Below are 55,182 nucleotides of genomic sequence, written 5' to 3'. Positions count from 1 at the left end.
CATCCCCTCCTCCATCAGGGCCGCCGCGCCCACGCTCAGGCCGCACCTGCGCGCCCTGATCGACCGGCTGCACACCAGGATGGCGCTGCCGGACGCGCTGGCCCGCTTCGCCGACGAGCTCGACGACCCCTCGGCCGACCTCGTGGTCGCCGCCCTCATCCTCAACTCCAAGCTGCGCGGCCCCGGCCTGCGCGACGTGCTCGGCGCGCTGGCCGTCTCGGCCCGCGAGGAGCTCGACATGCGCCGCCGCGTCGAGGCCGAGCGCCGCTCGACCAGGCGCAGCGTGCAGATCGTGGTGATCACCGCGCTGGTCTTCGCCGGGATCCTCGTGCTGTTCAACCCCGACTACGTCAAGGAGTACGAGGGCTACCTCGGCCAGGCCGTGCTGGTCGTCGTGGCCGGGCTGTTCGGTGCGGGGTTCGCCTGGATGCGGCGGCTGGCCAGGTTCGACAAGCCCACGCGGCTGCTCATGGGAGGGGGCGGCGGCGATGGCTGACGCCCTGAGAGGAGGTGGCCGCGATGGTTGAGAGCGCGCTGGCGGGTGCGGCCCTCGGGCTCGGGCTGTTCGTGCTGCTGCGGGCGCTGTTCCCGGCCCGTCCCGGGCTGGTGGCGCGGCTGCTCGCGCTCGACGCCGTGCGCGAGGACGCGGGCGCGCCCCGCATCCAGCTCCTCCTGCCCGACGAGGAGGTCAGCGCGTTCCGGCGCGGCCTCGGCGCCCGCCTGGCCCGCCTGTACGGCGCGCGCGGCTGGGAGGCCCGGTCGGCCAAGTCGGACCTGGCCCTGCTCGGCCGCTCGTTCGAGGCGTTCCTGGCCACCAAGGTGCTGCTCGCCGCCAGCGGCCTGCTGGCCTTCCCGCTGCTGCTGGCCTGGCTGGTGCTCATGGAGTGGGGCGTGTCCCTGGCCATCCCGTTCTGGACCGCCGTGCTCGCCGCCGTCGTCTTCTTCTTCCTGCCCGACCTCCAGGTCAAGCGGGACGCGGCGGCCAAGCGGCGCGACTTCCGCCACGTCGTCGGCGCCTTCCTCGACCTCGTCTCCATGAACCTGGCCGGCGGCCGCGGCGTCCCCGAGGCCCTGATGATGGCCGTCTCGGTCAGCGGCGAGCAGCCCAACTGGGCGATGGGCCGCATCCGCGACGCCCTGAGCGGCGCCAGGATCGTCGGCATCACGCCGTGGCAGGCGCTCGGCCAGCTCGGCGAGGAGATCAACGTCGACGAGCTGCGCGACCTGTCCGCCGCGCTCGGCCTGGTGGCCGACGACGGAGCCAAAGTACGTGCCTCGCTCACGGCCAGGGCCGCCACGCTGCGCCGCCGTGAGCTGGCCGAGATCGAGGGCCGGGCGGGCGAGCGCTCCCAGTCGATGCTGGTGGCCCAGCTCCTGCTCTGCGCCGGTTTCGTGATCTTTCTCAGCTACCCCGCCGCGATGAAGATGTTGGGAGTCTCATGAACCACCCCTGGATCGTCTACCTGAACGCCTACCTGGGCGAGCGCGTCCGCCGCGCCCGCACCGCGCCCACGAGGGGCGCCTCCGCCGTCGAATGGGTGATCATCACCGCCATCATCGCCGGTGTCGCGCTCGGCCTGGCCACCTTGATCAGGACCCTGGTGGAGCAGCAGCAGGGCAACCTCGAACAGACCTTCGGCGGTGGCGGCGGCGACGGCGGTGGCGGCGGCCAGCCGTGAGAGCCCGGCCGCCTCGGGACGAGCGCGGCGTGACGGTGATCGAGCTGGCCCTGCTGATGCCGGTCATCCTCGCGACCGTGCTGCTCATCGTGCAGGTCGCCCTGTGGTTCCACGCGCGTGAGGTGGCCGAGGCGGCGGCCCGGGAGGGGGCGCGCGTGGCCAGGGCCGCGCCGTTCGACTCCGGCGCCTGGCAGGGCGAGGCCACCGGCAAGGCCACGGAGATCATCCAGGCTGTCGGGCCCCGGCTGCTGCAGGGCGCCACCGCCACGACCTCCGAGAAGGAGCCCGACGAGCGCTTCGTCACGGTGACCGGCAGCGCCGTACAGGTCATCCCGCTGCTGCCCGACCTGGCGTTCACGATCACCGCCACCGCGGGCGGGCCCGTCGAGTGCTTCCGCCCCGACAACGGCGGCGAGGACTGCGCATGAACGAGCGGGGTTCGATGGCCGTGGAGACCGTCATGCTGGCCCCGGTCTTCCTGCTGTTCCTCATGTTCCTGGCCGGCGCCGGGGTGCTGGTGGAGTCGCAGGGGCGGGTGAACGGGGCCGCGCGCGACGCCGCCCGCGCCGCGTCCGTGCAGCGCTCGCTCGACGACGCGGAGGCCGCGGCCGAGGCGATCACCACGAGCGTGCTGGAGGGGCGCTGCCAGTCGGCCGCGGTCTCCCTGGACGGTTCCGAGTGGGAGCAGGGCGGCCAGGTCCAGGCCGAGGTGTCGTGCGAGCTGGACCTTGCCTTCCTCGGCTTCGGCGGCACCAAGCGGCTCACGGGGACCGCGGTGGTGCCGATCGAGCAGTTCAGGAGGATCGAATGAGGGCCGGCGAGCGGGGCTCCATGTCGGTGTTCACCGTGCTGTTCTCCGTGGTCGTCTTCCTGCTGGCCGGGCTGCTGGTGGACGGCGGTTCGGCGATCAACGCCCGGCTGCGCGCCGCGGACGTGGCCGAGCAGGCCGCGCGGGCCGGCGCCGACGAGCTGGACGTCGACCATCTCCGCGAGACCGGGGAGGCGCGGCTGCTCGCCGAGGCGCAGGTGTGCGCCAGGGCCGACGAGATCGTGGCGGCCCAGGGCGGCGACGACGTGAGTTCCGGGGAGTGCGCGGTCGGCCAGGGACAGGCGCAGGTGACGGTGTCCGTGTCGGTGCGGTGGGAGGCGTTCTTCCTCAGCGCGATCGGCTTCCCCGGCTCCGAGATGACCGGCGAGGCCACCGCGGCCCCCGAGGCGAGATAGCGGGCCCGCCCGAAGCGAGCCAGACCGAATCCCGCCACTCGATGGATGCGGGACACCAGAGGCACGACGCTGGACCGGGGAAAGGAGAGGCGATGCCGACGCGAGAGCCCGCGCGTCCACCCGGACGTCACGTTCCCGTACGCGTGCCGGCCAGGCGCAGCTTCGGCGACGTGCTCGCCGGGATCGGGGCGCTGATCGTGCTGGTGGCGCTGGTGGGCGGCGTGCCGTACGCGCTGCTCACGTACGCCGGCCCGCCGATCAGGCCCGAGCTGCTCGACCCCGGCGTGTGGACCGGCAAGGTCGGCCACACCACGATCATGGCCGTGCTGGTGCTGATGGTGTGGGGCGCCTGGCTCCAGCTCTTCGTGTGCGTGCTGGTCGAGGTGTACGCCGGGGTCCGCCGGGTCGGCATGCCCGCCCGCGTGCCGCTCTCCGGCGGGATGCAGTTCCTCGCGAACAAGCTCGTGTCGGCGGTGTTGCTGCTGTTCACGGCCGGGGCGATGGTGGTGCCGCTGGTGAGGACGGCGCCCACGCCCGCCGCCCCGCCGGTGACGGCGGTCGCGTACTCGGCGCCGATCGTCGAGCAGACGCTGGAGACGCCCAAGACGAAGAAGGTGTACGTGGTGCAGCCGCCGCACGGTCGGCACCACGAGAGCCTGTGGGAGATCGCGGAGAAGTGCCTGGGAGACGGCCGCCGCTACCCCGAGATCTACCGGCTCAACCAGGCGAAGGAGCAGCCGGACGGCACCCGCCTGCGGATGGCCGACCTGATCAGGCCCGGCTGGGTGCTCGACATGCCGGACGACGCCAGGAACGTGCACATCGTGCCCGCCGGCCAGCCCCGCGAGCAGACGCTGCGCGAGCACCCCGGCAGGGCGCACGTGGACCGGCCGGAGCCCCGCGAGCGGGGCGAGGCCAAGCACCGCCAGCCCGAGCAGCAGGAGCCCAGGCGCACGGACCAGCAGGAGCGCAAGCGCACGGACCAGCAGGAGGGCAAGCACGCCGAGCGGCAGGAGGGCAAGCGAGCTGAGCTGGAGGACGAGACGCCGACGGACCGGCAGCCCGCCGTCATCACCCAGCCCCAGGGCGGCGAACTGACGCAGTACCTCGCCGCCGCGTCGCTGGCCGCCGCCGGGCTGCTGCTCGTGCTGGCCAGGCGGCGCAGGGAGCAGCTCTGGAGGCGCCTGTTCGGCCGCAGGATCGTCCGGCCGCGCGACGACGCCGCCCAGGCCGAGCTCGCGCTGCGGCTCGGGAGCGACGCGCCGGGCGCCCGCGTCCTGGACGTCGGGCTGCGGATGCTCGGCGCCGAGCTGGCCGCCCAGCGCCGCACCCCGCCCGTCGTGTACGGGGCGCACCTGTCGGCCCGCTCGCTCGACCTGTGGATCCACCCGGCGGACGACGACCCGCCCGCCCCGTGGACGGCGGCGGACGGCGGCCAGATCTGGCGCCTCCCGGCCCACGAGGGCCGCCTCCTGCCGGACCCCAGGACCCAGCCGTACGCGGACCCCAGGACCCAGCCGTACGCGGACCCCAGGACCCAGCCGTACGCGGACCCCGGGCCCCGGCACGGGGGGACGCCGTACCCCGAAGGCCGGGCGCAGGCAGGCAGGGCGCCGTATCCCGACAGCCGGGCGCAGCGGGCCGGGGCGTCCCGGACCGGTGCCGACGCGCGGCCGGGCGGGGCGCCCCAGGCCGACGCCGGCGCGCAGCGGGGCGGGACGCCTCAGGCCGGCACCGGCGTGCGGCCGGGCGGGGCGCCGTACCCCGGGCTGGTCTCCATCGGGACGGACGCCGCCGGGCGGGTCCTGATCGACCTGGAGGCCGCGCAGGGCCTGATCAACGTGCGCGGCACGCAGACCACCGCCGCGCTGGCCGCCCTGGCGGTCGAGCTGGCCACCAACCTGTGGTCCGACCGCATGCGCATCACGCTCGTCGGCTTCGGCGGCGAGCTGACCGCCATCGCGCCGGGCCGCGTCAGGGCGGTCGGCAGCCTGGCCGAGGTGCTGCCCGAGCTGGAGGCCGGCGCCGCCCCGCGCAGGGAGGTGCTGACCGGCCGCATCACCGGCAGCCCGCGCAGCGCCCACTACCTGCTGTCCGCGGTGGCGCCCACGCACGAGGAGGCCCGCCGCCTGGCGCTGCTGGCCCGCAGGGACACCGCCGGGTACGTGGTGGCGGGTGAGGTCCCGCACGCCACCTGGACCCTGGAGATCGGCGACGACGGCAAGGCCAGGATCGCCGAGCTGGGCTTCGAGGTGGACGCCCAGCTCCTGCCGCGCCGCCACTACCAGGCGCTGATCGACCTGTTCCGCACCGCCGGCCGCCTGGAGGGCGAGGCGATCCCCGAGGCCGAGCCGCTGGCCGGGCTGCACCCGCCCGCCGTCGAGATCAGGATCCTCGGCCCCGTCGAGATCGCCGGGCTGCCTCCGCTGGAGGAGGGCCGGATGGCGCTGGCCACGGAGCTGCTGGTGTACCTGGCCACGCACGTGGGCGGCGTGCATCCCGTGGTGCTCGGCGGCGTGTTGTGGCCGCGCGGCGTGCAGGACATGGTCAGGGACGCCACGATCGCCAGGGTCGCCGAGTGGCTGGGGCCCGAGCACCTGCTCACCGACGAGGCGGGCCGGCTGCGGCTGGGGCCCGACGTGCGTACGGACTGGGCGCTGTTCCGCGAGCTCGTCCGCCGCTCGCACAACGACCCCACGGCCAGGGCCGTCCTGCTGGAGAAGGCGCTCGGCCTGGTCAGAGGCCCGCTCCTGGCCGCGCGCGGCCCCGGCCGGTACGCCTGGCTGACGGATGACGACCTGGAGTACGACGTGACCGCGGCCGTGGCCGACGCCGCGCACCAGCTCTGCGAGCTGCGGCTGGCGCACGGCCAGCCGGACGCCGCGGTGGCCGCCGTGCGCGCCGCGCTGCTGCTGGCGCCCGACGACGAGAGCCTCTGGCGCGACCTGCTGCGGGCCACGCACGCCACGGAGGACGCCGTCCGCCTGCGCGCCGTCGTCGAGGGCCTGACCCGCCGGGCCGCCTCGCACCCGTACGGAGGCGCGATGGCCCCCGAGACCGAGGCGTTGATCGAGGAGCTGCTGCCCACGTGGCGCATTCATGTGGTGAGGGAGTCGTCGGCATGAGACCTGCGGCGATAGTGCTGTGCCTGCTGCTCGCGGCGGGCTGCGCGGCACCGGAGCGGCCGTACCGCCCGAAGGAGGGCGCCCCGGCGGCGGCGGTGGGCACCACCCCGGCCGCGCCCGAGGAGCAGCCGTCCTCCGGGCCCGAGACGATCCAGGTCGCCGACGGACTGAAGGCCCGCGTCGAGTGGCCCGCGAACCCCGACCCGCTGCTGAAGGTGATGGTCGACCAGTACGTCGGCACCCGCAAGGCCGTGGCGGAGAGGCGGCGCACGTACAAGGACGGCCTCGAACTCGACGCCGCGGTGCAGGCCAGCGAGTGGGTGGAGTCGTTCGCCACCGAGGGGTGGTCGATGCGCGGGGTCGGGCGGCTCTACAACCTGCGGGTCAGCGCGCGGGTGGGCAAGGGCGCCCAGATCAATGCCTGTGTGGACGAATCGGGGGTCCGGATGGTCTCCACCCGTACCGGGAGAGCCGTCAGCCCCCAGCCCGAGTGGTTGCGCACCCCCTACGGCCAGAGCGTGGCCGCCCGCCGCGGTGACGACGGGGTGTGGCGCATCAGGACCTACGTTCCCTCCAGAGAGAGATGCACCCGATGAAAGCCTGGCTAGCGGCCCTGCTCGTGGCCCCGCTGCTCCTCGACCCCATCCCGGGCCCCGGCGAGAACACCACCCAGGAGAAGGAGCAGACCGGCAACACCGTGGGATGGAGGGGGAAACACACCAGCATCAGGGTCAGCGGCGACGTCGGCGGCAGCGGCGACGGCTACCGCATCCCGCAACCGTGCTGGTACGAGCCCGGGCCCACCCCCGAAGAGATGCTCCGCCAGCGCGGCGAGGGCCGCGACGCGGCCAACAGGGCGCGCATCGACGAGGAGAGCCACCAGGCCTTCATCCAGCAGTTCAAGGACAGGCTCGGGCAGGACGGGCGCTGGTGGCTGCCCGCGCTGAACGAGGCCGACCCCAACGGCGTGGCCTGCTGGACCGGCCTGGAGCAGTTCATCTTCGTGCCCACCGGGACCACGCCGCCCGCCGGCCTGACGATCGAGCAGCTCGCCCAGATCGCCCGTGCCGCGCTGACCGTGCCGGAGCCCGCCGTCAAGCTGAACCCCGACGCCAAGAGCTACGTCAACCTGCCCACCTGGGTCTGGCTCGAAGGCGTGGGCGAGCCACGCCGCACCGTCACGGCCGAGCTGCCGGGCGTCATGAGCGTGACGCTGGTCGCGACGCTCGAGAACATCGAGATCGATCCGGGGACGACGGGCGAGCGGGCGGAGGTGACGGAGAGCGGCTGCGGGGCGGCCGGCAGGCCGTACACGAAGGGCGGGGAGTTCTCCTGCGGCGTGCGTTACCTGCGCTCGTCGATCGACCAGCCGCGCGAGAAGTACACGCTCACCGTGACCACCGTGTGGCTGGTGGACATCCAGGCCCAGGGCGGCGTGGTGCCGTTCCAGTTCGACCCCGTGGAGCTGGAGACCACGCGCGACGTGCCGGTCGGCGAGATCCAGAGCAACGTCACGCCGCCGTCAGGACAGAACGGCGGCTAGCGGGGCCAGCTCCGGCTCCTGCGCGGCCTCGGCCAGCACCTCCTTCAGCACGGCGTCGTGCGTCGGCTGCGCCCGCTCCAGCAGCTCGCGCCCGGCGGGCGTGACCTCGGAGTAGATCCCCCGGCGGTCGTCCGCGCACAGGTAGCGGTGCAGCAGCCCGCGGTTCTCCAGCCGGGTCACCAGCCGCGTGGTCGCGCTCTGGCTGAGCACCACGGCCCCGGCGAGCTGCTGCATGCGCATGTGCCAGCCGTCCTGCCTGGCCAGCACGTCGAGCACGGTGTACTCGCTCACGCTCAGCTCGTGCTCCTTCTGCAGGCACTTCTCCAGCCGGTCCTCGATCTTGGCGTGCAGCGCCGCGAGGGTGCGCCAGCCCTGCGCACGCGCCTCGACGGCGTCATCGGCTATGGGCATGTGACAGCCTCCTCCGGCATGGTTGTATGGTCAGTTAGTCGGCGTGTGCAAATAATGTCTACGCTTACTAACGTCGTCTGAGGAGAATTCTATGCCTCTAGCCCTGTTCGCCCTCGCGATCAGCGCCTTCGGCATCGGAACCACGGAGTTCATCATCAACGGGCTGCTGCCCGAACTGGCCGCGGACTTCGGCGTGACGATCCCGGCCGCGGGCCTGCTCGTCTCCGGGTACGCCCTCGGCGTGGCCGTCGGCGGGCCGCCGCTGACCATGCTCGGCGGGCGGTTGTCGCGCAAGACCATGCTGCTGGCCCTGATGGTGCTGTTCATCGCGGGCAACCTGCTGTCGGCGCTGGCCCCCTCGTACGGCGTGCTCATGGCCGGCCGATTCCTGGCGGCCTTCGCGCACGGCGCCTACTTCGGGGTCGGCTCGGTCGTGGCCGCGGACCTGGTGGCGCCGCAGAAGCGGGCCAGCGCCATCGCCCTGATGTTCACCGGCCTGACGCTGGCCAACGTGCTCGGCGTGCCGCTGGGGACGTGGATCGGGCAGGCGTTCGGCTGGCGGGCCACGTTCTGGGTCGTGGTCGCCATCGGCGTGGCCGGCCTCGCCGGTGTCATGGCCCTGGTGCCGCGCCAGCCCCGGCCCTCGGGCGGCGGCCTCCTGCGCGAGCTGGCGACCTTCCGCAAGGCCGGCGTCTGGCTCGCGCTCGCCATGACCGTCTTCGGGTTCGCGCCCGTCTTCGCCGTCATCACGTTCATCGCGCCGATCATGACCGGCGTCGGCGGCTTCTCGCCGGGGGCGGTGCCGGTGGTGATGGCCCTGTTCGGCGTCGGCCTCGTGGCCGGCAACCTGATCGGCGGCAAGCTCGCCGACCGGGCGGTCATGCCGTCCATCTACGGCTCGGTGGGCCTGCTCACGCTGCTGGCCGTGGTGGTGGCGCTCGTCTCGTCCAGCCAGATCGCCTTCATCGTCGCGATCACGCTCTTCGGCGTGGCCGCCTTCGCCACCGTCCCGCCCCTCCAGACCCGCGTCCTGGACACCGCCGCGGGCGCCCCCACGCTGGCCTCGGCCGCCAACATCGGCGCCTTCAACCTGGGCAACGCCATCGGCTCCTTCGCGGCGGGCCTGACCATCGACGCCGGCCTCGGCTACACGGCCCCGGCCTGGACGGCCGCCCTGCTGGGGTTGGTGGGGCTCGGCGTGGCCGGGGTCGCGGGGATGCAGGCCCGGCGGCTGGTGCCTGCCTGATCGCGATCAGGGCCGGTGTGGAGGGTGCCGTGCCGGCCCTGCGGGCTCGATCAGTCGAACAGCTCGTCGACGCTGGTGGCTGTAACGGCTCGGCCGATCCATGTCCTCAGCGTTGCCTGGTCGGTGCAGGCCAGGATGCGTTCCTGTGCTTCGTGCGGAAGGGGAACGCCCCGGTTCTCGAGGATGATGAGGACGGCCTTGGCCTCGCCCTTGGCCTCGCCCTGTTCGACCCATTCGCGGACGAAGGGGTAGTCCATGAGGTCTTCGATGTTTACGCTCATCTCGAGTTCCTTGTAGATGATCTTGCCGATGGACCGGGGCACCGAGCTGAGTACAAGCTCAATATAGCTCGGCCGGTCCTTCGGGCCTTGGACTATGGCCTGGATGTATGCGTGCAGGATTTTGTGCAGTCGCTCGGACGCGTCGTTGCCGTGGGCGATCACCGAGAGGGTGGCGAGTTCGGCGTTGGCGGAGGCTTGCGTGGTGTCGATGATCTCGGGCACGTCCTTCGAGCTCGCGACGATGGGTACGAGTACCCATCCCGGATGTCCCATGTCGATCGCTTCGGCGCATGCCTTGGCTGTCGCGGCGTCCTGGCAGAAGACCAGGAGCACCACCGGACACTTCGTACGTGCCCGGAGTGTGCTCAGATAGACCGGCCAGGACCATTGTTTGCGCTTGTCGGGTGCTCGCTGGATCTCCAGGACCACGGCGTGTACCGGCGTCCCGCCCTGGGTCATGAGGACCACCGAGTCGGCGCGATACTCCGTAGGTCTGCAGTCGGTGAAGTCGGTGTTGCCCAGCGACAGCTCATCGAAGGTCGGCACGGCGACGCCCATCTCCGCCAGTAGGGAAGTGACCAGGGTCGGGCGGTTGCGGACGAGCTCGATTAGGTACTCATGTTCTAATGTCGGCGACATGGCGAACACATTACCGAAAGCTGTCGGCCGATTACAAAGCGTTAACAATACCTCCATTTTCGTGGGCAATCAGCCACTCTTTCACCGGTACGCCGTAGTAATACCCGCCATATCCCCCAGAGCTGGGCAACACCCGATGGCAAGGCACGAACGGCGCGATCAGGTTCTGCGCACACGCGGACCCCGCCGCCCGCGCCGCCGTCTTCGGCATCCCCGCCCGCTCCGCGAGCTCCGCGTACGAAACGGTCGTCCCCGCCTTCACCTCCCGCAACGCCGCATGCAGCCGCTTGCGTGTGGGCGACCCGGGCTGCGAGACCGGGACGGCGTCCAGCGCGTGCAGGTCGCCGTCGAAGTAGGCGCGGGTCGCCTCGGACGCCAGGCCGAGGTCGTCCACGACCTCCAGCCCTTCGGCCTGCAGCGCGGGCGTGAGCCGGACGAACATCTGCGTCGGGTCGGCGGTGAAGCCGGCCGCGACCAGCACTCCCTCCCGGGCGAGCAGGGCCAGCGGGCCCACCGGCGTCGGCACGAGCTGGGCAGCGATCATGAAGAGCTCCAGAGGTGCAGGGCGGCGTACGCCCGCCACGGGCGCCACCGCTCGATGTGGTCCTGGGGGATGCCCAGGGCGGCCATGCGCTTGTTCAGGACGAGGTCGCCCGCGGGCCACGCGTCCGGGTCGCGCAGCGCGCGCAGTGCGATGTAGCTGGCCGTCCACGGGCCGATGCCGCGGACCGCCAGCAGTTCGGCCACCGCCTCCGCCGGGTCCTGCCCGCCGTCCAGGTCGAGGTGACCCGCCGCCAGGCGGGCGGCGAGGTCCTTGAGCGTGTCGATCCGGCGGTTGGTCAGGCCGAGGCCGGTCAGGTCGGTGTCCAGGAGCTGGACGGGGGTGGGGAAGAGGCCGTCAGGGGCGGCGGCCCTGGCGACGATGCGGCCGAGCAGCGTACGGGCGCCGGCCACCGAGATCTGCTGGCCCACGACCGCGCGCACGGCCAGCTCGAACCCGTCGAACGCCCCCGGCACCCGCAACCCCGGCCGCGCCGCGACGAGCGGGCCGAGCGAGGTCCGGCCGAGCATCTCCGAGATGGCCTCGGGGTCGGCGTCCAGGTCGAGGAGTCGGCGGCAGCGGGCCACGACGCGGGCGAGCTGGCGGGTGTCGTCCACGGCCACGTCCAGCGCGATGTGGCCGCGCTGCGGGGTGAGCGTGATCGTCCCGCCCGGTACGGCTCTGGCGTACGAGGTGCGGTCCGCCACCTCCAGCCCGGGAATCGCCCGGGAGGCGAGGAAGGCGAAGACCCCCTCCACGTCGTACGGCTCCCGCCGGTGCAGCCGGAGCCGCAGCGTCGCCGCCCCGGTCGCCACCCCGTTGGCCTGGACCGTCCGGGGCCCGGCCGTGGCGCGCAGCTCGCTGGGCGTGAACCCGTACGTCTCCCGCATCGTCGCGTTGAACTGCCGCACGCTCCCGAACCCCGCCGCGAACGCCACCTCCGTCACCGGCAGCCCCGTCTCGGTCAGGAGCTGCTTGGCCAGCAGCAGCCGCTTCGTCCGCGCCACCGCCAGCGGCCCGACCCCCAGCTCGGTCACGAACAGCCGGTGCAGGTGCCGCTCGGTGATGTGCAGCCGCTGGGCGAGCCCGGCGACGCCCTGCTCGTCGGCCGCCCCGTCGTCGATCAGCCGCAGTGCCCGCCCGACGAGGTCGCCGCGCACGTCCCAGCCGGGGTCGCCGGGCGACAGCTCGGGCCGGCAGCGCTTGCAGGGGCGGAACCCGGCGGCCTCCGCCGACGCCGCGTGCCGGTAGAAGCGCACGTTGCGGGCCGAGGGCGTACGGGCCGGGCAGATCGGGCGGCAGTAGATGCGCGTCGTCGTCACCGCCGTGTAGAAACGCCCGTCGAACCGGGCGTCCCTGGCGGAGACGGCCCGGTAACAGGAGTCGAAGTCGAGCTCGAGTGGTGACATGTCTCCGACAGTATGCGCTCCCCAAGGGGACTGACTGGCGGAAATCAGACACCAACGTTCATGGCTGGTGGCGCAGCGGCGAGCGTACGTAGGGCAGCCAGCTCAGTGCCATGACGGCCGCGCCCAGCGCCAGCGCGGGGCCGGTGCCCCACAGCTCGCCGACGGCGGCGGCGAGCAGCCCGCCCGCCCCGAGCGCGCCCGTCAGGAGCAGGCGCATCGTCGCCGTCATCCTGCCCAGCATGGCGTCGGGCGTGACCCGCTGCCGCAGGCTGATGAGCAGCACGTTGTTGAGCCCGGTACGGAACGTCAGCACGAGCCACGCCACCGCGCTCGCCCACACCCACGGCCCGCCCATGCTCAGGAGCGGCACGACGAACGCGGCGGGCGTGGTGACGAGGCTCGCGAGCCACGCGGCGCGCCCGGTGCCGAGCCGGCGGCCGATGGCGTGCGCCGACGACGATCCCGCCAGCACGCCGAGCCCGCCCGCGGCCAGGTACGCCCCGAGCACCCACTCGGGATGGCCGAGCTGCTGCACGAGGACGACCGGGAGCAGGACGGAGCAGAGCGGGAACGCCAGGTTGACCATGGTTCCCTGGAGCAGGGCCGTGACGAGGATCGGGTTGCCGAACAGGAACCGGACGCCTTCGGCGATCTGCCTTCCCATCGGGTCGGACTCCCGCGCCGCCGTCCGGGGTTCGGGGACGGCTCGCAGCCAGGCCGCCGACCACAGGTAGCTCAGCGCGTCCAGCAGGATCGCCACCGGCGCCCCCGCCACCTGCACGAGCACCCCGGCGGTGCTGCGCCCCGCCACGTCCATCCCGGCCCCGGTCCCCACCAGCAGCGTGTTCGCCGCCGTCAGCCGGTCCCGTCCCACCAGCGCCGGCACGATGCTGTACGAGGCCACGTCGAACAGCAGCGTCCCGGCCCCGACGAGCACCGCGACCAGGTACAGGTGCCCCATCGACAACCACCCGCCCCACCACGCCACCGGCACCGACAGCAGCGCCCCGGCCCGCAGCAGGTCGGTGGCGATCATCACGGGACGGCGCCTGACCCGGTCCACCCAGGCTCCGGCGGGCAGCCCGAGCAGCAGCACGGTGAGCGTCCCGAGCGCGGCGAGGAGCCCGACCTCGCCCGCGCCCGCGCCGAGGGCGGTCACGGCGAGCAGGGGCAGGGCGACGTAGCTGATCTGGGATCCGAGCTGGCTGACCGCGCCGGCCAGGAAGAGGTTGCGAAAGCCGCGGAGCCGGAGCAGCGGCTCCTGCGTCACTGTCGTTGACATGCCCGCCACGATGGTGAAATGTCGGCAATGGTGCCATCGATTAAGTGAGCGGCGAATCCAATGACCCTCGACCTCGTCTTCACCGCCCACGACCTCGCGAACCTCCGCTTCGCGATCTCCCCGCTCGGCGAGGTCGTGGCCAGCGTGCGCGTGCTGAAGGACCCGTCCGCGCACCCGCTCCTGCGCCCCTGGGCCGAGCAGGTGCGCCTCCGCCTGGCGGACGTGGAGTGGCGGCTGCTGTCCGACCTCGTTCCGGTGCCGACGATCACGATCGCGGGCTTCACCTGCACCCCGCCGTCCACGTCCGTGCCGGACCTGGAGCTAGAACTGGCCACCATGCGCGGCGCGGCCGCCCGCGTGCGCCCGGATCTGGACGAGGTGCCCGGTCCACGGACGAAACGGGTGCAGGCGCTCTTCGACGACCCGGAGAAGGGGCTGGAACGCCTGGCCACCGAGGTCACGGACTACTGGCGGGCCGCGCTGGCCCCGTACTGGCCGCGGATCAGGGCCCTGCTGGAGGGCGAGATCCTGTACCGGGCCAGGCTGCTGGCCGAGGGCGGCGCGCGGCGCATGCTGGCCGACCTGGACGAGGCCGTCACCTGGCACGACGGGACGCTGAGCATCCGGCACCGCCACGTCTCCGGTGAGCGCCCGCTGCGCGGCCTCGGGCTGCTCCTGGTGCCGAGCGTGTTCGTCTGGCCGAAGGTGTTCTCGGTGACGGTGCCGCCGTACCAGCCGACCGTGCGGTACGCGCCGCGCGGCGTGGCGACGCTCTGGGAGCGCCGCGAGGTGGAGCCGCCGCAGGCGCTGGCCGCCGTGCTGGGCAGGACCCGCGCGCGGCTGCTGGCCGAGCTCGACCAGCCGGCCTCCACCCGCGAGCTGGCCCGGCGCGCCGGGCTGTCGGAGCCGGGCGCGAACCAGCACCTCACCGCGCTGCGCAGGGCCGGCCTGTGCACGGCACACCGTACGGGGCGATACGTCCTGTACGCTCGCACGGCGATAGCCGAGGCCCTCCTGGACCCCGGGCCCCGCGACTACTTCGACGAGACGCCCACCCCCAGGTCGAACTCCCGGTAGACCCGCGCCCAGAACCCGTCACGCAGCCACACCCGCGCCTCCGGGTAGGGCCGCAGCGAGTGCCCGAGCTCCTTCTCCGCCTCGATCAGCAGCTCGGTGTCGATCACGGTGGGCAGGATGGGCCCGGGGAGCAGGTCGCGGATGTTGTCACGCCCGCGGGTGAGTATCCACTTCTGGGCGACGTGCTCGCCCACGTCCTCCACGCGCGGCCTGCTCGGCCCCAGCTTGGCGACCTGGCCGGGTTTCGCGTGCGGTTTGACGGGGGCGCGCCCGGCGAAGACCTGAGCGGGCGAGGGAGCGGCGGCGGGTGGAGTGACAGGAACGGGCTGAGGAGCACGGCTGAAAAACGGTCTTAGGAAATCGGCGCTGATCACTTCGACGGTGTCGGACTCCCACACCAGGCGTTCGGCCTGGTTGGTGCCGTAAGGCGGCTCGACGCCCCACAGGTGGATGCGCACGCCGTAGGCCTGCGCGGCCTCCACCGCCGGGACCATGTCCTCATCGCCCGCCAGCAGGATCGTGTCAGTGACCGCATGATGCCTGGCCAGTGCCTCCAGATCGCTCCGGATCTGCGCGTCCACACCCTTCTGCTGGCCGCGGGCGTTCAGGTTGCCGAGCCGCACCTTGACCCACGGAAGCTGAGCGATGACACGCTGGTCGACGGTAGGCACGCGATCACGGGCTGCGTCATACCAATAGATCCGCAGAAGTTCGCCCGAAATGCGTTCCTCTGCATGTTTCTGTAGACTCTGGATGAGCTCATCGGCGGCCACCCGATATTCCTTGCGCTCCTTCGCGCCGAGCAGCACTTCACCTGCCGCAGCGTACAGATAACCGACATCCACTAGGACGGCGTACTTGGCTGCCACAGGATGCGGCATGAGGTCTGGGATGGCCATGTCGTCCTCCAGGCCGCGGTGTTAGTTGATCGGCCGACTATATACGCCTACTTTCTCTAGATAGTCCCAACTCCCGGGGAACTTGACACCCGATTCTCAGGATCTATCTAGGGTAGTGCGCTCATCCGCCATGCCGACTTCCCTGGGGCGACAGGCTTACGCATGGCTCTAGCCGGGTTTCGCCATGTTTGTCTTCCCGATGTGCGGCTCGTCTCCGGTTCGGCGCGGCGGGACGCCAGGACGGCCGCGAGCGCCGCGATCTCCTCCGGCGTGGCGTCCCCTCGGACAATGCGCAGGTGCGGCGTCATAGCGGAATGTTCCCATGCTTCTTGGGGGGCAGCGTCATCCGCTTGTTCCGCAGGGCGCGCAGCGCCCGGATGGCCTGGGGGCGGGTTTCGGACGGCCGGATCACCGCGTCCACGTAGCCGCGCTCGGCCGCGATGTACGGGTTGGCCAACGTGTCCTCGTACTCGGTGACCAGAGCCGCCCGCTCGGCCTCGGGGTCGGCGGCGCTCGCCAGCCTCCTCCGGTGGAGGATGTTGACCGCGCCCTGCGCGCCCATGACCGCGATCTGCGCGGTGGGCCAGGCCAGGTTCACGTCCGCGCCCAGGTGCTTGGAGCCCATGACGTCGTACGCGCCGCCGTACGCCTTCCGGGTGATGACCGTGATCAGCGGCACGGTGGCCTCGGCGTAGGCGTACAGGAGCTTGGCGCCGCGGCGGATGATTCCGTTCCATTCCTGATCGGTGCCGGGAAGGAAACCCGGTACATCAACAAAAGTCAGGATTGGAATATTGAAGGCATCACATGTTCGAATAAATCTGGCAGCCTTCTCGGATGCGTTGATATCCAGACATCCAGCGAAATGCATGGGCTGGTTGGCCACCACGCCCACCGGCTGGCCGTCGAGCCTGCCGTACCCGACCACCACGTTCGGCGCGAACAGCGCGTGGACCTCCAGGAACTCCCCGTCGTCCAGCACGTGCTCGATCACCTGGTGCATGTCGTACGGCTGGTTCGGCGAGTCGGGGATCACCTCGTCCAGCTCCGGGTCGGGATCGAGATCCGTCGCCGGCTCGTACGCCGGGGCCTCGTCCAGGTTGTTCGACGGCAGGTACGACAGCAGCGCCTTGACGTACTCGAGGGCGTCCTGCTCGTCGGCGGCCTGGTAGTGGGCCACCCCCGACCTGGTGTTGTGCGTGCGGGCCCCGCCCAGCTCCTCGAACGTGACCTCCTCACCGGTCACCGTCTTGATCACGTCGGGCCCGGTGATGAACATCTGCGACGTCTGGTCCACCATCACCACGAAGTCGGTCAGCGCGGGGGAGTAGACGTGGCCGCCGGCCGCGGCGCCCATGATGAGCGAGATCTGCGGGATCACGCCGGAGGCGTGCACGTTGCGCTTGAAGATCTCGGCGTACAGGCCGAGCGCGACCACACCCTCCTGGATGCGCGCGCCGCCGCCCTCGTTGATGCCGATGATCGGGCACCCGGTCTTGACCGCCAGGTCCAGCACCTTGACGATCTTCTCGCCGTACACCTCGCCGAGCGAGCCGCCGAACACCGTCACGTCCTGGGAGAACACGCACACCTGCCGGCCGTCGATCGTGCCGTGCCCGGTGATGACGCCGTCGCCGTACGGCCTGCGCTCGTCCATCCCGAACATCGTGGACCGGTGCCTGGCGAACTCGTCGAACTCCACGAACGAGCCCTCGTCCAGCAGCGCCAGCACCCGCTCCCTGGCCGTCATCTTGCCCTTGGCGTGCTGCTTGTCGACCGCCGCCGACGAGCCCGCGTGCACGGCCTCGTCGAGTCGCCGCTCCAGGTCGGCGATCTTCCCAGCGGTGGTGTGAATATCCGGTTGCCCCGGCATCTCCTCCGCAGTGCTCATGCGCGCAAGGCTAGCCTCTCCTCCTAGAGTGGAGCCATGTCGGACGCGGTTCGCACGCACGCCCTGTTCAAGCGATTCGGGCAGCAGATCGCCGTCGCGGGGGTGGACCTCGTGGTCCCCGCCGGGAGCTTCGCGGGTCTGGTCGGGCCCAACGGGGCGGGCAAGACGACCACCCTCAGCATGATCACCGGGCTGCTCCGTCCCGACGGCGGCTCCGCCGAGGTGGACGGGTTCCACGTCTGGCGCGACCCCGTCGAGGTGAAGGCGCGCATCGGGGTGCTGCCCGAGGGGCTGCGGCTGTTCGAGCGGCTGTCGGGGCGCGAGCTGCTCCTCTACAACGGCAGGCTGCGCGGCATCCCCAAGGCCGAGGTCGAGCAGCGCGCGGGCGAGCTGCTGGCCGTCATGGACCTGGTCGAGGCCGCCGACAAGCTCGTCGTCGACTACTCCACCGGCATGCGCAAGAAGATCGGCCTGGCCGCGGCGCTGCTGCACAACCCGTCGGTGCTCTTCCTCGACGAGCCGTTCGAAGGCGTCGACCCGGTCAGCGCCAACACGCTGACCGAGGTGCTGCGCCGCTTCACCGCCTCCGGCTCCACCGTCATCTTCTCCAGTCACGTGATGGACCTGGTCGAGCGGCTGTGCGACTGGGTGTCGGTGATGAGCGCGGGGCACATCGTGGCGCAGGGCACGTTAGCGGACGTACGCGGCGACCGTCCCACGCTCAACCAGGCCTTCCTGGAGCTCGTCGGCCGTTCCTCGCAGGGCGGCGGCGAGTCGGGCCTGACCTGGCTCGGCGCCAGGCCGCCCGAGGCCGGCTCGTGACCACCGTCGCGCTCTTCGCGCGGCTCAAGCTGCGGCTGCTGGCCGGCAACCTGCGCGGCGACCTCCAGCGCAAGCTCGGCTTCGTCTTCACCCTCGTCGCGGCCGCCGGGCTGGCCGTGCTCGGCTTCTTCCTGATGAGCCTGCTGCGGCTGGCGCCCCCGGACATCTCCTCCTCGCTCGTGATCGTGGCGTTCGCCTTCTTCCTGTTCGGCTGGATGGTCGTGCCGCTGATGGCGTTCGGCCTGGACGACACGCTCGACCCGGCCAAGCTGTCGCTGTTCCCGCTGCGGACGCGGCGGCTGGCGGTCGGCCTCTTCACCGCGTCGGTGACCGGCGTCTGGCCTGCGGCGATGCTGATCGTGACGTTCGGCGCCCTGGTCGGGCTGGCCTCGGGCGCGGGCGGCTGGCTGCTCGGGGTGCCGGCCGTGCTGGTGCAGTTCGCGCTGTGCGTGGTGGCGTCCCGGCTGATCACCACGGCGCTGTCCAGCGCGCTGCGCACCCGGCGCGGGCGTGACGTGCTGGCCGTGGCCGCGCTGCTCGTCGTGCTGCTCGCGCAACTGCCCAACCTGCTGATGAACGGCGGCTTCGGCGACCCGGCGGCCATGCTGCACGCGATGGCGGCCGTGCTGCGGTGGACGCCGTCCGGCATGCTGGCCCACGCCATCGCCGACGGCGGCCTGGTCGGGCTGGCCGAGGTGGTCCTCGTGGCGCTGCTCACCGTGGCGCTGGCCTGGCTGTGGATCAAGGCGCTCGCCCGCGCCCTGGTCACGCCCGACGTCTCCACCCAGGCCGCCTCCGTACGCAGGGAGAGCGGCCTCGTCGACCGCTTCCTGCCTGACGGGCCGCTGGCGGCGGTGGTGACCAAGGAGCTGAAGTACATCAGGCGCGACCCCCGCTACCGCGTGGGCTGGTTCAGCGCCGTCCTGGTGACGGTCGTGCTGTCGTTCTCCCTGACCAGGACGGCCGAGGCCGGCGCCGGCATGCCGATCACCCTGTCCGGCGCGGGCGCGCTGATGATCGCGTTGCAGTCGATCAACGCGTTCGGCATCGACGGCCGCTCGCTCTGGATGAACGCCGTCGCCTTCGGCTCCGAGCGCGGCCTGGCCACCGACCTGGCCGGCCGGCACCTGGCCAACGCGCTGATCGCCGTGCCGGTGATCGCCGCCATCGCCGTCGCGACCGGCCTGCTCGCCGGCCGGCCGGGCGCGATCCTGCCCGGCATGCTGACCGGCTGGGGCGCGCTCGGGATCGGGCTCGGCGTCGGCTCCGTGACCAGCGTGGTGCTGCCGTACACCGCGCCCGAGCGGATGAACGCCTTCACCGGGGCCGCCCCCGGCCAGGGCGGGCTGGCGTTCGCCTCCGCGATGGGGGCCACGGTGGGGATCGGGCTGCTCGCGCTGCCGATCGTGGTGCCGCTCGTGTTCGGGCTCTTTTGGGTCTCCGTCCTGGCGCCGTTCTACGGCCTGCTGGCCGAGGCGCTCGGCCGGCGGCTGGCCGCCAGGATCGGCTTCGCGCGTACGCCGGAGCTGCTCGCGGCCGTCTCGAAGCCCACCTGAGCAGTGGTCTAGTCCAATAACTGAGACCGGTCTACGTCGGCCGGAACCGACTCGATACCCTTCGAAACATGATTGACCAGGGGCTCGAGCGTCGCAGTGCCGCCGTAACCGAGATGCCGGACGAGCTACGCCACGATGTGCGTCTGCTGGGCAAACTGCTCGGCCAGGTGCTCGCCGAACAGGGTGGCGAGGACCTGCTGGCCGATGTCGAACGGTTGCGCAAGGCCGTCATCGCGGCGCGCAAGGGTGAGATCTCGGCCGACGTGATCACCGAAATGGTCGCCGGATGGGAGATCGAGCGGGCCGTGGCCGTGGCCCGCGCGTTCACCTGCTACTTCCACCTCGCCAACCTGGCCGAGGAGCATTACCGCATCCGCACGCTGCGGGAGCGGGACGCCGAGGGCAGGGTGCAGCGCGAGTCGCTGGCACAGGCCGTGCACGAGCTCGGGCACGAGCGCGTCACCGAGCTGCTGGAGGGCCTGGAGCTGCATCCGGTGCTCACCGCGCACCCGACGGAGGCGCGCAGGCGCGCCGTCGTCACCGCGATCCAGCGCATCAGCGGCCAGCTCACCGAGTACAACGCGCCGGGACGCGGCGCCTCCGAGCGCGCCGAGAGCAAGCGCCGCATGCTGGAGGAGATCGACCTGCTGTGGCGTACGGCCCAGCTCCGCTCCACCAAGCTGGACCCGCTCGACGAGGTGCGCACGGCCATGGCCGCCTTCGACGAGACGCTGTTCCGCATGGTGCCGCAGGTCTACCGCTCCCTCGACGCCGCGCTCGACGAGCGCACCGGCACCCGCCCGCCGCTGGCCAGGCCGTTCATCCGGTACGGGAGCTGGATCGGCGGCGACCGCGACGGCAACCCCAACGTGACCTCCAAGGTCACCCGCGAGACCATCCAGATCCAGTCCGAGCACGTGCTGACGGCGCTGGAGACCGCCTGCACGCGCATCGCCCGCACGCTGACCGCCTCCGCCCAGTTCGCGCCCTGCTCACCCGAGCTGCGGACGGCGCTGGCGGCGGCCGTGGACGGCCATCCCGACGTGGTGTCCGAGCTGGCCACCCGCTCGCCGCGGGAGCCGCACCGCCAGTGGCTGCTGTTCGTGGCCGCGCGCATCGCCGCCACCCGCCGCCGCGACCTCGACCTGGCCTACCGCTCGCCCGCCGAGCTGCTGGCCGACCTCCGGCTGGCCCAGGAGTCGCTGGCCGCCTCGGCGCCGCGGCAGGCGTACGGGGAGCTGCAGCACCTCATGTGGCAGGTGGAGACGTTCGGCTTCCACCTGGCCGAGCTGGAGGTGCGCCAGCACTCCCAGGTGCACGCGACGGCCCTGGAGGAGCTGCGGGCCGGCGGCGAGCTGTCGGAGCGCACCGAGGAGGTCCTGGCCACGATCCGGGTGATCGGCTGGATCCAGGAGCGCTTCGGCGTCACCGCCTGCTCCCGCTACGTCGTCTCCTTCACCCGCTCCGCCGAGGACGTCGCGGCGGTGTACGAGCTGGCCAGGCACGCGCTCGGCGACCGGGCGCCGGTGCTCGACGTGGTGCCGCTGTTCGAGTCGGGCCAGGACCTGGCCAACTCGCCCCGGGTGCTGACCGGCATGCTCGACATCCCCGAGGTGCAGCGGCGGCTGGCCGACACCGGGCGGCGCATGGAGATCATGCTCGGCTACTCCGACTCGGCCAAGGAGCTCGGCCCCGCCGCCGCCACGCTCCGCCTCTACGAGGCGCAGGAGGAGCTGACGGCCTGGGCCGCCGAGCACGACGTGCAGTTGCGCATGTTCCACGGCCGCGGTGGCGCGCTGGGCCGTGGCGGTGGCCCGGCCAACCGCGCGGTGCTGGCCCAGGCGCCCGGCTCGGTCGCGGGCCGGTTCAAGGTCACCGAGCAGGGCGAGGTCATCTTCGCCCGCTACGGCCACATCGCGATCGCCCGCCGCCACCTGGAGCAGGTGGCCAACGCCGTCCTGCTGGCCTCCTCGCCCACGGTCGGCGCCCGCACCGCCACCGCCGCCGAACGTTTCCGCGGCCTGGCGGAGCAGGTGGCGACGGCCTCGGAGCAGGCCTACCGGGCGCTCACGGAGGCCCCCGGCTTCCCCGAGTGGTTCGGCCTGGTCAGCCCGCTGGAGGAGATCGGCACCCTGCGCCTCGGCTCCCGCCCGGCCCGCCGCGGCCTGGGCGCCCCCCGCTCACTCGACGACCTGCGGGCCATCCCCTGGGTCTTCGCCTGGGCCCAGACCCGCGTCAACCTCCCCGGCTGGTACGGCCTCGGCACCGGCCTGGCCGCCGTCGACTCCCTCGACGAGCTGCGGGCGGCGTACGCGGAGTGGCCGCTGTTCAACGTCATGCTCGACAACGCGGAGATGTCGCTGGCCAAGACCGACCGCTCCATCGCCAAGCGTTACCTGGCGCTGGGCGGCAGGGAGGACTTCGCCCAGCGGGTGCTGGAGGAGTACGACCGGACCCGGGAGCTGGTGCTGCGGGTCACGGGGCACACGCGGCTGCTGGAGAACCGCAAGGTGCTCTCGCGCGCCGTCCAGCTCCGCGACCCGTACGTGGACGCCCTGTCGCACCTCCAGCTCAGGGCGCTGCGCGCGCTGCGCACGGAGAACCCGTCGGACCAGGAGCGCGACCGGCTCTCCACGCTGCTGCTGCTGTCAGTGAACGGCGTGGCGGCGGGCCTGCAGAACACCGGCTGACGCCTCGGAAGGCGCCCCCGAGGGGGCGCCTTCTCGTGCCTAGCCGACGCTGCGGAAGAAGGCGATGACGTCCGAGGTGAGCGCCTCCGTGGCGGTGTGCGCCGTGTAGTGGCCGTGGGCCGGGGCCGGGAGGGTCTTCCAGGAGACGATGTTGGCGTGGTCGCGGTCGGCGAAGCGGCGGATGGACTTGAAGTCGCCCTCGCCCATGGCCAGCGCCGTCGGCACGGTCGTCGGCTCCTTGGGCTGCTCGGCGCGGGCGTTCTCCCAGTAGAGGCGCAGCGCCGAGCCGGCCGTGCCGGTGAGCCAGTGGATGGCCGCGTTGGTCACCACGAACTCGTCGTCCAGGTCCTCGTCGAAGAGCTGGGCCAGCCAGCCGACGAGGCCGGCGGGCGAGTCGACGATGGCGTGCGCGAGCGTCTGCGGCTGCTGCGACTGCAGGACGTTGAACGCGCCCTTCTCCTTCCAGAACCAGTCGAGCACCGCCAGCCCCGCCTGCTCCTCCTCGCTCAGCCCGGCGAACTCGGCCGGGTCGCCCGACGGGAACGAGAAGATCTGCGTGACGTGCACGCCCACCACGTGCTCCGGGTCGATCCTGCCGACCTCGGGGGAGATCATCGAGCCGCCGTCGTTGCCGACCGCGCCGTAGCGCTCGTAGCCGAGCCGCGCCATCAGCTCGGCCCAGGCCCTGGCGATACGCTGGTTGTTCCAGCCCAGCTCGCGGGTCGGGCCCGAGAAGCCGTAGCCGGGCAGCGACGGGATGACCAGGTGGAAGTGGCGCGACAGGGGCTCGATGGCGCGCAGGTACTCGGCGATGGAGCCGGGCCAGCCGTGGGTGACGATCAGGGCGAGCGCGTCGGGGTTGTCGGAGCGGACGTGCAGGAAGTGGATGTCCTGCCCGTCGATCTCGGTGGTGAACTGCGGGTAGGCGTTGAGCCGGGCCTCCACCGCCCGCCAGTCGAAGCCGTCGCGCCAGTGAGCGACCAGGCGCTTGACCCGCTCGACGCTGACGCCCTGCTCGGCGCCGGGGATCTCGTCGGCGAAGCGGGTCAGGGCGAGGCGGGCCTGGAGGTCGTCGAGGTCGGACTGGGGGATCTCGACGCGGAAGGGGGTGATGGTGCTCATGTTCTGACCTCCAGAAGGAACGGAATGTTTCGTTCTGTTCCAGAATAGCAGAACGGAATGCTTCATTCCACTGTTAGGTGCTGATTCTTTCCGCCCCCGCGTACACGTTGCAGCGCTCCCCGCGCAGGAACCCCACCAGCGTCAGCCCGAACTCCCTGGCCAGCTCCACCGCCAGCGACGACGGCGCCGACACCGCGCACACCGCCGGGACGCCCGCCGCCAGCGCCTTCTGCATGATCTCGTAGCTGGCCCGCCCGCTCACCACGAGCAGGTGCTCGGCCAGCGGCAGCCGCCCGGCCATGGACGCCCAGCCGACCAGCTTGTCCACCGCGTTGTGGCGGCCCACGTCCTCGCGCGCCGCCGCCAGGGCGCCGTCGCCGGAGAACAGCCCGGCGGCGTGCAGCCCGCCCGTCTTGCCGAACCCGCCCTGCGCCGCGCGCAACGCGTCCGGCAGCCCGTACAGCACCTCGGGGGCGAGCTTGAGCGACCCGCGAGGGACCGCCGCGCACCGGCCGCGCAGCGCGTCGAGGCTCGCCGAGCCGCACACGCCGCAGGCGCTGGAGGTGAGGAAGTGGCGGTCGAGCGCGGGCAGGTCGGGCACCGGGCCGCGCAGGCGCACCGTGACCGTGTTGTAGCGGGCCTCGGGCGGCAGGTCCTCGTCGGTGCAGTACGCGATCGAGGCGATGTCGCCGTGGCGCACCAGGCCCTCGCCGTGCAGGAAGCCTGCGGCCAGCTCGAAGTCGTGCCCCGGCGTGCGCATGGTGATCGCCACCGTCCTGCGCGTGCCGTCGGGCGCGGTGACGCGGAGCTCCAGCGGCTCCTCCGTGGCCAGGTCGTCGCGCCGCTCCCGGGCGGCCGGGCCGGACAGCTCCGTGATCCTGATCCGGGTGGTCGGCCCGGCGCGCTCGCTCACCCCACCATCTTGCCCACTCCACCTTCACACGCCCGTCATCAGCGAAGATGGGGGGATGGCCGACTCACGTTACTCCGACCTCGACCGCCCGCCGCTGTCCGAGGCGTCGCTCAACCGGGCCCTGGTCCGTCCTGGCTCGTTGTGGACCGGCGTCACCGTCGTCGACAGCACCGGCTCCACCAACGCCGACCTGGCCCAGGCCGCCAGGGACGGCGCGCCCGAGGGCACGGTGCTGGTCGCGGAGGCGCAGCAGGCCGGCCGCGGGCGGCTGGGCCGCACCTGGTCGGCGCCGCCCCGCTCGGGGCTGACGTTCTCGGTCCTGCTCAGGCCCGGCGTGCCGCCGCTCGCGCAGGGCTGGCTGTCCCTCCTGTACGGCGTGGCCGCCGCCTCCGCCGTACGCCGCCTGGCGGAGGTCGAGGTGGGCCTCAAGTGGCCCAACGACCTGCTGATCGGCGAGCGCAAGCTGGCCGGGGTGCTGGCCGAGCGGGTGGACGACGCGGTCGTCATCGGCATGGGCCTGAACGTGACGCTCCGGCCCGACGAGCTGCCCACCGAGACGGCCACCTCGCTGAGCATCGCGGAGGGGGCCTGCCTCGACCGCGACCCGCTGCTGCGCGCCGTGCTCAGGGAGGTCGAGACCCACTACCGCGAGTGGACGGAGGCCGGGGGCGACGCCGACGCGTCGGGGCTGCGGGCGGCCTACCTCGCCATCAGCGCCACGGTCGGCCGCCAGGTCAGGGTGGAGCTGCCGGGCGGGCGGACGCTGACCGGGCTCGCGACCGGCGTGGACGGCTCCGGCCACCTGCAACTGGAGTCCGGCGGCGAGCGGTACACGCTGAGCGCGGGCGACGTGGTGCACGTGCGGGCCGCGGGCTGAGCTGCCCGTTGCGTCATGGGCATGGCCCCCGGCCCCTCGATGGTGGCACGATGCTGCCCATGACCCTTCCCGACCATCATCTGACGCAGGGTGAGCGGCGCGTGCGATCCTTCCACCCCCACTGGAAGCGGCTCATCGTCCCCTTCGTCGCGCTGATCCTCATCGCCGCGGCGACGGGTGCGGCGCTGTACTTCATCCCCGACTTCGAGTACGTGTCCTACGCCAGGATCGCGGTCGTCGTCATCGGGCTCATCCTGCTCACGATCTGGTCGTTCGTGCCGTACCTGCAGTGGAAGAACACCGGCTACGTGCTCACCACGCACCGCTTCACGATCAGCACGGGCGTGCTCAACAAGTCGACCGACGAGATCCCGATCGCCAAGGTCAACACGGTGAGCTCGGACCAGACCTTCCCCGAGCGGCTGCTCGGTTGCGGCACGCTGACGGTCGAGTCGGCCGGCGATCGCGGGGAGATCGTGCTGAAGGACATCCCGAGGATCCAGGACGTGCGCACCGACCTGTTCCGGCTCGTCGAGGACGCCTCGGACGGCGAGGTGGACGGGCGCTGAAGTAGCCTCCTCGGGTGAGCGAAGCCCGTCCCGGCCGCCCGAGCGCCGAGGAGATCGAGCGACTGCTGGTCGGCCTGCCGCCCCGGTACACGCGGGCGGAGGTCTCCGCCAGGAGCGGGGTGCCGCGGGAGCTGGCCGAGCGCATCTGGCGCGCGCTCGGCTTCGCGCAGCGGGCGGACGACGCCGTGGCGTTCACCGAGGCCGACGTCGACGCGCTGCGCCGGGTGCGCAGCATGATCGACGGCGGTCTGCTCGACGAGCAGACCGTGATCCGCATGGCCCGCGCGCTCGGCCAGACCACGGCCAGGCTGGCGCAGTGGCAGGCCGAGATCATGATCGGCACGATGCTGCCGCCCGAGCCGTCCGAGGGCGACTTGGCGGCGGTGCTCGACACGGCGCAGGGGCTGCTGCCCGACTTCGAGCACGTGCTCATCCACGTCTGGCGGGCCCAGCTCGCCGCCGCCGGCACCCGGCTGCTGGCCATCGCCGACGTCAACGACGAGCTGGTGCCGACCAGGGTGGCGATGGCGGTGGGGTTCGCGGACCTGGTGTCGTTCACCAGGCGCAGCCGCGAGCTCGACGAGAAGGAGCTGGCGGGGCTGGTGGAGGGGTTCGAGTCGCGGGCCTCCGACGTGGTGGCCTCCCACGGCGCCCGGCTGGTCAAGACGCTGGGCGACGAGGTGCTGTTCACCGCGCAGGGCCCCGGGCAGGCCGCGGCCATCGCCCTCGACCTGGTGGCGACCGACGAGCTGCGCATCGGGATGGCGTACGGCCCGGTGCTGCCCATGATGGGTGACGTCTTCGGCACCACCGTCAACCTCGCCGCCCGGCTCACCGCCATCGCCAGGCCCGGCACGATCCTCATCGACGAGGCGCTGGCCGGCGGGCTCGACGGCGAGCCGTACGAGTTGCACAAGATCAGGCGCCGTCCGGCGAGGGGCCTCGGCGTGGTGCAGCCTTATGTCTTGCGGAGATCATCCTCCTGACACAAGATGACTGGCATGCCGTACGAAGTGCAGGGCGTGGTAGCCCAGGGCAAGGGTCAGGAAGTTTCTCTCGAGACGGTGCTCGTGCCGGACCCGGGTCCGGGCGAGGCGGTGGTGAACGTGCAGGCCTGCGGCGTGTGCCACACCGACCTGCACTATCGGGAGGGCGGGATCAGCGACGACTACCCGTTCCTGCTGGGACACGAGGCGGCGGGCACCGTGGAGGCGGTCGGTGACGGGGTCACCGGCCTGGAGCCCGGCGACTTCGTGATCCTCAACTGGCGCGCGGTGTGCGGCCAGTGCCGCGCCTGCCTGCGCGGCCGCCCGTGGTACTGCTTCGCCACCCACAACGCCACGCAGAAGATGACGCTCAAGGACGGCACCGAGCTGTCGCCCGCGCTGGGCATCGGCGCGTTCCTGGAGAAGACGCTGGTCGCGGCCGGGCAGTGCACGAAGGTCTCGGCCGAGGCTCCGGCGCAGGTCGCGGGCCTGCTCGGGTGCGGCGTCATGGCCGGCCTCGGCGCGGCCGTCAACACCGGCGGGGTCACCCGGGGCGACAGCGTGGCGGTCATCGGCTGCGGCGGTGTCGGTGACGCGGCGATCCTGGGCGCCTCGCTGGCGGGCGCCGCGAGGATCATCGCGGTGGACGTGGACGACAGGAAGCTGGAGTGGGCGCGCGGCTTCGGCGCCACGCACACGGTCAACTCCCGCTCGTCCGACCCCGTCGAGGCGATCCGCGACCTGACCGGCGGCAACGGCGCCGACGTGGTCATCGAGGCGGTGGGCCGCCCGGAGACGTACGAGCAGGCCTTCTACGCCCGCGACCTGGCCGGGACGGTCGTGCTGGTCGGCGTCCCGACCCCTGACATGCGCATCGACCTGCCGCTGCTGGACGTGTTCGGCCGCGGTGGCGCGCTGAAGTCCTCCTGGTACGGCGACTGCCTGCCCTCGCGCGACTTCCCCATGCTGATCGACCTGTTCCTGCAGAACCGCCTGCCGCTCGACAAGTTCGTCTCCGAGACGATCGCGCTGGACCAGGTCGAGGAGGCGTTCGGCAAGATGCATCGCGGCGAGGTGCTGCGTTCGGTGGTGGTCCTCTGATGATCGACCGCATCATCACCTCCGGCACGTTCTCGCTGGACGGCGGCACCTGGGACGTCGACAACAACGTCTGGCTGGTCGGCGACGCGCGCGAGGTCGTGGTCATCGACGCCGCCCACGACGCGGCGGCGATCGCCGAGCGGGTGGGCGGGCGTACGGTCAGGGCCATCGTCTGCACGCACGCGCACAACGACCACATCAACGCCGCCCGCGACCTGGCCGCGCTGACGGGGGCGCCGATCCGGCTGCACCCCGCGGACCAGGTGCTGTGGGAGCAGGTGTACGGGCCGGAGGTGACGTACGAGCCGCTGGCCGACGGCGAGAAGCTGCCGGCAGGCGGCGTCGCGCTGCAGATCCTGCACACGCCGGGGCACTCGCCGGGCGCGGTGTGCGCGTACGCGCCCGACCTGGGGGCCGTCTTCAGCGGTGACACCCTGTTCAAGGGCGGGCCGGGGGCGACGGGCCGCTCGTACAGCTCGTTCGAGACGATCATCGAGTCGATCAGGGAGCGGCTGCTGACGCTCCCGCCGGAGACGGTCGTGCACACCGGGCACGGCGACTCGACCGCGATCGGGGCGGAGTCGCCGCACCTGGAGGAGTGGATCTCGCGAGGGCACTGACAGCGGGGGATAGGCGTTTGTGACCCACCCAACATAGGCAAGCCTAACCAAAGTGCGCTACCTTAGGTGTGCCTAACCTTATGGCGCCCATCCCTTCGCGAGAGGTTTGTCCCTGGATGTACGTGTGCATTTGTCGTGCTGTGACCGAGAATGAGGTCCACGACTGCATCGCTGCCGGGGCAAAGAGCGCGAAGCAGATCCGCGACACCACCGGTGCTGGTGGGGACTGTGCCCGTTGTGTTCGGAAGATCTGTGCGATCCTGAAAAGGTCTGAAGAACTGACGACCGCATAGCCGGATAGCGATGAGGGGCCCGTCATGCAGGGCGACAAGCAGATCATCGAATTGCTCAACGAACAGCTGACCGCGGAGCTCACTGCGATCAACCAGTACTTCCTGCACGCCAAGATGCAGGAGAACTGGGGGTACACGAAGCTCGCCGAGCACACCCGCTACGAGTCGATCGACGAGATGCGCCACGCCGAGCGCCTCACCGATCGCATCCTCTTCCTGGAGGGCCTGCCCAATTATCAGCGGCTGGGGACCCTGCACATCGGCCAGACCGTCGAGGAGCAGCTGAGGGCGGACCTCGAGGTGGAGCTGTCGGTGGTGCAGCGGTTGCGGCCGGGCATCCAGTTGATGCGCGAGAAGGGCGACATCACCTCGGCGAACATCTTCGAGGACATCTTGAAGGACGAGGAAGAGCACATCGACTACCTGGAGACCGAGCTCGGGCTGATCAACAGCCTCGGGATCCAGCTCTACCTCGCGCGGTACGCCGAGCCGCCGTCCGCCGACGACTGAGCCGGCAAGAACGCAAGGGGGTCAGGTGAGTCAGAGGCTCACCTTTCTCCAGTCTCCGATCTCCGGCTAACGGCCGGGCCGCAGGCTGAGCTGCGTGCCGTGCTCGCGGAAGCCCAGCGCCCCGGCCACCCGGCGCGACGGCGCGAACCGCGCCCGCCACTGCGGCAGCAGCCCCTTCGCCAGCGCGTCGGCCACGGCCGCCGACGCCACCGCGCGGGCCGGCCCGCGACCCCGCCGGTCACCGGCCGTCAGCACGCAGACGTGCGCCGCCGTCCCCATCCACGTCCGGTACCCGGCCGCCGCGACCACCTCCGGCCCGTCGCGGACCACGTACATCGCCGACTCCACCTCGTCGAGCCCGCACTCCCGCGCCTCGTGCTCCGGCACCGAGGCGAGCAGCGCCATGACGCCCGGGTGGCCCGGCGGCACGCCGCGCGCCTCCGCCCCGTGGGCGGGCAGGAAACCCGCCGCGTCGAGGTAGCGGCATGCTCCCGATGATCTCAGCCGAGGGTTGGGGATCGCGCGGCCGGGCATGATCGTCCGATGAATCCCGGGCCGAAAACGGCGGTGCTTTAATCACGACCTACCGTATTTTAGCTGTGTTTGCCCAGGTCAATGGATAGGTCAACGACAAGTCAAACCGCGCGCTGTGCCCGGGAAACGATCGCTTAAGGTCCTACGATCGCTTCATGACCTGCGTACTTCTCGCCGAGGATGACACCTCGATCTCAGAGCCACTCGCGCGTGCGCTGCGCCGCGAGGGCTATCAGGTCGAGGTGAGCCCCGACGGCCCGCAGGCCCTGGAGAGGGCCTTGTCGGGCGGCATCGACCTGATCGTTCTTGACCTTGGGCTGCCGGAGATGGACGGCCTGGAGGTCGCCCGCCGGATCCGGGCCGAGGGCCACGGCACCCCGGTGCTCATCCTGACCGCCCGCGTCGACGAGGTGGACACCGTCGTCGGCCTCGACGCCGGCGCGGACGACTACGTGACCAAACCGTTCCGGCTGGCGGAGCTGCTGGCCAGGGTGCGGGCGCTGCTGCGCCGCGGCACCTCCGAGACCCCGGTCGTCCAGGGCGTGCGCATCGACGCCGACTCGCGGCGCGCCTGGATGGGGGAGAAGGAGCTGCATCTGACCACCAAGGAGTTCGACCTGCTGCGCGTCCTGGTCCGCGACGCCGGCAAGGTCGTCACCCGCGAGCAGATCATGCGAGAGGTGTGGGACACCAACTGGTGGGGCTCCACCAAGACGCTCGACATGCACATCTCCTGGCTGCGCCGCAAGCTCGGCGACGACGCGGCCAAGCCGCGCTACATCACCACCGTCCGGGGAGTCGGCTTCCGGTTCGAGCGCGAGTAGGAGATGCGCCGCCGACTGCTCTCCTCCACCCTGGTCGTCGCGGTAATCGCGGTCCTGCTGCTGGGGGTCCCCCTGGGCGTCGTCGTCAGCCGTCTGATCGTCGATGAGGCGGCTCAAGAGCTCGGGGCGGAAGCCAAGCGTCTCGTGGGAGAGGTGGAGTACGCCCGCGTCCAGGAGACGCCGCTCGACCCCCAGCAACTGGAGCAAAAGTACCCGGGCAGGTTCATCCAGATCTGGGAGCGCGGAACCCCCCTGAGGGTGACCGTCGTCGGCGACCCCCCGCCGTCCGGTCACCTGATGACCGAGGACGCCCAGACCAACACCGGTGTCTACGTGCGGATCAGCCGCGACCGCGATCAGGTCGAGCAGGACGTACGTGCCCGCCTGCTGCTCATCGTGGCCCTGGCCGGCGCCGCCCTGGCGGTGGCCGTGAGCCTCGCCGTCGTGCAGTCACGCCGCCTGACGCTGCCCCTGCAGGACCTGGCGAAGATCGCCGAACGGCTGGGCTCGGGCGACGCGCGCCCGAGCAAGCACCGCTACGGCATCCCCGAGCTCGACCGCGTGGCCCAGGTGCTCGACCGCAGCGCCACCCGCATCTCCGACCTGCTCACCCGCGAACGCGAGTTCGCCACCGACGCCTCCCACCAGCTTCGCACCCCCTTGACCGGCCTGACCATGCGCCTGGAGGAGATCGTGGCCTCCGCCGGCGAGCCCGAGGTCGTGCGCGAGGAGGGCGAGGCGGCGATCGTCCAGGCCGAGCGGCTCACCGCCGTGATCGACGAGCTGCTGGCCGCCGCCCGCCGCCAGCGGCACGCCCAGGCCGAGCCGGTCGCGATCGACGAGGTGCTGGTCCAGCAGATCACCGAGTGGGAGCCGGTCTTCCGCGACGCGGGCCGCACGCTGCAGCTCGAAGGCTCCCGCGGGCTGAAGGCGATGGCCACCACCGGGGGCTTCGGCCAGGTCATCGCCTCGCTGCTGGAGAACTCGCTGCGGCACGGCGGCGGCGCCGTCACCGTCACCACCTCGTTCGGCGACAACTACGTCGTGATCGAGGTCGCGGACGAGGGCCCCGGCATCGCCGACGAGATCGCCCCCAAGATCTTCGACAGGAACGTCAGCGGCGGCGGAGGCACCGGGCTCGGGCTGACGCTGGCCCGCGCGCTGGCCGCGGCCGACGGCGGCCGGCTGGAGCTCGTACGGCGGCGCCCCGCGACGTTCGCCATCTTCCTGCGCCCTGCGGAGGACGACGGGCGGAACCGGGTGGTCAGCGGTCCTGCCTGACCCCGCCCTCGGGCAGCTCGACCGGGATGGGATCGGTGGCCTCCATGAACACCCACTTCTTGTACGACCAGTACCGGAACAGCGTTCCGAGCCCCACGCCGACGATGTTGGCGATGTTGAAGCTGACCGGGTCGTGCAGGTTGAGGGTGTAGGTGGTGAAGCCGATCGTCAGCATGCCGAACAGAAGTGCGATGCCGTTGAGCAGGAAGAACAGGAAGTACTCGCGGCGCAGCCCGCTCTGCTCGCGGTGCCGGAAGGTCCAGAACCGGTTGCCCGCGTACGCGAACGTGGTGGAGATCGTCGTTGCGAGGACCTTGGACGTGAGCGGCCCGAGACCGATCACCACGTTGAGGAGATTGAGCAGCCCCGTGTCGATGAGGAAGGCGACGGCGCCGATGCTGCCGAACTTGGCCAGCTCGTTGACGAGGGACGAGAACCGCTGGTAGAGGCGTCTGGTGAAGTCCACGTCTCTGCTCGGTCCCTTCCGTAGTCGAGCTTGCGCCCCCAGCGTACCGGCCACGATGGAGGGCGGGAGTCGGAGGGATGGACAAAGGTCAGAAAATGAGTCTTTAGAAACTTCGTCCGATATCCGGCATACCCGTTTCGCAGGGTTTACCCTGCTGAACTGTTCGAGGGCACGCGAACGCTGGGCGGTCGTGCCCGCCGGGCGGTGCCGTCCGCCGGGCGACCCGGAACGGCCGTCCAGCTCTCGCGACACGACTGGCTGCTCAGGGGTGCAGTCGGGGAAGTCGTTGCGTCCCGGTAAGCTCACCTGGCGTGAGTTCCTACAGCCCCATCGGACCGGTCGTCGGCATCGTCGGCGCGGGCCAGCTGGCCAGGATGTCGCAGCCGCCCGCCATCGCGCTCGGCGTCGAGCTGCGGGTGCTGGCCAACAACCCCGAGGAGAGCGCCGCCCGGGTCATCGTCGACACGCGCATCGGAGACTACCGCGATCTTGGTGACCTCCGCGAGTTCGCCAAGGGCTGCGACGTGATCACGTTCGACCACGAGCACGTGCCCACCGAGCACATCAGGGCCCTGACCGCCAACGGCTACGTCGTGCACCCCGGTGCCGACGCCCTCGTGCACGCCCAGGACAAGGCCGTCATGCGCGAGCGCCTGACCAGGATCGGCGCGCCCTGCCCGGCCTGGGCGCGGGTGTCGTCCGCCGACGACGTCGCGCGCTTCGCCGCCGAGCACGGCTGGCCCGTGGTGCTGAAGGCGGTGCGCGGCGGCTACGACGGGCGCGGCGTGTGGGTGTGCCGCAGGCCCGAGGAGGTCGCCGAGGCGTTCGCGACCGGGGTCGAGCTCATGGCGGAGGCGTTCGTGCCGTTCGAGCGGGAGCTGGCCGTGCTGGTCGCCCGCTCGCCGCACGGGCAGGGCGTGAGCTACCCGGTCGTGGAGACCGTGCAGGAGAACGGCATCTGCGTCGAGGTCATCGCGCCGGCGCCCGGGCTCGACCAGGAGCAGGCCGCCCAGGCCCAGCGCATCGCCCTGACGATCGCCAACGAGCTCGGAGTGACCGGGCTGCTGGCGGTGGAGCTGTTCCAGTCGGAGAGCGGGCTGGTCGTCAACGAGCTGGCCATGCGCCCGCACAACAGCGGCCACTGGACCATCGAGGGCGCCACGACCTCCCAGTTCGAGCAGCACCTGCGGGCCGTGCTCGACCTGCCGCTCGGCTCGCCCAGGATGACCGCCCAGCACGTCGTCATGGCCAACCTGCTCGGCGGCGACGACCCCGACCTGTTCAAGCGGTACGAGCACGTGATGGCCCACGACCCCGGCATCAAGCTGCACTTCTACGGCAAGGAGGTGCGCCCGGGCCGCAAGATCGGCCACGTGACGGCCCTCGGCTCCAACCTCGACGAGGTCCGCGCCCGCGCCCGCCACGCCGCCGTCTACCTCATGACCGGGGAGTACACATGATCGGTATCGTCATGGGAAGCGACTCCGACTGGCCGGTCATGAAGGCCGCCGCGGAGGCCGTCGCCGAGTTCGGGGTGCCGTTCGAGGCCGACGTGGTCTCGGCGCACCGCATGCCCACCGAGATGATCGAGTACGGCCGCCAGGCCGCCTCCCGCGGCATCCAGGCGATCATCGCCGGCGCCGGTGGGGCGGCCCACCTGCCCGGCATGCTGGCCTCGGTCACCCCGCTGCCGGTGATCGGGGTGCCGGTGCCGCTGAAGTACCTCGACGGGATGGACTCCCTGCTGTCGATCGTGCAGATGCCGGCCGGGGTGCCGGTCGCCACCGTGGCGGTCGGCGGGGCGCGCAACGCGGGGCTGCTGGCCGTACGGATCCTGGCCGCCTCCGATGCGGGGCTGCGGGAGAAGATGGTGGAGTTCCAGGAGCGGTTGAAGGAGCAGGCGTACGCCAAGGGCGAGAAGCTGCGCGCGGAGGCCGCCGAGCTGTAGGGGCTCAGCAGAGAAGAGCCATAAGGGGCGCTGCAAAGCGCTGTATCCCGGGGATCGCGGCGGCTAGGGTGCGGCCATGGACGACCCGACCAAGGGACACGCGGCCCGCGTGTACGCCGCCGACCCGCTCCTCGCCGGCCAGGACGAGCTGATCGCCAAGCGTGGCGAGGAGCTGCTGGAGGTGCCCGACGCCATCGGCCTGGCCGCCGTGGACCGGCTCCACCCCGACACCTTGCCGGCCTGCTGGTCCCCGCTGGTCGTCCACCGCCTGCGCGCCCGCGCCGCCGGTCCCGACCCGGAGGCCGCGCTCGGCGCGCTGCTCGACCGGTGGCTGGCCATGCCCCGCGGCACCGAGCCCGGGCAGGCGCTCAGCGTGTTGTGGCCCAGCCGCGACACCACCCCCGTCCGGGCGCTGGCCGTCCGCGGCTTCGCCCCCATCACCTCGCTGGCCGTCCGCGGCGTCCGCCCCGGCACGGGCGTGAGCGCCCTCGCCGTCCGCCCGGCCGGGCCGGACGACGTCGAGGTGATGACGGGGATGTACGAGCGGCTGGTGGCCTACGACGCGCAGTGGGGGTGGGTGACGGTGCGCGCGTCCACCAGGGAGCGGCTCAGGGAGTCGGTGGAGGCCGAGGTGCTGCCGCTGAACTGGTGCTGGCTGGCCGAGGTGGACGGCCGCGCCGCCGGGTGCGTCATCGTGGAGCCGCCGGGGCGGTCCGGGTGGATCTCCCACGCCGTCAACGATGCGCCGGCGGCGTACCTGGGGGTCATGTACGTCGAGGCGTGGGCGCGGGGGCACGGCGTGGGCGCGGCGCTCACCGACGTGGCGCACGGGGAGGCGGCGGCGCGCGGCGTGTCGGTCATGCTGCTGCACCACGCCCTGCCGAACCCGCTCTCGACGCCGTTCTGGGCGCGGCGAGGCTACCGGCCGCTCATGACCCAGTGGGTGCGCCACCTGCAGTAGGAACGGCATCGGAGGCGCGACGCGCGGCCCCGGGGACGGCGTCAGGGGCCCGGCGCGCGGCCAGGACGGCGCCGGTGCACGACGAGCAGGCAGGGCGGCGTTCCGGGAGACGAGGAGCCGGGAGGCGGCTGGGCCTACGGGCGGCCGAGGGCGCGGTAGTGCCATCCGGCGGAGCGCCACATCTCGGAGTTGAGCGCGTTCCGGCCGTCCACGATGCGCCGGGCCGCCACCACGGCCCCCAGCTCCACCGGGTCGAGCTGCAGGAACTCCTGCCACTCCGTGAGCAGCAACACCACGTGCGCCCCGCGAACCGCCTCGACGGCCGACGAGCCGTAGTTCAGCTCGGGATGGGCCTTACGGGCGTTGTCGAGCGCGATCGGGTCGTAAATGGTGACCTGCCCGCCCTGATGCCCGATGGTGACGGCGACGTCGAGGGCGGGGGAGTCGCGGATGTCGTCGGAGTTCGGCTTGAAGGCCGCTCCCAGCACGCCCACGGTGCACCCGTGGAAGGAGCCGCCGGCCAGCTCCCTGGCCAGGTCCACCATGCGGGCGCGGCGGCGCATGTTGATCGCGTCCACCTCGCGCAGGAACGTCAGCGCCTGGTCCGCCCCCAGCTCGCCGGCCCGCGCCATGAAGGCCCTGATGTCCTTGGGCAGGCAGCCGCCGCCGAAACCGAGCCCGGCGTTGAGGTAGCGGCCGCCGATGCGGTCGTCGTACGACAGGGCCTCCGACAGCAGCTGGACGTCGGCGTGAGCGGCCTCGCAGACCTCGGCCATGGCGTTGATGAAGGAGATCTTGGTGGCCAGGAACGCGTTGGCGGCCGTCTTGACCAGCTCGGCCGTGGCGAAGTCGGTCACCACGATCGGCACCTCGCCCAGCGGCTCGTACACCTCGCGCAGCATCTTCTCGGCCCGCTCGCTGCGCACGCCGAGGACGATGCGGTTGGGGCGCAGCGTGTCCTCGACGGCGAAGCCCTCGCGCAGGAACTCGGGGTTCCAGGCCAGCTCGGCCTCGGCGCCGGCGGGGGCGAGCCTGGCCAGCTTGTCGACCAGCCGCTCGGCCGTGCCGACGGGCACGGTGGACTTGCCGACGACCAGGCATTCGCGATCGAGGAGCGGGGCGAGGGACTCGATGGCCGCGTCCATGTACGTCACGTCGGCGGCGTACTCGCCGCGCTTCTGCGGGGTGCCGACGCAGACGAAGTGCACGTCGCCGAAGGCGGCGACCTCCTCGTAGGAGGTGGTGAAGCGGAGCCGGCCGGAGTCGAGACCGCGGCGGAGCACGGGCTCGAGGCCGGGTTCGTGGATGGGGAGCTCGCCCGCGTTGAGTCGGTTGATCTTGTCGGCGTCGATGTCGAGGCCCAGGACCTCGAACCCGAGATCAGCCATGCAGGCCGCATGGGTGATGCCCAGATATCCGGTCCCGATCACCGTGAGGCGATATGGCACGAGGGAGCTCCTTTCGATCGCGCAGGCATGCTACCGGCCCCCGCTACCTCCTACGTGCCACCTGCATCTCTTCGCAAACCGTACCGGCTGGTAACAAGATGGTCGGACGTCCTAGTATTTGATGCATGAGCTTCCCTCTGTACGCGCCCGCCGAAGAGCACGACATGCTCAGGGAGACGGTCCGCGCCCTGGCCGACGAGAAGATCGCCCCGCACGCCGCCGAGATCGACGAGACCGAGGAGTTCTCCTGGGACGTCTACAAGGCGCTCGTGGCGGCCGACCTGCACGCCGTACACGTGCCCGAGCAGTACGGGGGCGCCGGGGCCGACGCGCTGGCCACGGTCATCGTCATCGAGGAGGTCGCCCGCGCCTGCGCGTCCTCCTCCCTCATCCCCGCCGTCAACAAGCTCGGCACGGTCCCGCTCCTGCTCTCGGCCTCGGAGGAGCTCAAGTCCCGCTACCTGGCGCCGGTGGCCAGGGGGGAGGCGATGTTCTCGTACGCGCTGTCGGAGCCGGAGGCGGGCTCGGACGCGGCGGCCATGAAGACCCGCGCGGTGGCGGACGGGGACTCGTACGTGCTCAACGGCGTCAAGATGTGGATCACCAACGCCGGCGTCTCCGAGTACTACACCCTGATGGCGGTCACGGACCCCACGGCCGGCGCCCGCGGCATCTCCGCCTTCGTCGTGGAGAAGTCGGACGAAGGCGTCTCGTTCGGCCCCAAGGAGAAGAAGCTCGGCATCAAGGGCTCGCCCACCCGCCAGGTCATCCTGGACAACGTCCGCATCCCCGCGGACCGCATGATCGGCGCCCCCGGCACCGGCTTCAAGACCGCCCTCGCCACCCTCGACCACACCCGGATCACCATCGCCGCCCAGGCCCTCGGCATCGCCCAGGGCGCCCTCGACTTCGCCATCGGCTACGTCAAGGAACGCAAGCAGTTCGGCCGGCCGGTGGCCGACTTCCAGGGCCTCCAGTTCATGATCGCCGACATGTCGATGAAGCTGGAGGCGGCGCGGCAGCTCACGTACCACGCGGCGGCCAAGTCGGAACGCGCGATGCACGGGGAGCCCCAGAAGGACCTGACGTTCCTGTCGAGCGCGGCGAAGTGCGCGGCTTCGGACGCGGCCATGGAGATCACGACGGATGCGGTGCAGTTGCTGGGCGGGTATGGCTACACGAAGGACTTCCCGGTGGAACGCATGATGCGCGACGCCAAGATCACCCAGATTTATGAGGGCACCAACCAGATCCAGCGCATGGTGATGGCCCGGCAGCTTCTCAAGTAGGGGTTCCCGAGGGAAACCCGCTTCGCGCAAGGAAGCTCAGGCCGTGACATTGGGGGGCACCGCCCCCCAAACCCCAGTTGAAACCCGCTTCGCCGATTCGTCGGCGGTATCCACGATGAGGCCGACCCGAGGGCTGCCCGGGCTCGGACTATCCGGGAGAAAGCGCCAGGAAGGCGCAGAGCAGAAGGAAGAGGGCCAGAACCAGACCGCGCCACCGCCACGACAGGCGTGGCGCGCTCACCAGGGCGGCCAGTGGGTAGGCGAACACCCCGGCGGCCACGCTGACCGGCACGTCGGCGAGTCCCGGATCGGCACCAGGAAGAAGGGTGCCAGCGCGGCGACGGCCCACGCCGGGCGTACCCGGAGGAGGTGCAGCAGCGGCCAGGCGAGCACGACCGCTGCCCAGTTCCCCATCGTCCACGCGTCGACGAGCCACCCGACACAGCCGAAGTGGCCGCAGCGGGAGTCGTCGGACAGGGCGGCCACGAGAAGGAGCCAGCCGAACTGGACGAAGGGCAGGATGATGCCGGCGAGCCCGGCGGCGACCAGTCGCTCGGCAAGCCGCCCACCGGCGGCGGGCAGGACACTCGTGTTGCACCTGCCCATGTCCGCAAGCATCTGATCCGACCGTCTCGCGATGCACACGCATCGATCACGATTCAGGTGGAGGCGCAGCGGTCGGCGGGATCGGCGAGCGGAAGAGCCGGAGCGGCGGGATCGGTCAAGGACGGATGGATCCGCGTTGCCGTGCGAAAGGCGATGGAGGAGCTCGGAGGCCGAGGGCTGATCGCCGCCGAACCAGGCAAGGGCCCCATCGTCGCACCCCGGTAGGTCTTCGCCGCATGACGTGATCGCCTTCAAGGAGCGGTGCCGGCACATGGCCATGCCGGCGGCGCTGTACAAGATCAAACGAACCGTGACACGGTGGTCATCTGGCGACGATCGTTTGATCGACCGTGCGTCGTGAGCCATGTGGCCATGGACGGGAAGCGCGGCTCGGCGAAGACGACTCAAGGAGGTGAAGGGGCGTGAGGCGTTGGTTCTGGTTACCCGTCGTCCTTGCCCTTGCCGGCTGCTCGACCTCGGCCCCTCCGGTGCCGATGCGCGGCGGTACACCGGTGGCCGAGAGCGAGGTGGCCGTCTCGTCGGAGCACGCCGGCGCGGAGCAGAGCGTGGTGCGTCTCTCGGCGATCGCGCCGTCCTGCAACAAGGAGATCGAGGGGACAGGTTTCGTGTACGCCCCTCAGCGGGTGGTGACCGCCGCGCATGTGGTGGCCGGTGCCGTCCCGGTGTCTCTGGTCATCACCACTGCCGACGGCGAGGTGTACGAGGGCCGGGTCGTGGCCTTCGATCCCGATGCCGACGTCGCGGTCCTGTACGTACCGAAGCTGCCCGCACCTCCGCTGCGCATCACGGCGGCGCCCAAGCCGCTGCTGCGCATCCCCGGGCTGTCGCTCGCCGATGCCCGCATGCTGGGGTATCCGGAGGGCGCCGAGCATCTCGTGACACAGCCGGTCGAGATCGAGCAGCGGATCGAGGCCAAAGGCCCGAACCTCTACAAGGAACGCGACGTCACCAGAGTGATCCTCGGGTTCTCCGCCGATGCGGACGCGGGACTGAGCGGCGCCCCGCTGATCCTTGAAGGAGGCGCGGTCGCCGGGATGGTCTTCGCTTCGGCGAAAGAGCATCCGGAGGAGGGGTTCGCGCTGGCGGGAGAGGAGCTCCTGCCCGTTACCGACAGCGCGGCCAAGGCCACGAAGCACGTCTCGACCCAGCGGTGCGACGTGGACGGCTGACGAGGGTGCGGTTCCGTCGCGTTGCCGTCGAGAACGGCGAAGGCGCTGCGCTGGGCCCCGCCACCCCTCAGACGCAAGGGCTGGGACGAGGTGGTCGAGGCGGACATCGTCAGCGAGTCGGGCCGCCTGGTGATGCAGACGCTGTCGGCGAGCAAGGTGCGCTTCCCCAACCTCGCGCGCAGCGGTCCTGGCCGCTACCGGCTGCGCCTGTATACGCGTCAGGGAGAGGATCTCATCCTCGTCTATCCGGCCGGAAGAAGGGAGCGGCGTGACGCCGGCCGCCGTTGAGCAGCAGGAGCGGGCCGCGCCGAGCATGCTGCCAGAATTGCGGCAGGGCGTGATCGGAGAGGGGCGGACATGCGCGAGTGCAGGCAGGCAGGCGTACGCCTTTCGGTGCTGGACACCTCGCCGATCGTGCACGGCTCCACCCCGAGGCAGGCGCTGCGCAACACGGTGGATCTCGCGATGCTGGCCGATGCGCTGGGTTATCACCGCTATTGGGTACCGGAGCATCACGGCATGCGTGGCGTCGCTGGCTCTGCTCCCGCCGTTCTCGTCGGCCACCTCGCGAACGTCACGCGGCGCCTCCGCGTCGGCGCGGGCGGCGTGCTGCTGCCCAATCACGCTCCGATCGTGGTCGCCGAGCAGTTCGGCACGCTGGCCGCGCTCCACCCGGGGCGGATCGACCTCGGCCTCGGCCGGGCGCCGGGCGGGCCTCCGCCGGCCGTCGACGCGGTCCGGTCCGAAGCGGAGCGGACCGCGAAGACGTTCCGTCAGCAGCTCGACGAGCTCCAGGCCTATCTCGACCCGCCCGAGGACGCGCGGGTCCGGGCGATCCCCGTCCTCGGCGGGAACGCACCGCCTCTGTGGCTGCTCGGCTCCTCGCCCGGCAGCGCCGAGCTGGCCGGCGAGCTCGGCCTGCCCTACGCCTTCGCCCACCACCTCAACGCGCCGATGGCGGCGGACGCCATGCGTGCCTACCGGGAGCTGTTCCGTCCCTCACCTCGCGCCACGGCGCCGGCGACGCTGGTCAGCGTGTCCGTCATCGCCGCCGAGGACGACGAGCGCGCCCAGTGGCTGGCCGGCCCCATCCGGCTGAAGGTGCTCAGCCGGGCCAGGGGGAGCCGCATCCTGCTGCCGAGCCCCGAGGAGGCGGCCTCGTATCCGTACACCGAGGACGATCGCGTCGAGATCGCCGCCCGTGCGGGCGCGGTCCTCGTCGGGAGCCCGGCGACGGTGGCCGAGCACCTGCAGGCGGTGCTCGACGGCACCGGTACCGATGAACTCATGATCACCACGCCGGTGTACGACCACGCGGACCGCCGCCGGTCGTACGAGCTGATCGCCTCCGTCGCCGACCGGCTACGCCCGGGCGCGCGGACGCAAGTGGAGCCAGGCCCGGCCTCCTGACACCAGAGGCCGCCCGCCGCTCCCCGGCTCATTCGATCTTCGCCAGGTCGATGACGTAGAGGTCGTCATCGACCTGGTACGCGAGCAGCCGATCATCGCCGCGAGCGACGGCCGGCACCTGGATGTTCCCCTTCTCGTCCCGCCCGCCGAGATCGGCCGCCGTGCCCGTCGAGACGTCGTACAGGATCGCGACGTGCCCCGCGCCCTCGGCCGTGACCGGCGCGACCAGGAAGCGCTCGCGCGCGAGCCCGTCCGGCATGAGGTCGTTCATCGGCAGCTCCTTCTCCTGCGAGCCGTCCCGCAGCCGGTAGAAGCTCTTCCCGCCGTCCCGCACCCCGGCGCAGAGCCGCGGCCCGCAGATCAGGCCGCCCTCGCCTGGACGGGTGACGGCGGCGCTCGTCTCCCCGGTCTCCACGTTGGTGATGCTGGTGAAGCGTGACCCGTTCCCCTCGGCGAACGGGCCGGGCGAGCCGACCCACGGCCATTCCAGCAGGTGCATCCCCGCGCCGCCGGGCACTGCCCGCACCTCGCCCCCCGCAGCGGGAACGGTGAACACCCCGCCGCCGAACAGGGAGAAGACGATCCGGTCGGCTTCGACGGCGAGGCCGTCGAGCCCGGCGCCGTCGCCGTCCTCCACCTCCACGTCGGCGATGTTCGTGGCCTCGCCGCCGCTCACCGGGGCCGTCCACACGTGGACCTGCCGGTCCTTGGTGGCGGTCCACCAGACCACCCGGCCGCCGCCGACCGTGAAGTCCGAGGCGAACGCGACGGTTCCCGCGGGTGTCGGCACGTCGGTGATCTTCCGTAGCTCGCGGGTGCGGAGGTCGTAGGCGTAGAGGGCGTCGGTCTTCTCGAACCCGCCCCACGTGGTGACGAGCACGGTCCGGTCGTCGATGAACGCCTGGGGCAGCAGCTTCGTCCCGCCGGGCCCGCGCGCGGGCACCTTGCGTACCGCCTCGGGCCACACCTGCTCCACGGGTTCGGGAAGCGGCCATTCCCGCGGGGCGCGGGGCGTGCCGGCGGCCGGGGACGTGGACATGGACTCGGACGTGGGCGTGCTCGGCAGCGCAGCCGTCATGTCGCCGTGACGCAGCACGGCCGCCGTCCCGCCGGCCACGACCACCACGGTCGCCGCCGCCAGCACCGCCTGGGCGAGGTTGCGCCGGCGGCGTCGGCGGTGGCCGGCCTCCAACCGGGCGGGCAGGCCGGCGGGCATCCGGGGCGCGTTCTGTGACGCGTTGCCGAGCGTTCTGCGCAGGATCTCCTCAACGTCGGTCATCGCACGTTCCCTCCCAGATGCGGTCCGCCGAGACGCGAGCGCGATCGCTCGCCATCGGCCGGTAAGGCTGCACGGAGCTTGTCGAGCGCGCGGGAGGCCTGGCTCCGCACGGTCCCCCGGGAGATGCCGAGCACGACGGCGATCTCCGCGTCCGTGAGCTGTTCGTAGTAGCGCAGCACGAGCACCGCGCGCTGCTTGCGCGGCAGGTCCGCCAGCGCCAGCCACAGGGTGCGCTCGTCGCCGCGCGGCAGCGTGTCCTGGTGGACGCTCTCCGGCAGGTCCCAGGCGAGCAGCTCGCGCCGGCGCAGCCGCCACACCGACAGGTGCAGCCTGGCCATCGTCGTGCGTACATAACTTTCGGGGCTCTCCTTCGCCCGTAACCTCGGCCAGGCGGCGCGCAGCCTCAGCAGCGCCTCCTGCACCAGGTCGGCCGCGTCGTGCTGGTTGCCGGCCAGTACGTATCCGTACCGCAGGAGCGCGTCACCCCGTTCGGCGACGAAGTCCGCGTAGCGGGGATCACCGTCCAACTGCCTCGACCCTTCGTTGTCTCCATCAACCCCAAGAGGAGGCATCGCCGGGAACTGTTGCACGACCTGGGCCCGAAGAAGACGGCCTAGGCCCAAAGGAGGAGGGCCGTTCGATCCCGGGACCGACGTGCGTGCCCGCCGCCGAGGGTTAGCGTCCCTGCCATGAGTGACACCGGGACATTGGAAGAAGCGTACGAGCGGCTGCACAGGACGGGCCCCGAGTTCGACGGATGGCTGTCCAACCACGGCCCGATGGCCGTCGAGGCGATGGTCAGGCACGGCTACGACCGTGACGTGCACCGCTGGCTCGACGGTTACGTCGCCCGGCTGGACGAGCTGCCGCGCGGCAGCTCGCCGGTCGGCACCGGGGAGTGGCGGGAGGCGCTGGGCGATCCGGGCCGGCTCGGTGACTGGCTGGCGTTCTTCGACAGGGAGCTGCGGGAGCGGCCGTGGCGGGACGTACTGGAGACCTGGTGGCCACGCCTGCTGCCCGGGATCGCGGCCGGAGCCACGCACGGGGTGATCCGCGCGGGGCACGCCGTCCACGCGCTGCTCCAGCTTCAGGACGAGACGCGGCTCGCCGAGCTGGGCCAGGCGCTCGGTTACTGGGCGGCGCGCTGGCAGCCCATCGCGGCCTTCGACGCGCCGTCCGGTACGGCCGACCCCGAGATCGCCCTCGCCGGAGTCCCGCGCGTGCCGGACCAGAGCCAGGGCATCAACTATCGGCTCGGCCAGCTCGCCGAGGTCGCCGGGTGGGGCCCGTCCGTGGCGGCGCTCAGACCGGCCGCCGGCGCCGAGCAGGCCCGTGCCCGCCTCGCCGAGCTGGCGGACGCGGCGACCCTGCGCTACACCACCCACGCGCACGGCAATCCCGTCATGCTGGTCCACACCGCGACTGCGCCGACGGCGGTGCTGCGGACCTTGCCCGCGTTGCCGGAGAGCCTCTGGGCTGCCGGCCTGACCGCCGCCTGGGCGGCGGGCGCCGCGGTGACCGCCGCCTACGCCCCGGCCGAGCCGGTGACGGCCGGGCCGGAGCTGCGGTCCGGGCCCGGATCCGCGGAGGAGGTGTTCGAGCTCGCCGTCCGGCACGGGGACGAGCACGTGATCAAGCTCGCCGACACGGCGCTGGACGTGCACCGCCGCACCGGCGATCCCGGCGCCCTCGCCGCGGTGGTCCGCGCGGCCACGCTGATCAGCCCGTTCCGCCCCTGAACGGCGGGCTTCGCGGGCCCTGCCCCCGCCCTACCCCCCGCCCGGCTCCGCGACGGTGGACGCCCGGGATCGATGACATGATGTCTTGATCATCTGGGACGTCCGAACCGTCATCCCCGCTGAGGTGCCCATGGCGAGTGCCCGCCGTACGAATGTCCTGCACGTGCTCAGTCCTGTCCTGAGCATCGGGGTCGGGACGCTCACCAACCTGGCCACCAGCGATCCGACCGTTTCCCTGATCGTCGCCCTGCTGGTCCTCGGGCTGGGATACACCGGTGTGGAGTTCTTCAGGAACCGGTCGGAGGCCGCGGGGCGCGGGAAGAGGATCTTCCAGGTGCCGCTCCGGGCCGACTGGGTCGAACGGCCCGCGGAGATCGGGGAGGTCCTGCGGGCGCTGCGCCTGTCCGACAGGGATTCCCCGGTGGCCCTGACCGCGGGGGTCCATGGGGCCGGAGGGTTCGGGAAGAGCGTCCTGGCCAACGCCGTCTGCTACGACCCCGAGGTCCGCAAGCGCTTCGACGCCGTCAAGTGGGTGACCGTCGGGCGTGACCGCAGAGGCCCGAAGCTCACCGAGCTGATCGTCGACGTGGCCGCCGCGTTCGACGCCCCCCGCTCGTCCTTCTCCGACCCGGAACAGGCAGGCCAGCACCTGGGGCAGATCCTGGACGACGCCGGACGCGTCCTGCTGGTCATCGACGACGTCTGGACCGCGGATCAGCTGCGGCCCTTCCTCCAGGGAGCACCTCGCTGCACCCGGCTGATCACGACCCGCAATCCCAAGGCGCTCCCCGACCGCACGGTATCGGTCAGGGTCGATCAGATGGACGAGGAGCGGTCCCGCGAGCTGCTGCTGCGCGGAGACCTGCGGCTCACCCAGCCCCAGATCGCCCAGCTGCTCGACCTGACAGGCCAGTGGCCGCTGCTGCTGGCGATCGTCAACTCCGCCCTCCTGCGCCGGGTACGGCGAGGCGCGCACGCCACCGATGTCGCGGCGGACATCATCGAACGCCTGTCCCTCGACGGGCCGACGTCACTGGATGTGCGAGACGCCGCGGCGCGCGACACGGCGGTGCGGATCAGCATCGAGCACGGGCTCGAAACTCTGGACGAGACGGACCGCATGCGATTCCTCGAACTCGGCGTGTTCGAGGAGGACGCCGAGGTGCCGATCGCCTTGGTCGCGGCTCTCTGGCGGATGCACGACGACGAGACGGAGTCGCTGTGCGAGAGGCTGGATGAGCTGTCCCTGCTGTCGAGTTTCAGCGGCGGAGCCGTCAGCGTCCACGACGTCGTACGTGGCTACATCCGGCAGGCCCTGGGCCACGCGGCGATCGCCGCCGCGAACGAGAGGTTCGTCGAGGCCGTTCGCGCGGACTCGTCCGGCTGGTGGGAGCTGCCGCAGGAGAGCACCTACCTCTGGCGTCATCTGGCCTTCCACCTCGCCGAAGCCGGTCTCACCGCCGAGCTCGACGAGCTGGTCCGCGATGCCCGCTGGGTCGCGGTCAAGCTCGTGAGGTTCGGCCCGTCGGCCGTGGAGGCCGATCTCGCGTGGTCCGCGGCACCCCTGGCCGGGCAACTGGCCCAGGCCATCGCGCAGAGCGCGCATGTCTTCGCCGACCTGGAGGAACGGACAGGGGTGCTGGCGAGCCTGGCTCATCGGCTGCACGCGTTCCCCGAGATCTCGAAGGGCGTGCTCGATCTCCTGTGGGAAGAGGGTGAGCCCCGGCTGGAGAGCCTGCTGCCTCCCCCCGACCTGCCGGACCCGGCGCTGCTCCGGACCCTTCACGGCCACGCCCACCTGGTGAAGGGGGTGGCGTTCTCCCCTGACGGCCAGTGGCTGGTGAGCGCCGGATTCGACGGCCTGCGGCTCTGGGACGCCGGTGGAGGCCTCGTCAAGGAGGTGAGCTCCGCCGCCCGTGCCACGGGTCTGGCGATCGCGCCCGACGGCACGTGGATGGTGACCTCTCACCAGGACGGAAGGGTGCGGCTCTGGAACGCCGACGGGACGCTCCGCCGCGAGATCGCGGCCCACAGGGGGTTCGGGCCCTGGGGCGCGGCCTGGATCAACGTCATCGCCATGGCCCCCGACGGCTCGTGGTTCGCGACGGGCACCCAGGGGGGCGCCGTCAAGCTGTGGAACAGCGAGGGCGGCAATCTCCGCACCCTTCAAGCCTTCGGCCGGCGCCTCGGTCTTCGTGTCCGGCACGTGCGGAGAATGGTGATCTCCGCCGACAGCGCTCGGATCACGGTGATCGGTGACGGGCAGACCCGTACCTGGCCGGTGGCGGGCGGCCGGCCGCTCGCCGCCGAGGCCGAGCGGAGCCCGGACGGCGTGCTCGTCCCGCCGGACGGGCGGTGGCTGTGTGCCCGGGCCGGGAAGGACATCGAGCTGCGGGACTGCGACGGAACCCGCCGTGCCACCTTGCGCGGCCACAGCGACTACGTGACCGGACTGGCACTCTCCCCCGACGGAAGCCTGCTGGCCACCAGCAGCAACGACCGGACCGTCCGCATCTGGAGCATCGACCGCGCCCTGTCCCGGCCGGTCGCGGGAGAAGACCATCAGATGCGGGACGCGTGCGCGATGGTCATCTCGCGTGATGGTTCCCGCCTCGCGGTGATGACGCGGACGGAGGTGCAACTCGTGGACCCGGACGGAACGCGTCGGGAGCACGTCGAGCTGCGGGAAGAAGATCCGCACGAGGATCTGCACGCGCTGTTCGGCGACGCGCTCACCGCCGAACTGCCGGCACTCCCTCCCGACGCCGCCTGGACCCTCCGCGCGAACCTCGGCCCCATGCGAGCAGGGCTCTCGCTTCTGGCGGCCAAGTCGCCGCTCAAGTACCTGATGTTCGATCCCGAGGCGACCGCGGTCGCCGTCGCCCCGGACGATGCGTGGTTCGCCACGCTGGACTCGCGAGGTGTCGTGCGGATCCGGGAAGCCGACGGCAGGGTGCGCCACCGTTTCAGGAGCAAGCGGCGCCCGCCCTGCACCGACATGGAAGGCTGCGACTGCCTCGCCATCGCTCCGCGAGGTGACCGGCTGGCGACGACCGAGAACGGCCGCGTCCATCTCTGGCACTCGGACGGCAGGTGGCTGGCCACGCTGCGTACCCTCTCGAACCATCTGCACGGCGTGGTCATCTCACCGGATCTGCGGATCGTCGCCGCCTACGGCGACGGGGCCATGGCCAAACGGACGTTGTGGGGACTCGTATGGGCGCCCGGCGACGTCAACGCCATCAGGGTCTGGTGCGACGGAAAGATCATCGGCGACATCGGGGGCCACGACTCGGGAACCACGAGCATCGCCTTGTCCCCCTCCGGGCATCTCCTGGCGAGCACCGGCGGAGAGGGCGTCCTGCTCGTGTCGGCGGTGCGGACCCTGGCGCCCGTGGCTTCCATCCGCGTGGACGACAGGCTCAGCGACTGCGTCTGGCTGCCGGACGGCTCCGGCATCTTCGCGACCGGATCCGCGGGCCTCTACAGGTTCGCCCTCCGCGACTACCACGAGGCCGGATCCGGCTGAGCGACCCCAAGCTGTGGGGGATCGACCGGCTCCATGGTGTCTCGTGAGGAGATCCCAGGGCTGGACCGGAGCCGGCGGATGATCGGTGGCTTACGCGCTGACCGCGGCAGCTGGAAAGTGACTGGCGCGAACGGGGCCGCTGCGGCATCATGACGTCCATGATCTCCTACGGGAAGGGCGGCCACCGCCCCAGCCGGTGAACCCCGGCGCGAGGAAGCTGAGCACCGGAGACGAGCTCACCTTCCTGGCACACGCGATCTCCATGTCCTCGCTGCACGGCCCCGGACCCTGGCCGCCGCATGCCATGGACCTGCCCGACGAGCCCCCTCGCCAGGACGACGGCAAGCCGTACATGCCCTCCGTCGTCATGGACGGCGTCCGCACCCACCACTTCGGCTTCGCCCCCGACCTCGGCGCCGTCCAGGAGGTCGCCGATCTCCTGCAGGAGCGGGCCCCGTACGAGAGGCTGCACGACCGCCTCGCGGAGGCCCGCGCGCTGGAGTTCTGCGACGACCTCGTACGCGAGCTGGCGCGCAGGGAGCTGAGCAGGCGGCAGGTCCACGAGGCCGGCCGGTGGCTGGCCGAGCACGGCACGCGCCGCGAGGCCGTCAAGATCGGCCTCGTGCTCGTCGGCGCGTCCGGCGACGAGCGGGACCGCGAACTGCTGCTCCTGCTCGGCGCGCTGGAGGAGCTCACCCTGTACGCGGTCGTCGCCCTGCGGCGCACCCAGCCGGACCAGGAACGGGAGCGGGCGGTGTTCGAGCTGGCCCGGCGCGTGACCGCCTGGGGCCGCATCCACGCCGTGGAACGCCTCGAAGGCAGCGACGACCCCGAGGTCAAGGCGTGGCTGCTGCGCGAGGGCTTCCGCAACGGCGTCATGGACGAGTACCTGGCGCCGCTCGCCGCCACGACCGGCGACCTGTACTCCGCGCTCCTCGACCCGGAACCGGACGAGGCGCTGGTGGACGGCGCGGGCGGCATCCTGGCCGCGCTGGCCCGCGGCGAGGGCGGCCCCACCACGGGCATCAGCGCGTACGGCGAGGCGGTGCCGGCCCTGGCCCGCTACGCCGACCTGGTCGCGGCCAGGCAGGCCACGCTCCAGCGCCTCGACCACCTCCTGACCATCCGCCGCCACCTGCGGGAACCTCCCGAGCACTGGCTCCCCGGCGACGTGGCGGCACTGCGGCGCCGCTTCGCGGACGTGCTCGCGCAACCGCGCTGGGCCGAGGCGGCGCTGGCGGGCGTGGCGGACCCCGAGGGCGCGGACTTCTCGCGGGCCCAGCGTTGCGCGTCCGAGCTGGGCCTGCCGATCCTGCCGCAGGTCGTGGCCCGGCTCAGGACGGACCCGGGCGACGGCTTCGCCTGGCACGGCCTGGCCCGCCTGGCCGAGCCGGAGGCGCTGGCCGCGCTGGCCGAGGAACTGCTGCCGCTGGACGACCTGGCCAACGGGCCGGGCGACCGGCTCATCGGTGATGGCCACGAGCAGGCGCTGGAGAGGGTGGTCACGGAGCTGGAGCCGCATCCGGGTCTGGGCCTGCCGCTCATCCGGGCGGCGCTGCGCAACCGGGGCGTACGGGTCCGCCGGTGCGCGATACGGGCCCTGCGGGCGTGGCCGGAGCCGCCGGAGGAGGCCGTCGCGTGGGTGCGGGCGGCGCACGCCGTGGAGCCGGACGGGGAGCTCCGCGACGACATGCACGGCTTTCTGGACCAGGGGTGAAAGATGCGATCTCAGGAACTGCTCGACGAGGTGGAGCCGCTGCCCCACGGGCAGCGCTGCCGTCGCCTGGCCGAACACGCCCGCGAGCTGTCCGCGCGCTCGAAGCTGTCCGCGGGGTCCGAGCTGACCGCCCTGCTGGAGGAGCTGGCCGAGGGCGGCCCGTACGAGCGTTTGCTCGCCGTACGCCTGGCCGTGATGGCGAAGGACCTCCCGCACCTCACCCGCGCCCTGGCCGACCCCGATCCCGACATCTCCGGGTTCGCGATCGCCCAGGCCGTCAAGCTCGGCGCCCCCGGCGACACCATGCTCGCCCTCGCCCGCACCGCCCCCGTGCACCACCGCATGACCGCCTACCGCGCCATCAGGCGCCACCGCCGCGCCGACCTGGCCGAGCTCCTGATCGACGAGGTACGCGAGCGGTGGGGCGACCGCGAGGCGGCGGGCCTGCTCGCGGCCTGCCGGGCCGAGGCGGTCGCCGCCAGGCTGGCCGGCCTCGCCCACGCGGTGCCCAACTGGGCGGCGCTGGCCGGGAAGCACCCGCTTCTCGTGCTCGACCACGCCGAGCAGGTGCTGGACGGCCTGACCCAGGATCTGCGCAACACCTGGTGGCGGGCCCTGATCCCCGGCGTGGAGGCCGCCGCCCGGCACGCCCCCGAGCGGGTGATCGCGCTGCTGGAGCGCCACTGGACACCCAGGTCCTGGCGCTGCGCGGGGCGGCTCCTGGACGCCGACCCGGCCCGTACGCTGGCCATCTACCTGGCCCCCGGCCGGCAGCCGCAGCTCGCCGCGCTGCTCGGGCGGGCGAGCGTGCGGCGGCGGCTGTCCGCGCTCACCGACGAGAGGCTGGGCGAGCTCGGCAGGGTGGTACGCGAGCAGCCCGGCGCGGTGCCCGACCTGCTGCGATCGCTGCCGCCTGCCCGCAGGGACGCGGTGTTCACCGCGACGATGCAGGGCGTCGACCTCTCCGGGCAGGTCCACTCGGAGGAGCTGCTGAACGTGCTCCCGCTGCGCCGCCGCGTCGCCGAGGCCCGCCGCATGCTCGGGCTGCGCGCCGTCGCCGAGGACGAGCCGCGCACGCTGGAGATCACGGCCTTCCTCCCGTACGACGAGGCCGAGCCGGTGCTGCGGGCCGTCACCCGCCGCTCCGACTCCCAGGAGCGCGCCGGCGGTTACGTCAACCTGATCGCCTGCGCGGGCCGCAGCCGCGACCCCGAGGTCCTCACCCGGCTGACGGACGCCCTCACCCGCCTGCGCAACGAGCAGGAGCCGGTGCGCGGCGCGGCCATCGCGGCCTTGGCCGGGATCCCCGGCCGGCTCTTCCGGCCCGCGCACCTGCCCTTCCTCGACGGGCTCGTCGAGGACGCGCTGGCGGCCCGCGACTGCTCGTACCGCACCCAGCGCGCCATCGGCCGCCTGGCCGCCTCGGTCTTCGAGCAGGGGGCGACGCGGCAGGACACGGCCCTGCTGGAGTTCGGCATGCGGACGTTCGAGCGGGTGACCGAGCACGTGGGCACGGCCACGCTCAGCCACCTCTGGGAGGTGTTGCGGCGCGGCCAGGAGGTCGAGCTGGTCCGCAGGCTGGCCCCGTACCTGGAGGCGGCGGCCGGCCATGACCGGCACCAGCTCGCCTTCCTGCTCGCCACGGGACTCGGCCGGCGCGGGCACGAGCTGCCCGAGCTGCGGCGGGCGCTGGAACGCGCGCTGGACGCCGTCGAGGGGCCGGAGGCGATCGAGGCCGTCGAGTACTGGCTGGAGCCGCCGCGGACCAGGGGCGAGCGGGTGGCGAGGCTGCTGGCGGCCGATCCGTCCGTGGTGAACCTGGACGTGGTGTTCGAGGTGCTGGCGTGGCAGCGTACCGACCTGCTGGAGGTCGCGCTCGGCCCGCGGGATCCGGAGGGGCGGTTCGCCAGGAGCGGCACGCGCCGCGTGCACCGCGCGCCCCGCCGGGCGATGCTGCGCTGGACGGCCGGGCAGCGCGAGGCGTACCTGGGGCTGCTGGAGCGGGTCGCGCGGGACACCACGCTGCCCGTGTGGGAGCGCGCGCAGGCCGTGCGGAGGATGGGCGGGGTGCCCGGGGCCGGGGCCGGGCGGTTGCGGCCGTACGTGATGCCGGGGGAGGCCGTGGTGCGGCGGGCCGCGCTGACCGCGCTGCCGTGGACGGCGTCGCCGCAGGACGTGCTGGGCGACCTGCTCGCGCACGCGGGTGGGGACGACGCGCACGTGGCGGTGCACGGGGCGGCGCGGGCGGCCAGGTTCGCGCGGCCGGCGGAGCTGGCGGTGGCGCTGGAGCCGGTGCTGGCCGGCGGCAAGGTCACCGCGTGCAAGGAGGCCGTCCGGCTGCTGGCCCGGCACCGCGCGCCCGGCGCGATGGGCGTGCTGCGGCGGTTGTGGGACGCGCCGGGCCGGCACAAGGACGTCCGGGCGGCGGTCGTGTCGGCCGCCACGGAGCTGCTCGCCGAGCCGGCCGCCTGGGCGCTGCTCGGGGAGGCGGTCGCGGCGGTGGAGGACGTGGCCGCCCCGGTGCTGGGGCCGCGTCCGCTGAGCCTGCCGGAGCGGTGGCGGCCGGCGTACGGGGAGCTGATCGCCGCCGCGACCCGGTCGAGCGGCCTGAGGACCCGGATCGAGGCCATCCAGGCGCTGCCTGGCTGGGGTCCCTACGTGCCGGGGGCCGCGGAGCGGCTGGCCGAGATCGTCCGCGACCTCGGCGAGACCGCCGGGTGGCGGGCCGCGGCCCGCGGGCTGGTGGAGGTGGCGTGCTCGGGGAACGGGGTGGCGGAGCTGCGGCGCGCCGTGCGCGCGCTCGCCGCCGCGCCCGACGGCCCGGACGCCGGGGCCGAGCGCGACCGCCCGGCCGCCCAGCGGCTCGCGGCCATCGTGCTGGGCCTGCGCCTCGGCCTCCAACCAGGCCCGGGCCCGCGCATGAACCGGCGCCTCGATCCGGACCCCGGCCCGTGCCACGTCGTGGACCTGGAGTCGGCGCGGAAGGCCGCGCGGGCGGTCGTGGCCGACCTGCCTGCCGGCCTGGCGGCCGAGCTGCTGGCCGCCACCGTGGACTGGGAGCACGGCTCCGCGCGGGACGACCTGGCCCGGCTGCTCGGGACGATCCCCGGGGTGCTGGCCGCCGTCGAGGTGGGCAAGCTGCTCGCGGAGTCGGCGCAGGACGTGCCGGCTGAGCGCCTGCTGCCGCACGCGCGGTGGCTGGCGGAGCAGGGCGAGGCGGGCGCGCTGGTGGCCGTCGCGCTGGCCGAGTCGGCCGCCATCAGGGCGGGCTGGGGTGAGCCGTGGCGCGAGCTGCTGCGACGGGTACGGGCGAGCGGCTACCGCGAGGCGGCGTACCAGGCGCACCGGGTCAGGACGGCCATGGAGTGAACGGCGGAGGGTTCGGCGCCACTTCACTGGCAGTTCAGGAAATTGTCAGATATCAGCATGATGTCGGTATAACGTCGGCTTTTGATCACTGAACGCCGAAGACGGGTTACCGCACCATGCGCAAGGTCCTGACGCTCACCCTCGCCGCCACCTCCGCCCTCTCCCTCCTCGCCGCCACCCCGGCAGGCGCCGCCGACCGTCCCCGCGACCTCCCGACGGAGATCGACGGCGGCGCCTGGACGGCCGGTCACGTCCAGGGCATGGCCATCGACCAGCGCAAGGGGTACATGTACTTCTCCTTCACCAACCTCCTCGTCAAGACCGACCTCCAGGGCAAGCTCATCGGCTCCGTGACCGGCTTCACCGGCCACCTGGGCGACCTCGACTTCAACTCCCAGGACGGCCGCGTGTACGGCTCGCTGGAGTACAAGGCGCAGGAGTCGTTCTACATCGCGATCTTCGACGTGGACCGCATCACCGCGCCCGACATGGACGCCCAGACCACCGACGTGGTCAAGACCGTGTACCTGAAGGAGGTCGTCGCCGACTACGTGGCCGACATGAACGGGGACGGCACGTTCGACGGCAACGTCGGCAACACCCCCGACCACCGCTACGGCTGCAGCGGCATCGACGGTGTCTCGTTCGGCCCCGAGTTCGGCAAGAAGCACGGCAAGCGGAAGCTGACCGTCGCCTACGGCATCTACGCCAACACCACCCGGCAGGACAACGACCACCAGGTCCTGCTCCAGTACGACATCCAGCAGTGGAAGAAGTACGAGCGCCCGCTCACCGAGAGCGCCCCGCACCGGAGCGGCCCCGAGCGGGTGGACGGCAAGTACTTCGCCTACACCGGCAACACCACCTACGGCGTGCAGAACCTCCAGTACGACGAGCACACCGGCAACTGGATGATGGCCGTCTACAAGGGCACCAAGCCGCAGTTCCCCAACTACACCTTCTTCATGGTGGACGGCGGCGCGCGCCCCAGGACGGGCGAGCTCGCCGGCCAGTCGCAGGCCGAGCGCGGCAAGCTCCTCACGCTGGCGCCCGGCGGGCTCGAGGACGCGGCGACGGGGGTCAGGGGCTGGCAGTTCACCGGCGAGTACGGGCTGGTCTCGCTCGGCGGCGGCCGCTACTACGTGGCCGAGGCCGGCAAGGTCACGGAGGACGGCGTCTCCAAGCACACCGGCCAGGCCCAGCTCTACCGCTGGACCGGCCAGTCCCCGACGCCCTTCGAGCGCGTCGGCTGACTCCGCCGCCTCCTTGACAGGCCGCCTGCGGCCGGTCAGCAAGGGCTGTTAAGGTCGTGCCCCTTGAACGAGTGAAGATTCCTGCATGGGAGGGTCATGCGGACCACGGGGAAGATCGCGATCGTCACGTCCGTGCTGGCCGGGGCCGCCGTTCCGACGGCGGCCACGGCGCAGGCGGCGCCGGCCTGGGCCGCCTACCACGACCTGAGCGCGAGCCAGAGCGCCGCCCGGGTGAAGCAGCTCAAGGACCAGGGCTACCGGCCGATCACGGTCAACGTCTCGGACGGGGAGCGGTACGCCGCCGTCTGGGTCAAGGGCGGCTCGTCCGGCCAGTGGGGCATCTGGCAGGGCATGTCGGCCGACGGCTTCCAGCAGCGGTTCGACGCCGGGCTGAAGGAGGGGGCGCAGCCGACCTCCGTCTCGGCCACCGGGCCGGCCGACTCGCCCGTGTTCACCGCCATCTTCGAGAAGAAGTCCGGGGCGTTCCTGGCCAAGGCCGGCCTCACCCCGGCCGGCTTCGCCGCCGCCAACAAGGAGGCGGCCGGCAAGAGGCTCGCGCTGACCTCGGTGGACGCGTACGGCACGCCGGACGACATCCGTTACGTCGGCGTGTGGAGCGCCGGCGGTGGCGGTGCCTGGCAGTACACCTACGGCAAGTCGCTCAAGCAGCACGAGGCCGAGGTCTACGCCAAGAAGGAGAAGGGATTCCGGCCGGTCAAGATCTCCGTGGCGCCCGACGGGACGTACGCGGCGGTGTGGCGCAAGGACCGGGTCAAGTCCTGGGCCCACTACGTGGACATGAGCGCCTCGGGGTACCAGAAGCGCTTCGACGACCTCAAGGCCAAGGGGCTGGCGCCGGTGCAGGTCAACGCGGAGAACGGCAAGTACGCCGCCATCTGGCAGTAGACGTCACGGGCGTACGGGCGGGGCGAACGGCGCCGCCGGGCCGCCGGGTGGCGGCGCCGCATGCCGCCCGCGCCGTCATCTCTTCAGGATCCGGACGTCGCCGGTCGTGCTGCTGGCCGTGATCCGC

General features: G+C 72.0%; 53 protein-coding genes (2 of these 53 only partly in view). 36 read left to right on the top strand and 17 right to left on the bottom strand.

What is annotated here, in order from left to right; translation table 11 throughout:
• From ACBJ32_RS22365 to ACBJ32_RS22325, 9 genes are all read left to right on the top strand, one after another.
• On the top strand, window positions 1-496 hold the 3' portion of the coding sequence (locus ACBJ32_RS22365; protein WP_357886543.1) for a type II secretion system F family protein. Its footprint begins 356 nt before the window's first position; the window shows 496 of its 852 coding nt (coding positions 357-852); its start codon lies off the left edge, out of view; its stop codon occupies window positions 494-496.
• Between the two features lie 23 nt (window positions 497-519).
• Window positions 520-1,443, top strand: a complete 924-nt coding sequence (locus ACBJ32_RS22360) for a type II secretion system F family protein (RefSeq protein ID WP_375128331.1) — start codon at window positions 520-522, stop codon at window positions 1,441-1,443.
• Window positions 1,440-1,679 (top strand): hypothetical protein, encoded by a 240-nt coding sequence (locus tag ACBJ32_RS22355; RefSeq protein ID WP_357886537.1) that lies wholly within the window; start codon window positions 1,440-1,442, stop codon window positions 1,677-1,679. Before ACBJ32_RS22360 ends, ACBJ32_RS22355 begins: the two co-directional genes overlap by 4 nt.
• Before the next feature lie 29 nt (window positions 1,680-1,708).
• On the top strand, window positions 1,709-2,107 hold the full coding sequence (locus tag ACBJ32_RS22350; protein WP_375128330.1) for a TadE/TadG family type IV pilus assembly protein: 399 nt from the start codon (window positions 1,709-1,711) through the stop codon (window positions 2,105-2,107).
• Window positions 2,104-2,490, top strand: a complete 387-nt coding sequence (locus ACBJ32_RS22345) for a TadE/TadG family type IV pilus assembly protein (RefSeq protein ID WP_357886531.1) — start codon at window positions 2,104-2,106, stop codon at window positions 2,488-2,490. Before ACBJ32_RS22350 ends, ACBJ32_RS22345 begins: the two co-directional genes overlap by 4 nt.
• Complete coding sequence (locus ACBJ32_RS22340; protein WP_357886528.1) at window positions 2,487-2,903, top strand: pilus assembly protein TadG-related protein; 417 nt, start codon at window positions 2,487-2,489, stop codon at window positions 2,901-2,903. Before ACBJ32_RS22345 ends, ACBJ32_RS22340 begins: the two co-directional genes overlap by 4 nt.
• 92 nt (window positions 2,904-2,995) lie before the next feature.
• Complete coding sequence (locus ACBJ32_RS22335; RefSeq protein ID WP_375128329.1) at window positions 2,996-6,028, top strand: BTAD domain-containing putative transcriptional regulator; 3,033 nt, start codon at window positions 2,996-2,998, stop codon at window positions 6,026-6,028.
• Window positions 6,025-6,624, top strand: coding sequence for a hypothetical protein (locus tag ACBJ32_RS22330; protein ID WP_375128328.1), 600 nt, complete (start codon window positions 6,025-6,027; stop codon window positions 6,622-6,624). Before ACBJ32_RS22335 ends, ACBJ32_RS22330 begins: the two co-directional genes overlap by 4 nt.
• Entirely contained in the window at window positions 6,621-7,571 is a 951-nt protein-coding gene (locus ACBJ32_RS22325) for a hypothetical protein (protein ID WP_375128327.1), read from the top strand. Before ACBJ32_RS22330 ends, ACBJ32_RS22325 begins: the two co-directional genes overlap by 4 nt.
• On the opposite strand, the gene ACBJ32_RS22320 is transcribed toward ACBJ32_RS22325, so the two are convergent.
• Window positions 7,551-7,982, bottom strand: a complete 432-nt coding sequence (locus ACBJ32_RS22320) for a MarR family winged helix-turn-helix transcriptional regulator (RefSeq protein ID WP_375128326.1) — start codon at window positions 7,980-7,982, stop codon at window positions 7,551-7,553. The genes ACBJ32_RS22325 and ACBJ32_RS22320 overlap by 21 nt on opposite strands.
• A gap of 91 nt (window positions 7,983-8,073) precedes the next feature.
• On the opposite strand from ACBJ32_RS22320, the gene ACBJ32_RS22315 reads away from it, so the two are divergent.
• Window positions 8,074-9,228 (top strand): MFS transporter, encoded by a 1,155-nt coding sequence (locus ACBJ32_RS22315; RefSeq protein ID WP_375128325.1) that lies wholly within the window; start codon window positions 8,074-8,076, stop codon window positions 9,226-9,228.
• Window positions 9,229-9,278: 50 nt separating this feature from the next.
• Here the strand turns inward: ACBJ32_RS22315 and ACBJ32_RS22310 are convergent, their stop codons facing one another.
• From ACBJ32_RS22310 to ACBJ32_RS22295, 4 genes are read right to left on the bottom strand one after another with little or no spacing between them, the layout of a single operon-like run.
• A complete protein-coding gene (locus ACBJ32_RS22310; protein ID WP_375128324.1) occupies window positions 9,279-10,148 on the bottom strand; it encodes a hypothetical protein in 870 nt (289 codons plus the stop codon).
• Window positions 10,149-10,179: 31 nt separating this feature from the next.
• Window positions 10,180-10,692, bottom strand: coding sequence for a methylated-DNA--[protein]-cysteine S-methyltransferase (locus ACBJ32_RS22305; RefSeq protein WP_375128323.1), 513 nt, complete (start codon window positions 10,690-10,692; stop codon window positions 10,180-10,182).
• The gene (locus ACBJ32_RS22300) at window positions 10,689-12,098 is read right to left on the bottom strand and encodes an AlkA N-terminal domain-containing protein (RefSeq protein ID WP_375128322.1); all 1,410 of its coding nucleotides are present in this window, start codon (window positions 12,096-12,098) and stop codon (window positions 10,689-10,691) included. The genes ACBJ32_RS22305 and ACBJ32_RS22300 overlap by 4 nt, the downstream gene beginning before the upstream one ends.
• 58 nt (window positions 12,099-12,156) lie before the next feature.
• Window positions 12,157-13,380, bottom strand: a complete 1,224-nt coding sequence (locus ACBJ32_RS22295; RefSeq protein WP_375128321.1) for an MFS transporter — start codon at window positions 13,378-13,380, stop codon at window positions 12,157-12,159.
• Between the two features lie 60 nt (window positions 13,381-13,440).
• Here ACBJ32_RS22295 and ACBJ32_RS22290 point away from each other — a divergent pair, with 60 nt between their 5' ends.
• A complete protein-coding gene (locus ACBJ32_RS22290) occupies window positions 13,441-14,457 on the top strand; it encodes a DUF5937 family protein (protein WP_375128320.1) in 1,017 nt (338 codons plus the stop codon).
• Here ACBJ32_RS22290 and ACBJ32_RS22285 read toward each other — a convergent pair.
• The 3 genes from ACBJ32_RS22285 to ACBJ32_RS22275 form a co-directional block, all read right to left on the bottom strand.
• Entirely contained in the window at window positions 14,415-15,356 is a 942-nt protein-coding gene (locus ACBJ32_RS22285; protein WP_125632505.1) for an NYN domain-containing protein, read from the bottom strand. The genes ACBJ32_RS22290 and ACBJ32_RS22285 overlap by 43 nt on opposite strands.
• Window positions 15,357-15,463: 107 nt before the next feature.
• Window positions 15,464-15,664, bottom strand: a complete 201-nt coding sequence (locus tag ACBJ32_RS22280; protein WP_375128319.1) for an acyl-CoA carboxylase subunit epsilon — start codon at window positions 15,662-15,664, stop codon at window positions 15,464-15,466.
• A complete protein-coding gene (locus ACBJ32_RS22275) occupies window positions 15,661-17,247 on the bottom strand; it encodes an acyl-CoA carboxylase subunit beta (protein ID WP_357886492.1) in 1,587 nt (528 codons plus the stop codon). The genes ACBJ32_RS22280 and ACBJ32_RS22275 overlap by 4 nt, the downstream gene beginning before the upstream one ends.
• Before the next feature lie 36 nt (window positions 17,248-17,283).
• Here ACBJ32_RS22275 and ACBJ32_RS22270 point away from each other — a divergent pair, with 36 nt between their 5' ends.
• The 3 genes from ACBJ32_RS22270 (at window position 17,284) to ACBJ32_RS22260 (ending at window position 22,315) form a co-directional block, all read left to right on the top strand.
• Window positions 17,284-18,069, top strand: a complete 786-nt coding sequence (locus tag ACBJ32_RS22270) for an ABC transporter ATP-binding protein (protein WP_375128318.1) — start codon at window positions 17,284-17,286, stop codon at window positions 18,067-18,069.
• The gene (locus ACBJ32_RS22265) at window positions 18,066-19,625 is read left to right on the top strand and encodes a hypothetical protein (protein WP_375128317.1); all 1,560 of its coding nucleotides are present in this window, start codon (window positions 18,066-18,068) and stop codon (window positions 19,623-19,625) included. The genes ACBJ32_RS22270 and ACBJ32_RS22265 overlap by 4 nt, the downstream gene beginning before the upstream one ends.
• A gap of 68 nt (window positions 19,626-19,693) precedes the next feature.
• Complete coding sequence (locus ACBJ32_RS22260; protein WP_375128316.1) at window positions 19,694-22,315, top strand: phosphoenolpyruvate carboxylase; 2,622 nt, start codon at window positions 19,694-19,696, stop codon at window positions 22,313-22,315.
• A 39-nt stretch (window positions 22,316-22,354) separates the two neighbouring features.
• On the opposite strand, the gene ACBJ32_RS22255 is transcribed toward ACBJ32_RS22260, so the two are convergent.
• A complete protein-coding gene (locus ACBJ32_RS22255; protein ID WP_375128315.1) occupies window positions 22,355-23,437 on the bottom strand; it encodes an epoxide hydrolase family protein in 1,083 nt (360 codons plus the stop codon).
• Between the two features lie 73 nt (window positions 23,438-23,510).
• Window positions 23,511-24,350: a formate dehydrogenase accessory sulfurtransferase FdhD gene (fdhD, locus tag ACBJ32_RS22250; protein ID WP_375128314.1), complete on the bottom strand. Its 840-nt coding sequence runs from the start codon at window positions 24,348-24,350 to the stop codon at window positions 23,511-23,513.
• Between the two features lie 55 nt (window positions 24,351-24,405).
• On the opposite strand from fdhD, the gene ACBJ32_RS22245 reads away from it, so the two are divergent.
• The 7 genes from ACBJ32_RS22245 to bfr all read left to right on the top strand — a co-directional run bounded on the left by ACBJ32_RS22245 (window position 24,406) and on the right by bfr (window position 29,306).
• The gene (locus ACBJ32_RS22245) at window positions 24,406-25,227 is read left to right on the top strand and encodes a biotin--[acetyl-CoA-carboxylase] ligase (protein ID WP_375128313.1); all 822 of its coding nucleotides are present in this window, start codon (window positions 24,406-24,408) and stop codon (window positions 25,225-25,227) included.
• A gap of 59 nt (window positions 25,228-25,286) precedes the next feature.
• Complete coding sequence (locus tag ACBJ32_RS22240) at window positions 25,287-25,796, top strand: PH domain-containing protein (RefSeq protein WP_357886474.1); 510 nt, start codon at window positions 25,287-25,289, stop codon at window positions 25,794-25,796.
• 14 nt (window positions 25,797-25,810) lie between these two features.
• Window positions 25,811-26,782 (top strand): adenylate cyclase regulatory domain-containing protein, encoded by a 972-nt coding sequence (locus ACBJ32_RS22235; protein ID WP_375128311.1) that lies wholly within the window; start codon window positions 25,811-25,813, stop codon window positions 26,780-26,782.
• Between the two features lie 15 nt (window positions 26,783-26,797).
• On the top strand, window positions 26,798-27,883 hold the full coding sequence (locus tag ACBJ32_RS22230; RefSeq protein ID WP_375128310.1) for an S-(hydroxymethyl)mycothiol dehydrogenase: 1,086 nt from the start codon (window positions 26,798-26,800) through the stop codon (window positions 27,881-27,883).
• Complete coding sequence (locus ACBJ32_RS22225) at window positions 27,883-28,503, top strand: MBL fold metallo-hydrolase (protein WP_357873084.1); 621 nt, start codon at window positions 27,883-27,885, stop codon at window positions 28,501-28,503. Before ACBJ32_RS22230 ends, ACBJ32_RS22225 begins: the two co-directional genes overlap by 1 nt.
• An 80-nt stretch (window positions 28,504-28,583) precedes the next feature.
• A complete protein-coding gene (locus tag ACBJ32_RS22220; RefSeq protein WP_375128309.1) occupies window positions 28,584-28,796 on the top strand; it encodes a bacterioferritin-associated ferredoxin in 213 nt (70 codons plus the stop codon).
• Window positions 28,797-28,820: 24 nt separating this feature from the next.
• Complete coding sequence (gene bfr / locus ACBJ32_RS22215) at window positions 28,821-29,306, top strand: bacterioferritin (protein WP_357873088.1); 486 nt, start codon at window positions 28,821-28,823, stop codon at window positions 29,304-29,306.
• Window positions 29,307-29,372: 66 nt separating this feature from the next.
• Here the strand turns inward: bfr and ACBJ32_RS22210 are convergent, their stop codons facing one another.
• A complete protein-coding gene (locus tag ACBJ32_RS22210; protein ID WP_375128308.1) occupies window positions 29,373-29,840 on the bottom strand; it encodes a GNAT family N-acetyltransferase in 468 nt (155 codons plus the stop codon).
• Between the two features lie 155 nt (window positions 29,841-29,995).
• On the opposite strand from ACBJ32_RS22210, the gene ACBJ32_RS22205 reads away from it, so the two are divergent.
• Both ACBJ32_RS22205 and ACBJ32_RS22200 read left to right on the top strand, forming a co-directional pair.
• The gene (locus ACBJ32_RS22205) at window positions 29,996-30,664 is read left to right on the top strand and encodes a response regulator transcription factor (RefSeq protein WP_043620820.1); all 669 of its coding nucleotides are present in this window, start codon (window positions 29,996-29,998) and stop codon (window positions 30,662-30,664) included.
• A gap of 3 nt (window positions 30,665-30,667) precedes the next feature.
• On the top strand, window positions 30,668-31,945 hold the full coding sequence (locus tag ACBJ32_RS22200) for an ATP-binding protein (protein WP_375128307.1): 1,278 nt from the start codon (window positions 30,668-30,670) through the stop codon (window positions 31,943-31,945).
• Here the strand turns inward: ACBJ32_RS22200 and ACBJ32_RS22195 are convergent.
• Entirely contained in the window at window positions 31,929-32,411 is a 483-nt protein-coding gene (locus ACBJ32_RS22195) for a GtrA family protein (protein ID WP_357873097.1), read from the bottom strand. The genes ACBJ32_RS22200 and ACBJ32_RS22195 overlap by 17 nt on opposite strands.
• A gap of 311 nt (window positions 32,412-32,722) precedes the next feature.
• Here ACBJ32_RS22195 and ACBJ32_RS22190 point away from each other — a divergent pair, with 311 nt between their 5' ends.
• From ACBJ32_RS22190 to ACBJ32_RS22180, 3 genes are all read left to right on the top strand, one after another.
• Window positions 32,723-33,871, top strand: coding sequence for a 5-(carboxyamino)imidazole ribonucleotide synthase (locus ACBJ32_RS22190; RefSeq protein WP_375128306.1), 1,149 nt, complete (start codon window positions 32,723-32,725; stop codon window positions 33,869-33,871).
• Entirely contained in the window at window positions 33,868-34,359 is a 492-nt protein-coding gene (gene purE, locus ACBJ32_RS22185; RefSeq protein ID WP_375128305.1) for a 5-(carboxyamino)imidazole ribonucleotide mutase, read from the top strand. Before ACBJ32_RS22190 ends, purE begins: the two co-directional genes overlap by 4 nt.
• 76 nt (window positions 34,360-34,435) lie before the next feature.
• Window positions 34,436-35,320, top strand: coding sequence for a GNAT family N-acetyltransferase (locus ACBJ32_RS22180; RefSeq protein ID WP_375128304.1), 885 nt, complete (start codon window positions 34,436-34,438; stop codon window positions 35,318-35,320).
• Window positions 35,321-35,454: 134 nt separating this feature from the next.
• Here ACBJ32_RS22180 and ACBJ32_RS22175 read toward each other — a convergent pair whose 3' ends face one another.
• Window positions 35,455-36,768 (bottom strand): UDP-glucose dehydrogenase family protein, encoded by a 1,314-nt coding sequence (locus ACBJ32_RS22175; protein WP_375128303.1) that lies wholly within the window; start codon window positions 36,766-36,768, stop codon window positions 35,455-35,457.
• A 125-nt stretch (window positions 36,769-36,893) separates the two neighbouring features.
• On the opposite strand from ACBJ32_RS22175, the gene ACBJ32_RS22170 reads away from it, so the two are divergent.
• On the top strand, window positions 36,894-38,057 hold the full coding sequence (locus ACBJ32_RS22170; protein ID WP_357873112.1) for an acyl-CoA dehydrogenase family protein: 1,164 nt from the start codon (window positions 36,894-36,896) through the stop codon (window positions 38,055-38,057).
• Between the two features lie 237 nt (window positions 38,058-38,294).
• Here the strand turns inward: ACBJ32_RS22170 and ACBJ32_RS22165 are convergent, their stop codons facing one another.
• On the bottom strand, window positions 38,295-38,663 hold the full coding sequence (locus tag ACBJ32_RS22165; RefSeq protein ID WP_375128302.1) for a hypothetical protein: 369 nt from the start codon (window positions 38,661-38,663) through the stop codon (window positions 38,295-38,297).
• 422 nt (window positions 38,664-39,085) lie between these two features.
• Between ACBJ32_RS22165 and ACBJ32_RS22160 the strand changes: the two genes are divergently transcribed.
• From ACBJ32_RS22160 to ACBJ32_RS22150, 3 genes are all read left to right on the top strand, one after another.
• Window positions 39,086-39,853 (top strand): trypsin-like peptidase domain-containing protein, encoded by a 768-nt coding sequence (locus tag ACBJ32_RS22160; protein WP_375128301.1) that lies wholly within the window; start codon window positions 39,086-39,088, stop codon window positions 39,851-39,853.
• A 21-nt stretch (window positions 39,854-39,874) separates the two neighbouring features.
• Window positions 39,875-40,141: a hypothetical protein gene (locus ACBJ32_RS22155; RefSeq protein WP_375128300.1), complete on the top strand. Its 267-nt coding sequence runs from the start codon at window positions 39,875-39,877 to the stop codon at window positions 40,139-40,141.
• 69 nt (window positions 40,142-40,210) lie between these two features.
• A complete protein-coding gene (locus ACBJ32_RS22150) occupies window positions 40,211-41,263 on the top strand; it encodes an LLM class flavin-dependent oxidoreductase (RefSeq protein WP_375128299.1) in 1,053 nt (350 codons plus the stop codon).
• Between the two features lie 28 nt (window positions 41,264-41,291).
• Here ACBJ32_RS22150 and ACBJ32_RS22145 read toward each other — a convergent pair whose 3' ends face one another.
• Both ACBJ32_RS22145 and ACBJ32_RS22140 read right to left on the bottom strand, forming a co-directional pair.
• Window positions 41,292-42,542, bottom strand: a complete 1,251-nt coding sequence (locus ACBJ32_RS22145; RefSeq protein WP_375128298.1) for a TolB family protein — start codon at window positions 42,540-42,542, stop codon at window positions 41,292-41,294.
• Complete coding sequence (locus ACBJ32_RS22140; RefSeq protein WP_375128297.1) at window positions 42,539-43,069, bottom strand: SigE family RNA polymerase sigma factor; 531 nt, start codon at window positions 43,067-43,069, stop codon at window positions 42,539-42,541. Before ACBJ32_RS22140 ends, ACBJ32_RS22145 begins: the two co-directional genes overlap by 4 nt.
• 162 nt (window positions 43,070-43,231) lie before the next feature.
• On the opposite strand from ACBJ32_RS22140, the gene ACBJ32_RS22135 reads away from it, so the two are divergent.
• From ACBJ32_RS22135 to ACBJ32_RS22110, 6 genes are all read left to right on the top strand, one after another.
• Window positions 43,232-44,281, top strand: a complete 1,050-nt coding sequence (locus ACBJ32_RS22135; protein ID WP_375128296.1) for a questin oxidase family protein — start codon at window positions 43,232-43,234, stop codon at window positions 44,279-44,281.
• A 163-nt stretch (window positions 44,282-44,444) separates the two neighbouring features.
• Window positions 44,445-47,810 carry an NB-ARC domain-containing protein gene (locus ACBJ32_RS22130; RefSeq protein ID WP_375128295.1) on the top strand — a complete coding sequence of 1,122 codons (3,366 nt, stop codon included), beginning with the start codon at window positions 44,445-44,447 and terminating at the stop codon, window positions 47,808-47,810.
• A 196-nt stretch (window positions 47,811-48,006) separates the two neighbouring features.
• Entirely contained in the window at window positions 48,007-49,527 is a 1,521-nt protein-coding gene (locus ACBJ32_RS22125; protein ID WP_375128294.1) for a hypothetical protein, read from the top strand.
• A 3-nt stretch (window positions 49,528-49,530) separates the two neighbouring features.
• Complete coding sequence (locus tag ACBJ32_RS22120; protein WP_375128293.1) at window positions 49,531-52,896, top strand: hypothetical protein; 3,366 nt, start codon at window positions 49,531-49,533, stop codon at window positions 52,894-52,896.
• A 116-nt stretch (window positions 52,897-53,012) separates the two neighbouring features.
• On the top strand, window positions 53,013-54,149 hold the full coding sequence (locus tag ACBJ32_RS22115) for a hypothetical protein (RefSeq protein ID WP_375128292.1): 1,137 nt from the start codon (window positions 53,013-53,015) through the stop codon (window positions 54,147-54,149).
• A gap of 96 nt (window positions 54,150-54,245) precedes the next feature.
• Window positions 54,246-55,055, top strand: coding sequence for a hypothetical protein (locus ACBJ32_RS22110; RefSeq protein WP_375128291.1), 810 nt, complete (start codon window positions 54,246-54,248; stop codon window positions 55,053-55,055).
• A 75-nt stretch (window positions 55,056-55,130) separates the two neighbouring features.
• On the opposite strand, the gene ACBJ32_RS22105 is transcribed toward ACBJ32_RS22110, so the two are convergent.
• On the bottom strand, window positions 55,131-55,182 hold the 3' end of the coding sequence (locus ACBJ32_RS22105) for a DUF4097 family beta strand repeat-containing protein (RefSeq protein WP_375128290.1). 674 nt of this gene lie beyond the right edge of the window; the window shows 52 of its 726 coding nt (coding positions 675-726); the start codon falls outside the window, past its right edge; its stop codon occupies window positions 55,131-55,133.

The sequence above is a fragment of the Nonomuraea sp. GTA35 genome, from assembly GCF_041950525.1.
Lineage (GTDB): Bacteria > Actinomycetota > Actinomycetes > Streptosporangiales > Streptosporangiaceae > Nonomuraea.
The sequence above is the reverse complement of the archived record's forward strand: the minus strand, read 5'-3'. Positions and strand labels throughout refer to the sequence as shown.

What these genes read in the sequence shown, in the direction of transcription:
- ACBJ32_RS22200 (WP_375128307.1), top strand. Translation starts at nt 30,668, where the DNA reads ATGCGCCGCCGACTGCTCTCCTCCACCCTGGTCGTCGCGGTAATCGCG.
- ACBJ32_RS22340 (WP_357886528.1), top strand. Translation starts at nt 2,487, where the DNA reads ATGAGGGCCGGCGAGCGGGGCTCCATGTCGGTGTTCACCGTGCTGTTC.
- ACBJ32_RS22300 (WP_375128322.1), bottom strand. Translation starts at nt 12,098, where the DNA reads ATGTCACCACTCGAGCTCGACTTCGACTCCTGTTACCGGGCCGTCTCC.
- ACBJ32_RS22230 (WP_375128310.1), top strand. Translation starts at nt 26,798, where the DNA reads ATGCCGTACGAAGTGCAGGGCGTGGTAGCCCAGGGCAAGGGTCAGGAA.
- purE (WP_375128305.1), top strand. Translation starts at nt 33,868, where the DNA reads ATGATCGGTATCGTCATGGGAAGCGACTCCGACTGGCCGGTCATGAAG.
- ACBJ32_RS22150 (WP_375128299.1), top strand. Translation starts at nt 40,211, where the DNA reads ATGCGCGAGTGCAGGCAGGCAGGCGTACGCCTTTCGGTGCTGGACACC.
- ACBJ32_RS22345 (WP_357886531.1), top strand. Translation starts at nt 2,104, where the DNA reads ATGAACGAGCGGGGTTCGATGGCCGTGGAGACCGTCATGCTGGCCCCG.
- ACBJ32_RS22180 (WP_375128304.1), top strand. Translation starts at nt 34,436, where the DNA reads ATGGACGACCCGACCAAGGGACACGCGGCCCGCGTGTACGCCGCCGAC.
- ACBJ32_RS22270 (WP_375128318.1), top strand. Translation starts at nt 17,284, where the DNA reads ATGTCGGACGCGGTTCGCACGCACGCCCTGTTCAAGCGATTCGGGCAG.
- ACBJ32_RS22110 (WP_375128291.1), top strand. Translation starts at nt 54,246, where the DNA reads ATGCGGACCACGGGGAAGATCGCGATCGTCACGTCCGTGCTGGCCGGG.
- ACBJ32_RS22170 (WP_357873112.1), top strand. Translation starts at nt 36,894, where the DNA reads ATGAGCTTCCCTCTGTACGCGCCCGCCGAAGAGCACGACATGCTCAGG.
- ACBJ32_RS22295 (WP_375128321.1), bottom strand. Translation starts at nt 13,380, where the DNA reads ATGTCAACGACAGTGACGCAGGAGCCGCTGCTCCGGCTCCGCGGCTTT.
- ACBJ32_RS22115 (WP_375128292.1), top strand. Translation starts at nt 53,013, where the DNA reads ATGCGCAAGGTCCTGACGCTCACCCTCGCCGCCACCTCCGCCCTCTCC.
- ACBJ32_RS22355 (WP_357886537.1), top strand. Translation starts at nt 1,440, where the DNA reads ATGAACCACCCCTGGATCGTCTACCTGAACGCCTACCTGGGCGAGCGC.
- ACBJ32_RS22330 (WP_375128328.1), top strand. Translation starts at nt 6,025, where the DNA reads ATGAGACCTGCGGCGATAGTGCTGTGCCTGCTGCTCGCGGCGGGCTGC.
- ACBJ32_RS22305 (WP_375128323.1), bottom strand. Translation starts at nt 10,692, where the DNA reads ATGATCGCTGCCCAGCTCGTGCCGACGCCGGTGGGCCCGCTGGCCCTG.
- ACBJ32_RS22315 (WP_375128325.1), top strand. Translation starts at nt 8,074, where the DNA reads ATGCCTCTAGCCCTGTTCGCCCTCGCGATCAGCGCCTTCGGCATCGGA.
- ACBJ32_RS22255 (WP_375128315.1), bottom strand. Translation starts at nt 23,437, where the DNA reads ATGAGCACCATCACCCCCTTCCGCGTCGAGATCCCCCAGTCCGACCTC.
- ACBJ32_RS22360 (WP_375128331.1), top strand. Translation starts at nt 520, where the DNA reads ATGGTTGAGAGCGCGCTGGCGGGTGCGGCCCTCGGGCTCGGGCTGTTC.
- ACBJ32_RS22260 (WP_375128316.1), top strand. Translation starts at nt 19,694, where the DNA reads ATGATTGACCAGGGGCTCGAGCGTCGCAGTGCCGCCGTAACCGAGATG.
- ACBJ32_RS22290 (WP_375128320.1), top strand. Translation starts at nt 13,441, where the DNA reads ATGACCCTCGACCTCGTCTTCACCGCCCACGACCTCGCGAACCTCCGC.
- ACBJ32_RS22210 (WP_375128308.1), bottom strand. Translation starts at nt 29,840, where the DNA reads ATGCCCGGCCGCGCGATCCCCAACCCTCGGCTGAGATCATCGGGAGCA.
- ACBJ32_RS22280 (WP_375128319.1), bottom strand. Translation starts at nt 15,664, where the DNA reads ATGACGCCGCACCTGCGCATTGTCCGAGGGGACGCCACGCCGGAGGAG.
- ACBJ32_RS22205 (WP_043620820.1), top strand. Translation starts at nt 29,996, where the DNA reads ATGACCTGCGTACTTCTCGCCGAGGATGACACCTCGATCTCAGAGCCA.
- ACBJ32_RS22285 (WP_125632505.1), bottom strand. Translation starts at nt 15,356, where the DNA reads ATGGCCATCCCAGACCTCATGCCGCATCCTGTGGCAGCCAAGTACGCC.
- bfr (WP_357873088.1), top strand. Translation starts at nt 28,821, where the DNA reads ATGCAGGGCGACAAGCAGATCATCGAATTGCTCAACGAACAGCTGACC.
- ACBJ32_RS22145 (WP_375128298.1), bottom strand. Translation starts at nt 42,542, where the DNA reads ATGACCGACGTTGAGGAGATCCTGCGCAGAACGCTCGGCAACGCGTCA.
- ACBJ32_RS22335 (WP_375128329.1), top strand. Translation starts at nt 2,996, where the DNA reads ATGCCGACGCGAGAGCCCGCGCGTCCACCCGGACGTCACGTTCCCGTA.
- ACBJ32_RS22225 (WP_357873084.1), top strand. Translation starts at nt 27,883, where the DNA reads ATGATCGACCGCATCATCACCTCCGGCACGTTCTCGCTGGACGGCGGC.
- ACBJ32_RS22120 (WP_375128293.1), top strand. Translation starts at nt 49,531, where the DNA reads ATGCGATCTCAGGAACTGCTCGACGAGGTGGAGCCGCTGCCCCACGGG.
- ACBJ32_RS22320 (WP_375128326.1), bottom strand. Translation starts at nt 7,982, where the DNA reads ATGCCCATAGCCGATGACGCCGTCGAGGCGCGTGCGCAGGGCTGGCGC.
- ACBJ32_RS22275 (WP_357886492.1), bottom strand. Translation starts at nt 17,247, where the DNA reads ATGAGCACTGCGGAGGAGATGCCGGGGCAACCGGATATTCACACCACC.
- ACBJ32_RS22310 (WP_375128324.1), bottom strand. Translation starts at nt 10,148, where the DNA reads ATGTCGCCGACATTAGAACATGAGTACCTAATCGAGCTCGTCCGCAAC.
- ACBJ32_RS22240 (WP_357886474.1), top strand. Translation starts at nt 25,287, where the DNA reads ATGACCCTTCCCGACCATCATCTGACGCAGGGTGAGCGGCGCGTGCGA.
- ACBJ32_RS22245 (WP_375128313.1), top strand. Translation starts at nt 24,406, where the DNA reads ATGGCCGACTCACGTTACTCCGACCTCGACCGCCCGCCGCTGTCCGAG.
- ACBJ32_RS22135 (WP_375128296.1), top strand. Translation starts at nt 43,232, where the DNA reads ATGAGTGACACCGGGACATTGGAAGAAGCGTACGAGCGGCTGCACAGG.
- ACBJ32_RS22165 (WP_375128302.1), bottom strand. Translation starts at nt 38,663, where the DNA reads ATGGGCAGGTGCAACACGAGTGTCCTGCCCGCCGCCGGTGGGCGGCTT.
- ACBJ32_RS22325 (WP_375128327.1), top strand. Translation starts at nt 6,621, where the DNA reads ATGAAAGCCTGGCTAGCGGCCCTGCTCGTGGCCCCGCTGCTCCTCGAC.
- ACBJ32_RS22220 (WP_375128309.1), top strand. Translation starts at nt 28,584, where the DNA reads ATGGCGCCCATCCCTTCGCGAGAGGTTTGTCCCTGGATGTACGTGTGC.